This is a genomic window from Stenotrophomonas sp. STEN020 (assembly GCF_056760195.1).
This window is the reverse complement of sequence record NZ_JBRREI010000008.1, coordinates 1-54,632: the sequence shown is the minus strand read 5'-3', so window position 1 is coordinate 54,632 and position 54,632 is coordinate 1. Positions and strand designations below refer to the sequence as shown.

At 57.0% G+C, this 54,632-nt stretch carries 63 protein-coding genes (1 of these 63 running past the window's edge); 22 read left to right on the top strand and 41 right to left on the bottom strand.

Annotation, left to right across the window (positions count from 1 at the left end; translation table 11 throughout):
* Positions 1-292: the 5' end (the start) of a hypothetical protein gene (locus ACVOLZ_RS05370; protein WP_481515339.1), read on the bottom strand. 1,064 nt of this gene lie to the left of the window's left edge; only the first 292 of its 1,356 coding nucleotides appear in the window; the start codon lies at positions 290-292; the stop codon falls past the left edge of the window.
* A 9-nt stretch (positions 293-301) separates the two neighbouring features.
* Positions 302-823, bottom strand: a complete 522-nt coding sequence (locus ACVOLZ_RS05365) for a hypothetical protein (RefSeq protein WP_481515338.1) — start codon at positions 821-823, stop codon at positions 302-304.
* A gap of 297 nt (positions 824-1,120) precedes the next feature.
* On the opposite strand from ACVOLZ_RS05365, the gene ACVOLZ_RS05360 reads away from it, so the two are divergent.
* The 3 genes from ACVOLZ_RS05360 (at position 1,121) to ACVOLZ_RS05350 (ending at position 3,144) form a co-directional block, all read left to right on the top strand.
* Positions 1,121-1,987 carry a lysozyme inhibitor LprI family protein gene (locus ACVOLZ_RS05360; RefSeq protein ID WP_481515337.1) on the top strand — a complete coding sequence of 289 codons (867 nt, stop codon included), beginning with the start codon at positions 1,121-1,123 and terminating at the stop codon, positions 1,985-1,987.
* Between the two features lie 129 nt (positions 1,988-2,116).
* Positions 2,117-2,548 (top strand): hypothetical protein, encoded by a 432-nt coding sequence (locus ACVOLZ_RS05355; protein WP_481515336.1) that lies wholly within the window; start codon positions 2,117-2,119, stop codon positions 2,546-2,548.
* A complete protein-coding gene (locus ACVOLZ_RS05350; RefSeq protein WP_481515335.1) occupies positions 2,545-3,144 on the top strand; it encodes a hypothetical protein in 600 nt (199 codons plus the stop codon). Before ACVOLZ_RS05355 ends, ACVOLZ_RS05350 begins: the two co-directional genes overlap by 4 nt.
* Before the next feature lie 85 nt (positions 3,145-3,229).
* On the opposite strand, the gene ACVOLZ_RS05345 is transcribed toward ACVOLZ_RS05350, so the two are convergent.
* The 4 genes from ACVOLZ_RS05345 to ACVOLZ_RS05330 all read right to left on the bottom strand — a co-directional run bounded on the left by ACVOLZ_RS05345 (position 3,230) and on the right by ACVOLZ_RS05330 (position 5,255).
* Positions 3,230-3,757: a hypothetical protein gene (locus tag ACVOLZ_RS05345; protein ID WP_481515334.1), complete on the bottom strand. Its 528-nt coding sequence runs from the start codon at positions 3,755-3,757 to the stop codon at positions 3,230-3,232.
* 71 nt (positions 3,758-3,828) lie between these two features.
* Entirely contained in the window at positions 3,829-4,386 is a 558-nt protein-coding gene (locus tag ACVOLZ_RS05340; protein ID WP_481515333.1) for a hypothetical protein, read from the bottom strand.
* Positions 4,387-4,552: 166 nt separating this feature from the next.
* Positions 4,553-4,783, bottom strand: coding sequence for a hypothetical protein (locus ACVOLZ_RS05335; protein WP_481515332.1), 231 nt, complete (start codon positions 4,781-4,783; stop codon positions 4,553-4,555).
* Positions 4,784-4,898: 115 nt separating this feature from the next.
* On the bottom strand, positions 4,899-5,255 hold the full coding sequence (locus ACVOLZ_RS05330) for a hypothetical protein (RefSeq protein ID WP_481515331.1): 357 nt from the start codon (positions 5,253-5,255) through the stop codon (positions 4,899-4,901).
* A gap of 281 nt (positions 5,256-5,536) precedes the next feature.
* Between ACVOLZ_RS05330 and ACVOLZ_RS05325 the strand changes: the two genes are divergently transcribed.
* Positions 5,537-6,091, top strand: coding sequence for a hypothetical protein (locus tag ACVOLZ_RS05325; protein ID WP_481515330.1), 555 nt, complete (start codon positions 5,537-5,539; stop codon positions 6,089-6,091).
* A 111-nt stretch (positions 6,092-6,202) separates the two neighbouring features.
* On the opposite strand, the gene ACVOLZ_RS05320 is transcribed toward ACVOLZ_RS05325, so the two are convergent.
* Positions 6,203-7,522, bottom strand: a complete 1,320-nt coding sequence (locus ACVOLZ_RS05320; protein ID WP_481515329.1) for an ankyrin repeat domain-containing protein — start codon at positions 7,520-7,522, stop codon at positions 6,203-6,205.
* Positions 7,523-7,870: 348 nt separating this feature from the next.
* Between ACVOLZ_RS05320 and ACVOLZ_RS05315 the strand changes: the two genes are divergently transcribed.
* On the top strand, positions 7,871-8,275 hold the full coding sequence (locus ACVOLZ_RS05315; protein WP_481515328.1) for a hypothetical protein: 405 nt from the start codon (positions 7,871-7,873) through the stop codon (positions 8,273-8,275).
* 57 nt (positions 8,276-8,332) lie between these two features.
* Here the strand turns inward: ACVOLZ_RS05315 and ACVOLZ_RS05310 are convergent, their stop codons facing one another.
* The 3 genes from ACVOLZ_RS05310 to ACVOLZ_RS05300 all read right to left on the bottom strand — a co-directional run bounded on the left by ACVOLZ_RS05310 (position 8,333) and on the right by ACVOLZ_RS05300 (position 10,231).
* The gene (locus tag ACVOLZ_RS05310) at positions 8,333-8,842 is read right to left on the bottom strand and encodes a hypothetical protein (RefSeq protein ID WP_481515327.1); all 510 of its coding nucleotides are present in this window, start codon (positions 8,840-8,842) and stop codon (positions 8,333-8,335) included.
* A 38-nt stretch (positions 8,843-8,880) separates the two neighbouring features.
* The gene (locus tag ACVOLZ_RS05305; protein WP_481515326.1) at positions 8,881-9,675 is read right to left on the bottom strand and encodes a hypothetical protein; all 795 of its coding nucleotides are present in this window, start codon (positions 9,673-9,675) and stop codon (positions 8,881-8,883) included.
* A 193-nt stretch (positions 9,676-9,868) separates the two neighbouring features.
* On the bottom strand, positions 9,869-10,231 hold the full coding sequence (locus ACVOLZ_RS05300) for a hypothetical protein (RefSeq protein WP_481515325.1): 363 nt from the start codon (positions 10,229-10,231) through the stop codon (positions 9,869-9,871).
* Positions 10,232-10,588: 357 nt separating this feature from the next.
* On the opposite strand from ACVOLZ_RS05300, the gene ACVOLZ_RS05295 reads away from it, so the two are divergent.
* The 3 genes from ACVOLZ_RS05295 to ACVOLZ_RS05285 all read left to right on the top strand — a co-directional run bounded on the left by ACVOLZ_RS05295 (position 10,589) and on the right by ACVOLZ_RS05285 (position 14,017).
* On the top strand, positions 10,589-11,221 hold the full coding sequence (locus tag ACVOLZ_RS05295; protein WP_481515324.1) for a fimbrial biogenesis chaperone: 633 nt from the start codon (positions 10,589-10,591) through the stop codon (positions 11,219-11,221).
* Complete coding sequence (locus ACVOLZ_RS05290; RefSeq protein WP_481515323.1) at positions 11,218-13,452, top strand: fimbria/pilus outer membrane usher protein; 2,235 nt, start codon at positions 11,218-11,220, stop codon at positions 13,450-13,452. The genes ACVOLZ_RS05295 and ACVOLZ_RS05290 overlap by 4 nt, the downstream gene beginning before the upstream one ends.
* A 70-nt stretch (positions 13,453-13,522) precedes the next feature.
* A complete protein-coding gene (locus tag ACVOLZ_RS05285) occupies positions 13,523-14,017 on the top strand; it encodes a hypothetical protein (RefSeq protein ID WP_481515322.1) in 495 nt (164 codons plus the stop codon).
* 58 nt (positions 14,018-14,075) lie between these two features.
* On the opposite strand, the gene ACVOLZ_RS05280 is transcribed toward ACVOLZ_RS05285, so the two are convergent.
* The 26 genes from ACVOLZ_RS05280 to kdsA form a co-directional block, all read right to left on the bottom strand.
* Positions 14,076-14,555 carry a hypothetical protein gene (locus ACVOLZ_RS05280; protein ID WP_481515321.1) on the bottom strand — a complete coding sequence of 160 codons (480 nt, stop codon included), beginning with the start codon at positions 14,553-14,555 and terminating at the stop codon, positions 14,076-14,078.
* Positions 14,556-14,563: 8 nt separating this feature from the next.
* A complete protein-coding gene (locus tag ACVOLZ_RS05275) occupies positions 14,564-14,941 on the bottom strand; it encodes a hypothetical protein (RefSeq protein WP_481515320.1) in 378 nt (125 codons plus the stop codon).
* The gene (locus ACVOLZ_RS05270; protein WP_481515319.1) at positions 14,941-15,087 is read right to left on the bottom strand and encodes a hypothetical protein; all 147 of its coding nucleotides are present in this window, start codon (positions 15,085-15,087) and stop codon (positions 14,941-14,943) included. Before ACVOLZ_RS05270 ends, ACVOLZ_RS05275 begins: the two co-directional genes overlap by 1 nt.
* 92 nt (positions 15,088-15,179) lie before the next feature.
* Positions 15,180-16,544 (bottom strand): ankyrin repeat domain-containing protein, encoded by a 1,365-nt coding sequence (locus ACVOLZ_RS05265; RefSeq protein WP_481515318.1) that lies wholly within the window; start codon positions 16,542-16,544, stop codon positions 15,180-15,182.
* Between the two features lie 58 nt (positions 16,545-16,602).
* Positions 16,603-17,019, bottom strand: a complete 417-nt coding sequence (locus ACVOLZ_RS05260; RefSeq protein WP_481515317.1) for a hypothetical protein — start codon at positions 17,017-17,019, stop codon at positions 16,603-16,605.
* Between the two features lie 127 nt (positions 17,020-17,146).
* Positions 17,147-17,632, bottom strand: coding sequence for an outer membrane lipoprotein (locus ACVOLZ_RS05255; protein ID WP_481515316.1), 486 nt, complete (start codon positions 17,630-17,632; stop codon positions 17,147-17,149).
* A gap of 59 nt (positions 17,633-17,691) precedes the next feature.
* Entirely contained in the window at positions 17,692-18,681 is a 990-nt protein-coding gene (locus ACVOLZ_RS05250) for an ArdC family protein (RefSeq protein ID WP_481515315.1), read from the bottom strand.
* Between the two features lie 2 nt (positions 18,682-18,683).
* A complete protein-coding gene (locus ACVOLZ_RS05245) occupies positions 18,684-19,712 on the bottom strand; it encodes an ArdC-like ssDNA-binding domain-containing protein (protein WP_481515314.1) in 1,029 nt (342 codons plus the stop codon).
* Positions 19,709-19,942 (bottom strand): hypothetical protein, encoded by a 234-nt coding sequence (locus ACVOLZ_RS05240; RefSeq protein WP_481515313.1) that lies wholly within the window; start codon positions 19,940-19,942, stop codon positions 19,709-19,711. The genes ACVOLZ_RS05245 and ACVOLZ_RS05240 overlap by 4 nt, the downstream gene beginning before the upstream one ends.
* A gap of 58 nt (positions 19,943-20,000) precedes the next feature.
* Positions 20,001-20,594, bottom strand: coding sequence for a hypothetical protein (locus tag ACVOLZ_RS05235; protein WP_481515312.1), 594 nt, complete (start codon positions 20,592-20,594; stop codon positions 20,001-20,003).
* A 46-nt stretch (positions 20,595-20,640) separates the two neighbouring features.
* Positions 20,641-21,003 (bottom strand): ankyrin repeat domain-containing protein, encoded by a 363-nt coding sequence (locus ACVOLZ_RS05230; RefSeq protein ID WP_481515311.1) that lies wholly within the window; start codon positions 21,001-21,003, stop codon positions 20,641-20,643.
* 66 nt (positions 21,004-21,069) lie between these two features.
* Entirely contained in the window at positions 21,070-21,390 is a 321-nt protein-coding gene (locus tag ACVOLZ_RS05225) for a hypothetical protein (protein ID WP_481515310.1), read from the bottom strand.
* Positions 21,390-22,985 (bottom strand): DNA primase family protein, encoded by a 1,596-nt coding sequence (locus tag ACVOLZ_RS05220; RefSeq protein WP_481515309.1) that lies wholly within the window; start codon positions 22,983-22,985, stop codon positions 21,390-21,392. Before ACVOLZ_RS05220 ends, ACVOLZ_RS05225 begins: the two co-directional genes overlap by 1 nt.
* Positions 22,986-23,045: 60 nt before the next feature.
* A complete protein-coding gene (locus ACVOLZ_RS05215; RefSeq protein WP_481515308.1) occupies positions 23,046-23,270 on the bottom strand; it encodes a hypothetical protein in 225 nt (74 codons plus the stop codon).
* Between the two features lie 598 nt (positions 23,271-23,868).
* Positions 23,869-24,168, bottom strand: coding sequence for a hypothetical protein (locus ACVOLZ_RS05210; RefSeq protein WP_481515307.1), 300 nt, complete (start codon positions 24,166-24,168; stop codon positions 23,869-23,871).
* A 51-nt stretch (positions 24,169-24,219) separates the two neighbouring features.
* Positions 24,220-24,699: a hypothetical protein gene (locus tag ACVOLZ_RS05205; protein WP_481515306.1), complete on the bottom strand. Its 480-nt coding sequence runs from the start codon at positions 24,697-24,699 to the stop codon at positions 24,220-24,222.
* A 142-nt stretch (positions 24,700-24,841) separates the two neighbouring features.
* Positions 24,842-25,333, bottom strand: a complete 492-nt coding sequence (locus ACVOLZ_RS05200) for a helix-turn-helix domain-containing protein (protein ID WP_481515305.1) — start codon at positions 25,331-25,333, stop codon at positions 24,842-24,844.
* A gap of 136 nt (positions 25,334-25,469) precedes the next feature.
* Positions 25,470-25,883: a hypothetical protein gene (locus ACVOLZ_RS05195; protein ID WP_481515304.1), complete on the bottom strand. Its 414-nt coding sequence runs from the start codon at positions 25,881-25,883 to the stop codon at positions 25,470-25,472.
* 189 nt (positions 25,884-26,072) lie between these two features.
* Positions 26,073-26,555 (bottom strand): hypothetical protein, encoded by a 483-nt coding sequence (locus ACVOLZ_RS05190; RefSeq protein ID WP_481515303.1) that lies wholly within the window; start codon positions 26,553-26,555, stop codon positions 26,073-26,075.
* 446 nt (positions 26,556-27,001) lie between these two features.
* Positions 27,002-27,982, bottom strand: coding sequence for a Csu type fimbrial protein (locus ACVOLZ_RS05185; RefSeq protein WP_481515302.1), 981 nt, complete (start codon positions 27,980-27,982; stop codon positions 27,002-27,004).
* Positions 27,979-30,276, bottom strand: a complete 2,298-nt coding sequence (locus ACVOLZ_RS05180; protein WP_481515301.1) for a fimbria/pilus outer membrane usher protein — start codon at positions 30,274-30,276, stop codon at positions 27,979-27,981. The genes ACVOLZ_RS05185 and ACVOLZ_RS05180 overlap by 4 nt, the downstream gene beginning before the upstream one ends.
* A gap of 151 nt (positions 30,277-30,427) precedes the next feature.
* Positions 30,428-31,198 (bottom strand): fimbrial biogenesis chaperone, encoded by a 771-nt coding sequence (locus ACVOLZ_RS05175; RefSeq protein WP_481515300.1) that lies wholly within the window; start codon positions 31,196-31,198, stop codon positions 30,428-30,430.
* A gap of 21 nt (positions 31,199-31,219) precedes the next feature.
* A complete protein-coding gene (locus ACVOLZ_RS05170; protein WP_481515299.1) occupies positions 31,220-31,615 on the bottom strand; it encodes a Csu type fimbrial protein in 396 nt (131 codons plus the stop codon).
* Positions 31,616-31,707: 92 nt separating this feature from the next.
* Positions 31,708-32,238 (bottom strand): Csu type fimbrial protein, encoded by a 531-nt coding sequence (locus tag ACVOLZ_RS05165; RefSeq protein ID WP_481515298.1) that lies wholly within the window; start codon positions 32,236-32,238, stop codon positions 31,708-31,710.
* 84 nt (positions 32,239-32,322) lie between these two features.
* Positions 32,323-32,859: a Csu type fimbrial protein gene (locus ACVOLZ_RS05160; RefSeq protein ID WP_481515297.1), complete on the bottom strand. Its 537-nt coding sequence runs from the start codon at positions 32,857-32,859 to the stop codon at positions 32,323-32,325.
* A gap of 111 nt (positions 32,860-32,970) precedes the next feature.
* Positions 32,971-33,816, bottom strand: a complete 846-nt coding sequence (kdsA, locus tag ACVOLZ_RS05155; RefSeq protein WP_481515296.1) for a 3-deoxy-8-phosphooctulonate synthase — start codon at positions 33,814-33,816, stop codon at positions 32,971-32,973.
* A 265-nt stretch (positions 33,817-34,081) separates the two neighbouring features.
* On the opposite strand from kdsA, the gene amaB reads away from it, so the two are divergent.
* The 6 genes from amaB to ACVOLZ_RS05125 all read left to right on the top strand — a co-directional run bounded on the left by amaB (position 34,082) and on the right by ACVOLZ_RS05125 (position 39,829).
* Complete coding sequence (gene amaB / locus ACVOLZ_RS05150; RefSeq protein ID WP_481515295.1) at positions 34,082-35,614, top strand: L-piperidine-6-carboxylate dehydrogenase; 1,533 nt, start codon at positions 34,082-34,084, stop codon at positions 35,612-35,614.
* 120 nt (positions 35,615-35,734) lie between these two features.
* Positions 35,735-36,031: a DUF4190 domain-containing protein gene (locus ACVOLZ_RS05145; RefSeq protein WP_481515294.1), complete on the top strand. Its 297-nt coding sequence runs from the start codon at positions 35,735-35,737 to the stop codon at positions 36,029-36,031.
* Positions 36,032-36,038: 7 nt separating this feature from the next.
* Entirely contained in the window at positions 36,039-36,809 is a 771-nt protein-coding gene (locus ACVOLZ_RS05140; protein ID WP_481515293.1) for a class I SAM-dependent methyltransferase, read from the top strand.
* Positions 36,810-36,813: 4 nt separating this feature from the next.
* Positions 36,814-37,869, top strand: coding sequence for a quinone-dependent dihydroorotate dehydrogenase (locus tag ACVOLZ_RS05135; RefSeq protein WP_481515292.1), 1,056 nt, complete (start codon positions 36,814-36,816; stop codon positions 37,867-37,869).
* Positions 37,866-38,909, top strand: a complete 1,044-nt coding sequence (gene murB / locus ACVOLZ_RS05130) for a UDP-N-acetylmuramate dehydrogenase (protein ID WP_481515291.1) — start codon at positions 37,866-37,868, stop codon at positions 38,907-38,909. Before ACVOLZ_RS05135 ends, murB begins: the two co-directional genes overlap by 4 nt.
* A 32-nt stretch (positions 38,910-38,941) precedes the next feature.
* Entirely contained in the window at positions 38,942-39,829 is an 888-nt protein-coding gene (locus tag ACVOLZ_RS05125) for a DMT family transporter (RefSeq protein WP_481515394.1), read from the top strand.
* A 17-nt stretch (positions 39,830-39,846) separates the two neighbouring features.
* On the opposite strand, the gene ACVOLZ_RS05120 is transcribed toward ACVOLZ_RS05125, so the two are convergent.
* A complete protein-coding gene (locus ACVOLZ_RS05120; RefSeq protein ID WP_481515290.1) occupies positions 39,847-40,566 on the bottom strand; it encodes an LrgB family protein in 720 nt (239 codons plus the stop codon).
* Positions 40,556-40,963, bottom strand: a complete 408-nt coding sequence (locus ACVOLZ_RS05115) for a CidA/LrgA family protein (RefSeq protein ID WP_481515289.1) — start codon at positions 40,961-40,963, stop codon at positions 40,556-40,558. The genes ACVOLZ_RS05120 and ACVOLZ_RS05115 overlap by 11 nt, the downstream gene beginning before the upstream one ends.
* An 82-nt stretch (positions 40,964-41,045) precedes the next feature.
* Here ACVOLZ_RS05115 and ACVOLZ_RS05110 point away from each other — a divergent pair, with 82 nt between their 5' ends.
* Positions 41,046-41,933 carry a LysR family transcriptional regulator gene (locus ACVOLZ_RS05110; protein ID WP_481515288.1) on the top strand — a complete coding sequence of 296 codons (888 nt, stop codon included), beginning with the start codon at positions 41,046-41,048 and terminating at the stop codon, positions 41,931-41,933.
* Positions 41,934-41,936: 3 nt separating this feature from the next.
* Here ACVOLZ_RS05110 and ACVOLZ_RS05105 read toward each other — a convergent pair whose 3' ends face one another.
* Positions 41,937-43,997, bottom strand: a complete 2,061-nt coding sequence (locus tag ACVOLZ_RS05105) for a putative bifunctional diguanylate cyclase/phosphodiesterase (protein WP_481515287.1) — start codon at positions 43,995-43,997, stop codon at positions 41,937-41,939.
* A 1,239-nt stretch (positions 43,998-45,236) separates the two neighbouring features.
* On the opposite strand from ACVOLZ_RS05105, the gene ACVOLZ_RS05100 reads away from it, so the two are divergent.
* The 4 genes from ACVOLZ_RS05100 (at position 45,237) to ACVOLZ_RS05085 (ending at position 50,311) form a co-directional block, all read left to right on the top strand.
* On the top strand, positions 45,237-45,767 hold the full coding sequence (locus ACVOLZ_RS05100; RefSeq protein WP_481515286.1) for a fimbrial protein: 531 nt from the start codon (positions 45,237-45,239) through the stop codon (positions 45,765-45,767).
* A 94-nt stretch (positions 45,768-45,861) separates the two neighbouring features.
* The gene (locus tag ACVOLZ_RS05095; RefSeq protein ID WP_481515285.1) at positions 45,862-46,596 is read left to right on the top strand and encodes a fimbrial biogenesis chaperone; all 735 of its coding nucleotides are present in this window, start codon (positions 45,862-45,864) and stop codon (positions 46,594-46,596) included.
* 32 nt (positions 46,597-46,628) lie between these two features.
* Positions 46,629-49,241 carry a fimbria/pilus outer membrane usher protein gene (locus ACVOLZ_RS05090; RefSeq protein WP_481515284.1) on the top strand — a complete coding sequence of 871 codons (2,613 nt, stop codon included), beginning with the start codon at positions 46,629-46,631 and terminating at the stop codon, positions 49,239-49,241.
* Positions 49,242-49,249: 8 nt separating this feature from the next.
* On the top strand, positions 49,250-50,311 hold the full coding sequence (locus ACVOLZ_RS05085) for a fimbrial protein (protein WP_481515283.1): 1,062 nt from the start codon (positions 49,250-49,252) through the stop codon (positions 50,309-50,311).
* Positions 50,312-50,412: 101 nt separating this feature from the next.
* On the opposite strand, the gene ACVOLZ_RS05080 is transcribed toward ACVOLZ_RS05085, so the two are convergent.
* Positions 50,413-50,856: a helix-turn-helix domain-containing protein gene (locus ACVOLZ_RS05080; protein WP_481515282.1), complete on the bottom strand. Its 444-nt coding sequence runs from the start codon at positions 50,854-50,856 to the stop codon at positions 50,413-50,415.
* 79 nt (positions 50,857-50,935) lie between these two features.
* On the opposite strand from ACVOLZ_RS05080, the gene ACVOLZ_RS05075 reads away from it, so the two are divergent.
* Positions 50,936-51,427 carry a DUF2938 domain-containing protein gene (locus ACVOLZ_RS05075; protein WP_481515281.1) on the top strand — a complete coding sequence of 164 codons (492 nt, stop codon included), beginning with the start codon at positions 50,936-50,938 and terminating at the stop codon, positions 51,425-51,427.
* Positions 51,417-52,232, top strand: a complete 816-nt coding sequence (locus tag ACVOLZ_RS05070) for a class I SAM-dependent methyltransferase (RefSeq protein WP_481515280.1) — start codon at positions 51,417-51,419, stop codon at positions 52,230-52,232. The genes ACVOLZ_RS05075 and ACVOLZ_RS05070 overlap by 11 nt, the downstream gene beginning before the upstream one ends.
* A gap of 525 nt (positions 52,233-52,757) precedes the next feature.
* On the opposite strand, the gene ACVOLZ_RS05065 is transcribed toward ACVOLZ_RS05070, so the two are convergent.
* Positions 52,758-53,603 (bottom strand): hypothetical protein, encoded by an 846-nt coding sequence (locus ACVOLZ_RS05065; protein WP_052914393.1) that lies wholly within the window; start codon positions 53,601-53,603, stop codon positions 52,758-52,760.
* A gap of 55 nt (positions 53,604-53,658) precedes the next feature.
* Between ACVOLZ_RS05065 and ACVOLZ_RS05060 the strand changes: the two genes are divergently transcribed.
* A complete protein-coding gene (locus ACVOLZ_RS05060; RefSeq protein WP_137138293.1) occupies positions 53,659-54,420 on the top strand; it encodes an IS5 family transposase in 762 nt (253 codons plus the stop codon).
* Positions 54,421-54,632 lie beyond the last annotated feature (212 nt).

Sequence of the window (54,632 nt, the reverse complement as noted above, 5' to 3'; positions counted from 1 at the left end):
GTATCGAAGCTATGTCCCCACGAACCAACAACCCGTCTGCGTACGCAAAGGCCACTACCGTTCGAAGCATTTTAATTAGTTCAACTGCCTCGATACGTGTGTCCGACGCGCACCTGTTACTGTGGATCAATCGCCCAAGCTTGGCCATGCTCAGTTGAGCCTGTGGGGAAAAATGACATTGACCACCCGGCACAGCCACGAAATTCGGGAACTTGCCCTCGGCACTCCAATCGAATGCTTCGGAATTTACCCGTTGTAGCTCCGCGATCAGCTTATCAAATTCGTCATCCATTCGGCACCCTCACTCAGGCAAACAAGCTTTGTATGGGGCGAGCTTGACGAAACCGTCTTGCTCCATGCCAACGATTTTAGACGTTAGCGCGTACTGGTTCACATGTATTTTGACGGGCCTATCGTTCTCAATTTTTGCCCATTGACGCGCAAAGCCATGGGCAACCGCATCTTTTTCGCCGTCCGAGCGGAACTCCAGGCGGTCGTGCCGGTAGTGCAGCCCAACGACCTCAGCATCATCGCTGCCGCCGAATGCCACAATCAATTCGCACTCGGAGCCCGAAGAAAGGGCCTTCAGGTCGTCCAACGCGATTGACGGCAATTCGTCAAACCACTTCACCCGTCGTTGGTCGCGGGTCAGAAGAACACGGTCTGCAATTGCATCCGTGAGCTGACGCAAAGCTGCGATATCCCTGCCCTGCTGACTAGCTCTTTCCCGAAGTTCCAAAATAAGGCGTTCGCGAGCTGCAACAACCTGGAACAGCACAAGTACAACAAGCACCAGAATTACTACGCCGATGAGCTCCATCATTGCGCCGCTCCCTCCGTTTTGGTGAGTCTAGCGCAGGCGCGGTGTAAGTCCACACCCGTATTTTGATACGAAGTCGCAGCCCGCAAATGGGTGGGCAACCCCCTAATCAAAGAGCAGGGCTGCGTGTCGTCCTCTTAAGCGACTGCAACGCTGATTCGTCCCTGCGTGGGAGCGGAAGGAGTTACGCGCGGATCCTCAAGTTCGAGACCACGCGGCCGATAGTGTTTCCGTTAAAGGGAAGCATCGCGCTGCCCTGAACTCATTGCCAGCGTGACTGGCCCAATCAGGTGATCCAGGATGGAATCGACCCCCGTGTTGCGCTTCAAGCGCAAGATAGCCCAATACACCATTGCAGTCTTTGCAACGGTGACCATGGGCACAACTGCCAACGCGGCAAGTTTTGACTGCGCGAAAGCATCGACGCCTGTCGAAGAAATGGTGTGCGGCAGCGAGGTCCTTTCGCAACTCGATTCAGCGTTGGCCGATGCTTACGCAATGGCACGCGGACGCGTCATGGACGATGGATCGTTGCTCAGAGCAGAACAACGTCAATGGATCGCCAGCCGCCGGAACAGTTGCGACTCAGAAGGTTGTCTTGAGGCTGTGTATCGGGAACGGGTCATCGAGCTGCGTCTTGTAGGCGGCTACGAGGATGAAGCGCAGATCGCCGCAGCGCTTCCAGGTGCAATCCAGATTGCCGCTGAGCCGGTGGAACCAGTGGCTCAACCAGAACCTTCGTACGTTGCTGAGACCTCAGATGATCTGAACACGTCAGGCGAAGGCGTCAGTGAAGATGACCTGATATCAGATCCCGTTGCAGCGGATGAAAGTACTGCGACGACGATGGACCACAACAGGCAACCCCAAAATAAAAGCACGCACTGGAGCACCTACGCAATCGGCGCGTTCCTTGCCTTGGGCGTAGGTTTTCGCGCGGTGGGCTTCTATCGCCGAGACATCAAAAAGCAGTGTCCAAAGTGCAAGGAAGCGGGCGCGCTGGAAAAACTTGGCTCGCGTATCGTGAACAGAAGGCGCAAGTCACGCTCAACCTCAACGGGCGACCGACTGACCACAACAACGGAATACTGGCGCGCAAAATATAAGTGCCAAGCCTGCGCTCATCACTTTGAGCACGCTTACACAGAGTCGTATAGAAACAACTAACATAGCGGCACGGAGCCTGAGGCTTCGCGGGTTAGCGCCCTCGAAGGACAACTGCTGAGGAATGCGTGCGTGCCTATCAACACAGACGAACTCACCGACAGGTAGCTGCTGGAACTCCACTGCTCAGTGATGGAAGCACTGCGCCAAAGGGGCGTGGTGCGCGCCTCCAACAATCCGGTGGCGGACTACACCGAGACCTTGGTAGCCCGTGCACTCAACGCCACCTTGTCCGTCGGCTCTCAGGCGGGCTACGACGCAGTGGGCCAGGACGGGACCCGCTACCAAGTCAAGGGCCGTCGATTGACGGCCGCAAACAAGAGCACCCAGTTGAGTGCGATCCGCAACCTTGGCGGCGACCCTTTTGACCAGCTGGCGGCTGTGGTCTACGACAGCAACCTCGTCGTGCAGTACGCCGCACTTGTCCCCTTAGACGTGGTCAAGCAGTTGGGACGTTTCACTGCGCACACCAACTCGCACACGCTGCTTTTTCGGCGTTCCGTGTTGGACCAACCCGGCGTTGTGGACATCACCAACCGAGTGGTGGAGGCAATGGACGCATGAAAACGCAGCTGGATTTCAGCGACTACCCCGACATCGTTAAAGGCGATATATTTTGGCGTCCGCCGCCCGATGAATTGAAGAGCGTCCCCCATCTTTACGAACGCGCCACATCAAGCCTGTACATGCTGTTCTTGGCCGGTGGAGAGGACATTAGGCTTCGGGACGGCGTTCCACCTGGTCTGCACGTTGCAATGCACATCCGTGCCTCATTGTCAGAATTTGCCGGGATCGAAGAAGTACTGAAGAATGCGGGGTGTGCGTACCGCATCCAACACAGTTCCAGTCCGCTCTTGCATTTCATGCGCTTGCTACGCAACTATCAGATACATGTTGGCACCCAGCCCAATTCGCGGCGAAGTGTGGAGATCATATTCGGCGGTGTAGCATCTTCGATGGAGGTTGCGGTTATCGACAATCTACGCTGCGACGACTTCATGGAACTGGACGCCGTCAAAAAGTACAAGAGCTACACACGAGATGAAGTGGAACGCATGATTGAGTTGTTCCGTGAACAGCAAGACCGCCTTGGCGCGTATGAAATACTTAGACTTGGCACCAAGCGTCTGATTGACGAAGCCCTTGGAGCTATCCAGTGAATGCAACGATTCGACAACAGCCGATGTTGAGGGTTGCCCAGCACGCTACGCAAGGGAATACAACGAACTTTGCTGCCGACATCGCCTATCCACCCAACAGGAAAAAGCCAGCGCCGACGATGCACACACCAGCAATAACGTAGGGCCAAACGCTGACCTTTGATTTGCGCTGCTGCTCGGCAACCACTTGATTGAAGACCCAAATCCGATACGCATGAATTGCATGCGCGATCATGAGCATTGCCGTCAAATACGAATTTTCGCACGAAAAGCTAGATGGATATTTCAGATCCTTCAACAGCAGATTTACAACTCCGATGGAAGCAGCCTTGGATCGGGTGTCATTAACCTGCTGCATGGTGGTCATTTCAAAGGCTTGCGCAACGTCGCCAGCATCATGGAAGGAAAATTTGAACTCTCCCTTGTCGTATTGGAGAACTAAAGCAACTAGGCGACTGGCGAAGTAGTCCGCAAACTCTTTGTTGTGTGTTCGCACGACCACCTGAGCTGCCTCGAATGCTGAGCGTACCGTTTTGGCATCGGCCCCAGGATGATTGGCCTTGTCCATCAACGGCCTGATCCGCACGATGTCAAGCGCTAGTTCGGGGGTCATCTTCAATTCGTTCGTCCATGGGATACGTTCACTCCATAATAGCCCAAGGTGCGGAGCACGAACGCTCCCAATTACATTCGGCGACGCATTGGCCTGCCGCAACTGGCATTGATGGATTCCAGGATCTTTCGCTTCTGCAACTTGGAAGCGATGGCTTCCAGATGCTCACGCATTTCCTTGGACTGACAGGGCATTTCTGGACAGTCGGCGATAGGACGGCTGTCCAGATCAGCCCCTAGGGCGGCGAGCGCACTGACTCCAGGAAAGTCATCTCGCCATGCTGCCCTGTGAAGCAAATGGTTGAGATCCGGCTGCGAGAGTTTTGGCATCGTGCTGAGAACAGTCTGGAACAGCGGATCGGTGAATCCTACACCGGCGCGATACAGCCAGTCCCAACATTTTCGCGAGCCAATGGCACCTTGACGTAGAAGAACATGGGCGTAATCCCAAGCCTCCCATTTGCACGCCACTTCAAGTTCGTAGGCAATCATTGACGGGTTGTCGGCATCAAACCAGAAGTTGATGTACTCCACAATGAACCGCTCTTGGCGGAGCTCAAGAAAAGTCGCCTTATTTCGCAATTGAGGTGAAAACCATTGCACTTCAAGCTCGCGCTCATAGACTTTCATCTCCATAACTTCAGCGCACTCATTACCACGCTCTTCCGTGGTGTGGTACTCAAGAATATCTCGTTGAAATGATCCAGAGACTATGCGCACAACGTCACCTCACATTCGGCGAGGCTGGGGCGCAGGGACAACATTACAGTCACTGTTTTTTGCTGACAGACTTCCTCTAGTAGCTCGAACGCCACCGCTGTTCCTTTTGATACTTGTCGATGCTGCGGATCATGCTGCGCATACCGAAGAAGAACGGGATTCCGCCGCAGATCACAAAGCCGAGCAGCCCAGCCAGCGGGCCCAACTCCATGCTTCCCCAGAGTACACCGCCGCCCAGGAAGCCCAGAATGCCTGAATAAAAGCAGATCCAACCGGTCCCAATCAATGCGTTAATGAACACCTTCATTGCTTTACCTCCATTTATTAGATGATTTCAAAAAACAGTATTTTTAACACTGTCAACCCCTGACAGCGATCTAGCTCTCAATTGGACCAAGAGTCAAGCTCTTTGACTGGACGTATTACATACGGCGCTTTGCGCGCTGAACTCCGTCGTGTGTTTTATCGAGCTCCGCGCAAAGAGCCTGCTTAGAACGCATGGCGGCGCGTATTGCGGCATAGCCTTCCAATTCAGCGACAGTTACACTAAATACATTAAATGTTTTGGCTACGGCTGCTACGTCGTACAGGTTGATCTTCAAACCATTGTTGAGCTCGGCAACAAATGGCGCGCAATCACTTCGCCAAAACGGCATAAAAGAGAGGTCGGGAGCGTATTGGTCCAGCGCCTCCAGAATAGCCACGGCCATGCTCCCTTCCAGCAGTGGGTCAGTGGCAGGGTCATAGGCGTGCAGTTCTGGATGATGTGATCGGTTCATATGGTCTCCTTATATTCAACGAAATGACAATGAATTGAGCTAAACAAACATTTCTCACTTGTCAAGCTTTCCTTGCACTTTAAAGTGCAAGGGTGCCCAGTCTGTCGAGCTGACGGACCTCTAAGTGAATATCCAAAGGCGACGAACTCCCTGTTTCAACGGCACGTTATGGGCAAAGGAATGAAGAAGTTGACAGTGCGCGTTGAGATGATAAAAAGACTATTCACACACCACGCGCAAAGCTGTTGTAAGCTCGCGAACAATCACAGGGAAGCATGCATATGAACTTGCTCGATAGCACCGGCCGCACAATCATCAGCAGCGGCCAGGACACGTCCAATTTAATCAAGGAAGCAACCCAGCGCGCTGAAGGCGCAAACGAACGTAAAAAGATCAAGCTTGACCAACAAGAGGAACGGTTGAGCAAACTTCAACACCGCAACGCGATGGAGAACGTGCGGACGATCCAAGAGCAAGCGCGTCTCATTGAAGAGCTGCAAAGCAAGCTGCGCCGCTCCGAATACAAACGGGAAGTTCTTCGCGATCTGGCGGCCGATATCGTCGTGGACCGCGCAACCATTATGCGCACACTGGATTTCCTCAAAAACAAGTGGGCAGGACCTACTGGCGAAAACGAATTTGACAACGACTTTGTGAGGGTGCAAAAAGAAGAGGAGGATAAAATTAACTCGGACATTGAGCGCCAAAACAAGGCCTACAAATTGGTGGACAATGTAAGTGCAAGCTGGTCCAATCCTGAGTCAGTACGCCGCCGCCGTCAGCCCAAACCACCATCCTCGGCCACACCCCCACCCATCCCGACCTCCAACACCTAAAGTGGCAATCCAAAAATAATTTAGCCCCGATTTCGGGGCTTTTTTGTCTGTATTTACGAAAGGATTGATAGACAAAAAGCCAGCGTTTCCGCCGGCCTTTTTTTTCGACGCTTAAATCTTTCGTTGTCGAGTGGGCCTTTCAACAGAAGTCGTCAATTCGCCCGACTCACCCAGCGATTTCATTATCGTTGACCTTTCCATAAGCGCCACGACATCGTCTTTTTCATACTCCTTAGCACGCTCCAGGGGTGTCCTACCACGATTATTGGCAGCGGAAGGATCCGCACCACTGTCCAAAAGCAGCTGAACCAAAGGCGCAGAGTTGGCGACGGCATAGTACAAGGGTCCGTTTCCGTACTGATCCTGACTCGCAACGTCAGCCCCACTTTTAATTAGGGATTCAGCAACCGAGCATTTTCGATCATGGGCAACTGAAGAGTCCATATCTCGCGAGACAGCATCCTTCTTTCGAGCGACATCCTGCATCCACGTCTTTGCATTTATCACCAACGCCAACGCATTTGTTTGTGAGAACATCCCATATTCCTTCTCGGACTCAATGTTAGGATCAGCCCCAGCATCTAGCAAGATATTGATGCGCTCTTCGTACACGCCTTCCGCGTCAATAATATGCGCGGCGGCCCGTGCCAAGTGCGCCCCAGTTGTCATGTCGGTGCCGAAACGGACCAGTGACTTCAAGTAGTCAACATTGGAATTTGCAACTGCAAGGTCCGCGACAGTACGGCCATCGGAATCTTTTACAGCAGTGTCGAGCCCAGCCGCCAGCAGGATGTCAAGGCACTCCGGAGAACTCTTTAAAACGATTTTACCATGCGCCAGCGGTGTCGATCCATTTCTATCTTCATTGGGATCCGCGCCCTGGGCTATGAGCGCTTTCAATGTGTACGGGTTGGAAGTCTGGTTAAGGTCTTTCGATGAAAAGCTCACTCCAGTCTGAGCCATGTGCTCAACCAACTCCGTTGTATCGCCTTCATATCTCCACATGTTGACGCGAACCTTTCCTGTAGCGTCTCCTCCAGCCTTCACCAGCGTCATCGCCTTTTCAGCCGATGACGCCGCTTCAGTAATACTGGTTGATGCATCAAAGTCAGATTCGCCGTACAGTCCTGATGTCGAGACTTCATGATTCAATTCCGCACCGAGATCCAGAAGCACGCGCATATTATCGCTGGACACCTCTGGATCTTTAGACGCCAAGCCCAAGGCGGTGCTCCTGATATTGCTAATGTCGTTGATGCTTGTTGAGGCACTCAAGCTGTATTGCTGGTCAATTGGCAGACCAACAAAGAAAGCTTTTACGTCATCGGGCGTGCCAGTCTTTAGCACGGCCATAACGTCCTCAGCGGTCGCTTCGCGCTGAACAGTTGTATTTATGGTGTCGCCGTGGGCGGTGTTCGTGATGTCTTTCATGGGGGGGGGCATCCTTGTTGAGTAAACTGAACTCAGCAAAGCAGACTTTGGCTCACTGTCAATACGTCCAATGCATTCACATAATCCATCATAAGCGCAGCTTGCGACCCGTTATAAATGTTGACGCGCGCTCCGGTCGTGACGGCCGCGCTTGTCGTTAGTGTGGCAGGGACGGCGCGCAAGAACTCGCCAGTGTCGCTGATCGATGCCCGAATTAAGTGTGAGGTTGTTAGCCGGGCACTGACGTTCTAAGATTGAGCCCACAAGTGCACAAACAGCCATACGGTGCACACGGGAGACGGACCCACGGGGTCCTTCTATTTATGGATGTGGATTTGGAGAGGAAACGTGATCAAAAAAAAGGGCTTTTGGCTCAGTGGATATCGTTTAGCATTGGCGTCGTTTGCTGTCCTTCTGGTCGGCTGTGGATCGCAGTCAACGCCGACCTCTACACGCCAACCTTCCTTACCGACCAAAACTTACACGCCTGCTGAGTTGAAGCGGATGATATCGGTCGGCAGATATCCTGAGCAGCATGCCCCCTCCGCACAAAGCCAAAGCATGGCATTTCGGGATTGCGCAGCAAAGGTCAAATCGTCAGTCAGTTCGGTGAAAGAAAATTACCCGGCAGAGATCGTTGTAGACACGCCAATTATGGTGCTAGGGAAAATCTGGACTAATGACGGCGCGATTACGCTGACGTGCAGTGAGCCTGATTCGTCTCTGGTAATAACAAATGCAAAGTACCGCTAGATAAACATTCAGTAATTCCCCCGAGCGCAGCCGACTCAGCGTCGACTGCTCTTGGATCTATTTACTGAAAAGCGCCTTACCAAGGGCTACGTCCTCACTCATGTAGCTTCTTCGAGCCATGTCCCGCTTACCCATCTCATCCCGTGCGAAATCCCGAATGACCGGCTCCTGGTCCTTCTCTCCTTCAATCAACACAGCCAATTCCGCCAACTCATCCTCGTTGGCTGAGCGCAACCCATGAGCTTTCAATCGCTTCGTATAATTTTCAATAAGCAGATACGCGTTCTTGAAGCTATCTTCATACGCTGCACGGTCTGGCGCAACATATTGGCTCAGATGGGCTGGCGTATTCCACCACTTCATGAACTCCAAAGCGCGCAGAAGATAGGAGGGCTCGACCAGTGAATTAACCAAATCAGGGGTGATTAAATCCCCCTCGCCTTCATAAAAAACACTCCACTTGCCCGAAGGCAGTGGAGTTTTCAGATACACAATGAGTGAACCGTCTGAGTGGTTCTCGAAGCGTGTAACACCGAACTTGATTTGCAGATATCTGAATGAGTACATAAATTCCCCCAACTGGTGACAACTCAACAGATATCAAATCATTTTCTTTTGTCAAGCTCACCGGCATAGCGCTTGATAACTATTTTCATATAGTCCGAATTTGCGAGCGCTTTGCGGATCACGTAACTGTAGATCTCGTGCAATTGAACATGGTTGTCTTGGGCCAACTGACGCATGGCCGCAACGGGATGATTGGCAAACGCCACTTGAGACAAGTACATGGATCGGGGCGTACCGCCGAACAAGACCCGGTCGCTGTCCAATAGATAAAAGCGCAACTGCATGGCATCAAATTCGTCGCGGTCAAACACTGGATGTGCGATGAAATCTGCAACAACTGCGCCCACCAGCGACGACATATTGCATTTGCATTGCTTTCCCCACGCCTTCATCAGCTTCACGTTCTGCTCCGTCTCATGCAGACGAATGGACGTTTTGGCTTGTGCTTTCGCACCCACCACCGATGCTTCAGACCCCATAGCATTGCGCACGATATAGCGCATCAGTTCGCTCGGCTGCACACCATTACCGTACGCCAATTCTTTGAACTGAACAACGAACATTGGATCGTTTTTCAAACTGCACACAAACGACGTGCGTTGTTCCAACTCAGGAGACGAACGGATTTTTCGTGTGGGATGTCGCGCGCAGTTCAATCGCTCGAACTCTTTTTGAACGACATGCGGCTTTGCAATGAATGCATCCAACTGCGTTCGCAGCCAGGTGGTTACATGCATACCTTCTCGTGCAGCAATCGCTTTAATGGCGTCCGCGTTGTGTTGCGTCTCATACACTGAGGGCAAGCGACAGCCTTTCATCCGTTCTATTTTCACAAATCCTCCGATCACAGGTCTTTAAACCACCACTAAATCAGATTGTCGGACGCTGTCAATGTCACGGGAAAGGGATTAGAGCCCGCAGGGGCGCGACCGTGGCGCGCGGCAAAGCCCTCAAGCGCGGTGTCCGACGGACATTACCCAAAACAACAGAAATCCCCAATAGATGGGCATTCAGATATGTGGGCAGTCACAGATTTTTTCGAATGATATAGCGCAATAATTCAGGGCACGAGATCTTGTACTGCGCAGCCAAATCTTTAAAAGCACAATTGGTTGGAACAGAGTCCATCACCCGACTCAAGTACTCTGATCGGGCTTCTCCCCTGCCCCACAAACGCCCAGGGCGAGCCCGAGCTGCATTTAAAGCTGCGAATTCATCGCAATCAAAAGAGGGGCTGGCAATAAAATCCCAAACAAATCCTCGCATCACGTGGCTTACTGGCACATCTTCAGCTTGAGCTAGAGCCTCTAGGGCATTCTTGTATTCACGCGTTTCTTTGAGGTCAGGATAAGGAACCAACTTCCCCATAATGTTTTCAGGCGATTTCATTAGAGCCCCTTTGTTACCAAATATTCCTTCTTTGTCATTAAGCAGGCCTCACCCGACCAGCAATCCATCCTCATGTAGCGAATATTGATGCCACCCTTTATCAAGTACTTGTGCACGCCAATATTGAACCAATAGTAGTTGCCATTGCACCCAAGCCATTTGTAATATCTGTTGCGCATATTTTCCCCTTTCCTGAGTTTTCATCAAAGCAGAGAACCGACGCTTGTCAAGGGTGCTTATAGTCCTAAGCACTAAATACCCAAGGCCGCGAGAGGGATATTGCTTTTAATCCAACCCGCTATTGACAAAATCATATATTTTGCTTTGATGAAGTGATCAATTCATCGGGGAAATACAATGTTCAAATCACGTATTGCAATCGCCTTTTGCATCTTTTTGTGTGGCAGTGCGCACGCCGTTTCCATCTCGCCAGCGGCCATTGTTTACACCGGCAATGAAAAGAGCGGTGTCCTCAACATTGACAACTCGGAAGGAACCACGGCAGTGACGTACCGCATTAGTGCATTGGAAGTCACGGTGAGCGGCGGCACTCAAGTTCGTACGCAAAGCGATAAAATTCGCTTCGCCCCGGCGTTGGTCACGGTGCAGCCGGGAAAATCGCAAGCCGTACGTTTTCTGCGCCGTGATCTTGGTGCGGCCGAACAGGTGTACCGCGTCAAGATGACGCAGCAACTTGATCCAGCACTGAAGACTGTTCAAACACCCGTGCATCAGGACTTATCGTGGATCTGGCGTCCTGAAGGCGCGCAACCGCGTTTGAGTGCGCGATGGGACAGCAACGGCTGGACCGTAAGCAACACCGGCAATGCGACCGCTCAGCTTGTCTCTCCCACTGCGGGGGGCAAGGTTGTTCCAGGCTTGTTGGATTACGTGCTGCCGGGTGAAACCCGCACCTTTAAATTGGGTCTGCCGCGCGAAGCCGTACGTGCGACCGTCAACGGCAAGATCACTGAGATCACCGACAAATGACAATCTACGCTACAGCATGGGCTGTGGCGTTGGCTTTAAGTTTGACCGCACCAACTTACGCTCACGCTTCAGAACCCACTACCACACTTGCAGCCATCTCTTTAAACGGCCGAGCGGTCAGTGTTGTGGAAGAGATTGTTCTCCAAGACGATGGAGTGTTGCTCCCACGCTCGCGTTGGGAAGAATTTGGGGTGATTGTTCCCAAGACTTTGGGAAGCGGGCTAATCAACAGCACACAATTGTCCGCGACGGTTGCTTTTGATGAAGCCAAACAAGCCTATTTCATTACGGTACCAGCCAAGTTTTTGCCTAAACAGACGTTCGCGTCGCACACATATTTGAACACCAACGTGAGCCGTAGCGCGCGCGGCGTGATGCTTGGATACGACATATCGTCAGCGCAAACCCAAGGCAATACGTTTGCGTCGCTGGGCTACCAGCTCCAATCCAATATGTTCAGCGGTTCGCTGTTCTACACCGCACAGTACAACACGACGCCAAGCGGCTCAGAACACACGCGCGCACTCACCACTTGGACAAAGGATCTGTACAACATTCACGCCGTGGTACAAGTGGGTGATGTCTTCAGCACGCCCCGCAACGCGGCGTTGGGTGGGACGGTCAATCTGGCTGGTGTTCGCGTCGGCTCTGACGCGGCTTTGCACGGTGCGCCGCTGTACCCCGTTCCGCTCCTGGGTGGCGTGGCCGACACCCGCTCCACCGCTGAGATCCTGTTGAACGATGTCGGCTCACACAAAACGCCGTTGGAGCCAGGCCCCTACCAATTTTCCAATATGCCTTACCGCAATGGGTTGAACGATGTGTCGCTGAGGGTTCGCGATGAATTCGGGCGCGAGAGCTTCACCACACGCAGTGTGTACGTTCTCCCCGCGTCTCTGCGGCAAGGGGCGCACGAATGGGAATTGCAGGCAGGATTGGTGCGCAACGACAACACAGGCGACGATTACGGACGCATGGCGGTGTCGGGGTTCTACGCACGGGGCCTGACGGATCGTTGGACGATGACATCAAGCGCTCAGTTCGCTGCGGGCCGTTCCAATATTGTCCTGGGCAACATGTGGAACATGGGGCGCTTTGGGGCCGTAACCTTGGACCTCGCCAAGGGTGGTCAGGGAAACGGCTACACGGTCGCGTACGAGAGGCGCAGCCGCTACTGGTCGGTGTCGGCCAGTCATACGCAGATGTCGGACGACTACTGGTGGCAAGGCGACATACGAGGATCCAGTGTCCGCGCTCTTCAGGCCACTTCGGTCAGCGGAAGCGTGACCAACGGGCGCGCCACTGCCAGCCTTTCGTACACCGATATTGGCTACGCAAACGGCCGTGAGCGCCAACTGATAGCCGCCCGCGCGCGCTACCGGCTGTCGTCCAAAAATGAATTGAGCCTGTTCGCGAGCGTGGAGCAGTCCACCGGAGACAAAGAGGTCATGTTGGGGTGGCGTCACCGCTTTGATGGCAACACAACGGGGTACCTCACAGCACGTGCCGCGCCGGAGATCACCTACAACGCCCAGCTCAACGGATCAGGCACTTTGGCTGGGGTTCCGTACACGTGGGGTGCGTCCAACACCGACACTGGCTCGGGACGCACAACATACGCCAGCGGGCGCGCGCAGCTTTCCACGGTGGAACTGGGGTTGAGCGCTTCCAGCGGCGACTACAAGGAAACCCAACTTAGTGCACGCGGTGGTCTGTGGATTGGGCAAGGTGGAGTCGTTCCCACCCGCATGTCGTACGGGTCGTGGGCAGTGGTGCGCGTGCCAGGTCAACCCAACGTCAAGCTGGTGGCCGGTGGTCGGCGCGTTACGACAAACCGCAACGGCACGGCCATCGTTGCCGACTTGCCGAGCCTGATGGAAAACGACGTTTCAATTGACGCACTGACATTGGACCAATCCATCGAAGTGGATGGCTTAAAAAATACCGTCGTCGCGCCGAGAAATGGCGGTGTGGACGTGCTGTTTGCCACAAAAGCCAACACAATCCGGCAATACCAACTGATGTTGAACGGCGCGCCCTATGCGCCAAAATCATTGACTTATAAAAACGCGCCGGTTGCGGTCGGCAGTGATGGAGTGTTCGTTCTGAGCAACCCTATCCCAGGTGAATACATTTACGCACAGGGGACAACAGAATGCTCAGCGGAAATACAAGCCAATTCAGACCCATACGAAATCGTAAAAATTGACTGCAAAGGCATTGACAGCTAAAAACTTTTTGCGATGATAAATTCAGCGGCCATTTCCGGCCGCTCCATTAAACATACCATTAGGAGTTTTCATGTTAAAAACAGCAGCAATTGCCACATCTTTAATTTTAGCCGTCGGATCCGCCCATGCCGCCACTTCAGTATCAATCCCCGTGCAGGTCAACGTATCTGCCGAATGCGAGATCAGAAATTTTAACGGAGGATCAGTGATCGATGTCTCTTTATCCTCATCAGGCAAACAGATCGGCGGCGCTGTCTTTGTCACCTGCAATGATCAGTTGCCGTACAAATTGGAAGCTGACACGAACGCAGCAGGCCAAATTACAGTGACCGACGACAACACTGGCAAAGATTATCCCGTCAAGGTCACCCAAGGCTCGGGCATGGGCACCACCACAGTGTTCAGTACGGACGCAAACGGCGGTGCCATTTCCGGTATAGGCACTGGAACCAGCACGAGCCACCAATTCCAGTTGGGCTTCAACAACGATTTTTCACAAGGCGCGCCTAAGATGCCACAAGCTGGCGTGTACGTCGGATCGTTGGACATCACCGTTGTCTACTGAGCAAAGTTTAAAACGAATAGAGGCCGCATTGCGGCCTTTATTTATGGGCTATTTCACCTCACATCCTGCGCTGTTTGCTTGAGATGTCACTCCTCGCCAACTGAGCGTAGATCCTACGCGCCTGCAGCTCAGCCTCGCGGTTGAGATGTGCTTCAAGCAACGCGGCGACTTTCCAACACTGCACGGCGCGTGCTGTGGTGTACGCGCTGATCACTTCGTTTTTTGGCATTCCTTCCTTGAGCAAATGGCTGAGCACCTCCATCACTTGCGAAGACTCTTCGCCCGACAGAAACGCTTCTTTGCATGCCATCCAAATGGCATCCTGGGGCAAGCGGATTTTGTACGAGACTATCAAACGTAAGGTGTCCAACGTGTGCTTTGAATTGCGAATGAGCATGCGTTCAAAAGTTTTAGCCACACTGCACTCAAGTCGATGGGGACAGGCGTGCTTGATGTAGTCAATGAGTTGCGCCGTGTCGCTTGCTGTCACAGTTGCCGCCATCAACGCGTCAACACTGTGCATTCGTCTTTTAGCCATACAACCTCCTAAAATCGATTGAAAAGTTCGAGCAGCGCGTATCCTGTGCCCACCATGAAAATACCTGTGGCCGCAGACATTGCTACAAGTGTCAGCCACTGATTGCCGATCAACTGGACCACTTGCAAACCCGCCCCTAAGGAAAAGGCCAGCACAATCTTTATGGCCGCAATTCCAATGAACACATACGCGCTGTCATAGCAACAGCCCAAACAGACGCGGGTCAGTCCAAACATGCAGTACAGGGGCACGGCTGTGCTCAGAAGGTTGATCACACTTCCGATCCATCTGCGTTGCAATCCGTGCACCAATGCTGTGCCGACGAAATAGCATGCTGACAAACTCAGCAAAACCAGCATTCCCGTCATGTCGGACCACGTGAACATCAGTGGGCCCGCTCACGTATATCGTGAAGAGCGGATTGAATCATCTCGACCTTCTCTTGGGCCAGCGGAAGGTACGAATAGAGGAAAAAAGGCAGTCCCAAAAACAGAGTGTAGGTGGCGGCGCATTTCATGATTTGTTTGTACATTGGATAACTCCTGTGCTGTGCATATCCAATAAAACAAATAAATTGATTTTGTCAACACCCACAAAAAAGCCCCGCGTGAGCAGGGCCGTTGTTTACAATCCAACTTTCCGCTTGGGCGGGGGGTCATCATTCTTGTTTTTGAGGATGTCCGCCAACTGGTCTTTAAGAGTTGATTTTTGCTTGCTCGCCAACACCACTTGAATCGCGGCCTTTGTGTCTGGATTGCTACATTTAAAAGAGATGGACTCCGGACTTATTCCATCATCATTTACTGCCATAGGATTAGCTCCGGCATTCACCAAAATCTCAACGCCGTCCAAAACGCATGTCGATATTGCATCGGCCATCACATGATGCAGCGGCGTGTCGCCGCGCATGTCTTGAATGTTGACATCCTCCGAATGATCGACAATGAGCTCCAACGCCCTGAAGTTGACGCTTTTCGAAGCAACGAACAGTGCGTGATCATCACGACCAATTTGCAACGGGCCATCTTGATCAAGCCAACGCGCAACGAAATCATAATGGCTGTGCCTGATTGCGACATTAAGCGGATTGAAAAACGACTTAACACGATACTCCTTAATGGAAAGACCCATCCAATACAGAGCATCTGTGGCCAAGTCTCTATCATCATGGTGGCGACGGATAGCCGTCTCCAAGGACCTACAACACGCTTTTATCTGTGGCTTTCGTGGGCGGACTCCATGCTTTGCCATAAGCACCGCCACCTGCGACGAATATGTTCGGTCAAACACGGTGGGGTCTTTGTTTTGGATTGCTTTGACGTGTGTGGTGACGGCCCTGTCGCGTGCACAAGCCAAAGTCAGATTGGTCAGCAGGTCGTCACTGGCACCACAGCGCTTGAACAGCCGCTCCATCACCGCGACCGTGTTTGGGCACGACGCATAGGAACCCACACCCTGCCCCATGGAAATGCACTCGGAAATAACGGCTTCAATTTTTTCGAGATAATTCAGTGGACGCCCAATGAGGATCTCCAAAGCGTTGAAGCCACCGTCAAAGGTTCGCCCTGGAATGTACGAGCGCTCCTCAATCGCCAAGAAGATCGGCAGTTCGCCAACCCTCAAACCGTAGTCCACAACGTGATCGGTGAGCTCGGCAAAGGTCAAGATGAGTTCAAACACAACCAGATTGTTCTGATTGATTGCTTCAATCAAGAGCAACGCGTCACGCTCGGGGGTGCTCCCATCCTGCTTGTACTGACGCAAAAGCAGGCGGAACAGAGTTTCACCGCAGCTAATAGACTGGATCAAGGCATCGAAGGTGTAGCCGCTTGTGACATACGGCAGAGCGCCTTGCTGATCTTTACGCATCAGAGCCAACGAGAGCTTGGACTTTTCAGAGGCGTATTGATCGGTCGGTGCATCCGACACGCGCTTGCCAAACAGAATCCTGTAGAGCTCCACTTGCTCTTTGTTAAAATGCGAGCCCATTGGAATTCACCTTAAAAAAAAAGCCCCCGATTTCTCGGGGGCGTGTCGCTAAATTTAATTACAGTGCAACGTACAGCGGCTTACCGTCGGCAAGCAATTTCTTGCCCTCTGCCGAATTTTCAAACTCCTCAAGAAGCTTCGGCTTGCGGCCCTTTCCACTGTAACGGAATTCGGTCTTCTCACCACCGGCCAGACGTGCATTCGGCGTGGTATCGCGCGGCCCCTTGGCTGCGCCGCTGCCGTTGGGCTTGCGGCCACGCTTCGCGCCCGGTGCGGGCGGCGGCAAAACGTATGCGCCAACCAAGCTCTTCTGCTCATCACTCAGATAGCCGGAGAAGCCGTCGAGAAGCTTGATGATCTCATTGAAAACGTTGGTGGCTTCCTTGGTCCGTTCCACCTTCATCTGATCCCTCAGCTTCTGAGTGGCCTTCTCAGATTCCGCGATCTGCTTTTCGAGTTCCGACAAAGTCGCCATTGCGCATTTCCTTTAGTAAGAAGTCACCAATGGCGCGTGCCCTTGGCGTAGGGCAAATGTACATCATCGCAAATTCGCAATGCAAGCTTTTTTGAGGATTTCATAAGACATTTGCACCACGAGCGGATTAGTGCCCATATCCTGTAATGGGGACGACCCGGATATCACGGCCCTTGCCGGTCAACAACACCCGCTGCCCCTGCTGTACATGCATGTCATCGTCCTGGACAACGGATATGACCTCGCTGCGTCCCCGGTTGTCGGTGGTGCGCACGAATATTTCCACTCCACGCCGACCGCTCATCCCCCGTTGGGCCGCAGATCCAACCGCCCCACCTGCGGTGGTGCCAACAATCCGCGCAACACGCCGGGTATCGCGGTGATCAATACTTTGGGCCGCAGCCGCACCAATCGCAGCGCCAATGGCCGTACCAGCGTTGAGCTTGGATCGGTTGTCAATTTGAACGCTGCGAACCATCACCACCACGCCCTCTTGTATGTTGCGGGCGGTCAAAGCCTGATCGCGTGAGTAGTTGTAAGAAGAGGTGTTGGACCCAGCCCAAACCCCAGGCGTGGCCGCCACTAAAAGTGCAATCAGTAAAATATTTTTCATAAACGACCCCGTGTCAATAATGCTTTCATACAAGCAAATATTTGGACACTGTCAACACCTTACGACAAGATCGCCTGCTGCTGGGAACGCCCCTCCCTACTTCGCTCCACCAATCCCGGCTCTACTCCTGTTATTTCCAGATCCCGTTCAATCATCGGTTCGCGGCTAAGCCGCTCGATGTTGTAAAAGGTCGCGATTTTTTCGGCCGTGCTGAATGCCTGGAAGATCAGGTTGTGATCGCCCTTCAAGGCCGTGATCCACGATTGCAGGTAGGCGATATGATTGCCGGGGTCAAATTGGGCATCCATTTCCAATCCCAAGCGATCCTGGACCAGCATTGAGAAGATCTCTGCGTTGAGTTCTTCAAGGGCGTACTCAGGTGTTCCAAAGCGTCCCTTCATGGGACGGTCCATCCGCGAGGGATGGCCGCTTGCGTGTCCAATTTCATGAATTGCCGTGGACAGATATCCCGACTGAGAGTGAAACAACTCCCGCACCGGCAGATGGATGCGGTCTGTCGCAACGTTGTAGTACGCGTCGTTCCCGCCGTCATGGCGGATCTCCACCCCGCAGGTCGCCAGCAATTCCTCAGCGCGGGCGTGACGCCATTGGACAGGCTTGAGTTCCAGCTCCTCGCGCAACGGAAGCCCGTCGCATTGGTCAACGTTGAACACGCTCCAGGTCATCGGGAGTATTTTGGGCACGCCGTTGCGGTCCAGGACGACTTCACCTGTGATCTTGTCCTTGACTTGCAGCACGAAGGGTACGGGTGTTGCGCTTTGTCCCTTGCGGACGAACCCACCCAGTTCCCGCGCTTGCTTGTACGTCAACCACGCGTTGCTCGCGAAACCATGGATGTGCTGTTGAACAATCAACGACAACACGTTCGAGCCGGTGTAGGTGCGTCCGGTGGAGAAGTTGAACGGAAGCATCCCCATCGATTGCGTTGCGTCGCGCTTCCACACTTGCCGCCATGGGATGGTGCCGCCTTCCATCAGTTCGATAATCTTTTCAGCGGTGATCTTCTTGTTGTCGTCGGTTTTGCTCATCGTCACGCGCCCATGCTTTGTTCGAGCTTTTTGCGCACGCCACGCTTCACTTTGGCCGCCACCTCGGGTTTGGGTGAGTCGGACACGTGAACGACAACAAGCGGATCAAAGGTCTGAGCACGCTCCTCAAATCCAGGCTCGATCTGCGGCTGGTTGTCCAGTTGTCGGGCGGGAACTGGCGTCAATATGTGCTCCGGAAGCTTCATGTTGGCGGTGATGGCGGACGCATCCGCCCACGCCGACTCAAGCTCGCGCCAGTTGGGTTGGGTCTGGATATAACGATCCTCCCAGCCAGATGGGTCACGCTCGTAACCAACGCCCAGTCGTGCTGCGGCTTGTAAGCACGTCAGTTGAACGCGCAGGCGGTACTGACTGTCGGCGTCGCCAGGTTCATGGGCCCGCTGTGGACCGCCACTGTGCGCCGCAGCCCACTCGGTGATGGCGTACAAGGCATCGGTGTAGTACTGCTCCGCCCCATGAGCCGAACGCACCGCGTAGTGGCTTTTGGGCTCAATGTAGATGGTGTCGTTTTCGTGGCTGTAGTACGGCAGGTTCTGTGGGTCTTCGCTGAACGCTACGCCCAAACTTTGGATGTACGCATCCAGTCGTTTGTAACGTTCGGCCGGGAGTTCAACGGTTCTCTCAAGAGGCGGCAGATTTTTGATCTGATCACCGTTGAACATCGGCGCGACTGCCGACTTGTATTGATCGGGGTTGGCAGCTTCTGCGTACAACCGCTCAGTGCGCACCAGCGCTTTTTCGCCCTTGCGGATGAAGTAGCCCAAGCGGTTGAGTTGCGCTGTGGTGAACCAGCGCGGATCTGTGAAGCCGAACGCGCCCGAAGCCGTCATCAACTGTATGGCTTTCACACCTTGGAAGGTTCTTCCTGTGATCCCGTAGGGAAGCCCGCCAATCAGGGGCAAGGGCTTTTCAATCCCAATGAATTCGGATTGAAGAAAGGATGTGCGTTCTTTTAGCGAACGGTAGAACATGGCGGCGGCTTGCTGTTTGAGTTCGTCGGTCGCGCTCATGAGGGTCTCCTGGTCAGGGTGATACTCAATCCGTCTTCCAACGCCTGATGGAGCAACGCCAACACCGAATCGATTGTGTGCAGATGGTGCGTGTTGTCGTCAAAATTAGCGTGCAGCTTTATGACAGCCTCGTTGGGGCTGTCTTGAATAACAGTGAAGCGCTCAGACGCGCGCAAGATGTCGTTAACATCTTCATCGTCAAAGTCGGGTGGACTGATGTATGCGGACATATTTGCTTCCAATCAAAAGATACCCATTAGTAAAAATGGGATCTTGAGAATGTCAAGCTCACCCAAACAGGTCCATGCTGCGTTCGCGCTCGCGCATTTGTGCGTAGGCTTTGGAAAGCAACAAACGTTGCTCTCCGCTGCGCAACTCGATCTTGTCCGTGCCCACATCATAGTATTCATCTCCACCGGGCAAATGGAACACCGCCACCCCTTGATCAATGGAGTGAAGTTCAATTGGTTGGAAGGTATTGAATCCAATCACTCCAATGGCCGTCTTGTCGTCAAGATTGAAGCGTTCGCGGATACGCTGACAGTGCAGGCCCGTGAGCCACGGGTTGATGATGGGAATGCTTAAATCCATCAAATCGCACACGTCTTGCGAAAGACTCAAGCGTTTGACGGGATCGCCAAATTCAGTCCCTCCCAATATCGAGCGGCCCAATTGATTGCGTACAGAGCCCAATTGACCAAGCAGCACCGCTTGACCGCTCTTACGCATCGCCAACTCAAAGTTCAAACCGGTGAGTTCTTCGTACAACGCCACGGCCTGTCGCAAGACATCGGGGTTGCGATCATGGTTGTACTGTTTCATTGTGCGCGCCGCATCAATGATGATTTGCTTGCGCGTTTCGTTGTCATCGAAAAACCACATGTCCGCCCTCCTCTTTCAAATCAGTTAAAAGGAGGAACGAAAAATGTCAAGGGCGCTTGTATTGCCTCATGTTCGGCGGGTGTTGAACCTGGCGTGGCCCGTGATAAGCGCATGGCAACGATGGAACACAACGCTCGTTAAGCTCCGACTTGCCGCGTTGACTTTGAATGTAACCGCGCAGCGTCCAGGAGCGTTCGCGCAGCGAGATACCTGTTGCGTAGTCCAATGGGGTTTTGCCACTGCTATCGACTTGCTTGATGTCGGCACCCAACGATAATAAAACATCGGCCAAATCGAATTGCTTGTTGATCACGGCCCAATGCAGAGCCGTTTTTCCGTCGCTGTCGTGCCAGTTTAAAACCTTGACTGCATCCATACCGCGAAGTGCGCACCTGTCCAGATTGTTCATCAAATTTCCTTGCTTGACATATACAGCCAATAAAGCAAAGTTCACGCCACCGTCAAGCCCCGCCGATCAGTCTTCCTTTACTTTTCTGGTCAACTTATTCATCACTTCCAGAAGCCGCAGAGAATGACCAAGAAGGGCCATTAACAGCACATGCGCATGCATCTGCTCGTCAAGATCTTCGGTCATCTTTCCATGACCTCGCATGTACTCATCCTTCATCGCAATCATCGCGCCCCATTCATTCTTTTTATGAGAACGCATGCTGCCGAGATACATGTGCCCCTGCCCAACCCAACGCGCTTTCTCTTGCAACACCTGATGATCTTCATACAGGTGCTGGAATGCCGCACAAAATGCCTCTTCAATGTCTTTGTCTGTATGATCCATCACGGGAACCTCCATTCTTCGTCCGAAAAATCCTTATCACTGTGTTGCAGAAGAACAGGTTGGGCTACGGCGGGAACGGCTTCAACATACACCTCGCGCTTGAGTGCAACGGTAGGGACCAACATCTCCCCTGTCGGCAACTCGTAACTGGGCTGGACAGGAATACGTGCGCGCACGCAATTGACCTGCACCCCATCAATACGCCTCGTGTCACCGCGCGGGGATTGCGGGCGTTCAAATCCAGGCATGGCCCAAAACCGGCTCCAAAATTGCGGCATCGAAAGAACATAACGGCCATCGGAGTCGCAGAACTTAACGTACGAGTTATAGACCTCTGATTTCGGCGTAAAATAGTTCTCGTCTGCAACAATACCCACGCCTTCGCGCCACGCGCCCACACTGTCGTTCATGTTGCGAATTGCCTTTTTAAACAACTTCGTCTCTTCTGGCCAATCCTTTTCTTGAAGAAATCCACCGCGCTTCACAATCCGGCGCGCCCCGGCGAGCAGCCAGTCGAGCACAATGTGGGCTTCATCATCCAAAACTCGTTTGGCAAGATCTTTAATGACATCAAAAGATCCATTTGACTGAGTCCATTTCACGACGCACAAGCGGCGATAGACACCGTCTGATGCGTCAGTGACCCGAGGCTCTTTGTTTGAAGAGACAATATGGCACGACGTATTAACGAACTCGACCATATCGCGATACAAGAACTTTGCAGTCAACAAGTCACCCCCGCTCAGCGCCTTAAACGCTTCCTGGTCGATACCGCGTGCGCCGTCCTTTACTTCAGGGGTAAAGATGAGACTGGCATTGACGCAGTTGGCCAGCACTTGGGGCTCACCGCACTTGTCGAGCCAAACTTGAGCAGTGCGATGATGAAATCCGCTCACAATCGATGACATCACGCCCTTTCCGTTGCCACCAGTCCCCACCCACCACCACACCAGTTGGTGGGGACCAGGGAAGAGAGTAAGGGCGCATTGTTCCTGCACCAGCGCACGGATTTCAGGATCCGGCAATGCACTGGCCAGGAAGCGGCCAAACAGAGAGTTCGCTGGGACGGGCATAGGAAGGTGCTGTTTGCCGTAGCCCGTGCTCACTGTCGCGTTGATGCCGAACGTCAGGCCCAGGGATTTGTCAGCAGGGCGCACCATCATTTTGCCCTGCTTGTCCATATGCAGGTAGCCGTTTTTAGTCGCGATTACAAAATTCGACGGATCGAACTTTGGGATCGGATCAAGCATGTTGACTGAAAATTTGAAGCAGTCTGCTGAAGCGGCGTTCGTTGCCTTGTCCGGCATATGCTTGAACAAGAAATTCGAGGCAAGCGATGTCCCGTCAGCCGTAGAGACTGTGTCCCAAAATACGCCGTTCCACTTGTACGCCAGTCCATTGGACTTTGCCCAATCCCCGCACGCACCGCTGTGGATATAATTCACCCAATTCGTTGCAGGCGTGTGTGATGTGACAATATTTGCCTTATTGGCTTTACTGTGTTTGCTCTGAGCGGACGGGCCTTTTTTATTTGGAATTGCAGGTTGCGCCGGGGTTGACACAACAGTATTGTTTGCTACTGTGTTGATAGACATGTTTTTTCTCCTATTGTTTAACCTCTAATTGAACCGTTTGGTAGCAGCCAAGCGGTTTTTTTATGCTTTACTCTTTCGCTCGAACAGCCAGGTCTCACTCACCGCTAAATCCGTGAGCTCGCGAATGTACTCCGACAACGTCATACCGCTGCGCTGCGCCACCTCTTCCAACAGCGCCAGCTTTTCCTGATCGAAGCGCATGGTGCGGTTGACCTTTTGTGGCCGCGCACGACGTCGATACGGCTTTCTTTTTTTCAACATTTTAAATTGCAAAACTTCGCCCATGTGTTTCCTCCAAATTTAGTTATTCATGCATTTGTTGTAATTTATTATTTCTTCTTGTCAAGAGTAATTTGCAACGCAAATTTCCAAACGCAACTGCTGCAAGGCTTTTGACCTGTTTTTGAAATTAAAAAAACATCCAAAAGCCCGTTTTTGCAGATGATTTTTCACTCCTTAAAAAAACACTCCGAAAACCATTGCAGCACTAAGCAAAAACATATTTTTATGCCAATAAAACGCAAGGCAAATTATTGAGTGAGTAGGGCAATGAGTAGGGCTTGAGTAGGGTAAAAAAGCATCCACCCTACTCAGCCAAAACCTTTGCTGCATAAGGCTTTTCTTATATTTGAGTAGGGTGAGTAGAGTAAAACCTCTATAACTTCTATATGAAACAGACTTTTTGCCAAATATGTATTTTTTTGTTGTAAACGTTTTTGAATACCACCCTACTCACTTACTCACCCATTGCAGATCTACTGTCCCAAGGCTTTCCGTGAGTAGGGTGGTTTTGCCGGGGCCCTACTCACTCAATAATTTGCCTTGCGTTTTATTGATTTAATCAAGAAACATCTGAACAAGAACCGATCGTCACATCCATCATTTAAAAAAAACGACCACTGTTTTTGATCATGAAATCCCGAAATGCTGGAACAATCCCGGAGCGATCGGAGTGACGGACTCCGTACATCACCCACTTATCGTCCGGTCGCATGTAAACAGAGAACCTCATCAGGAAATGAGTGCGCCTCTTCCGGATTGTGGGAGCTGGGCTGTCGTGAACTGAAAATGCGTCAATCGCAGCTTTGAAAGCTGCATCGCTTTCCTCCCGCACCACTTTCAATTCAGCCGCAGACATGCCGGCCTCAATTTTACTTCCATAGAAAAATGTGTAAATTCCCATGCATTCCCCCTTGTTTATAGTTTAAATTTTCGCTTTCTCATTCAATATTTTTCATTGCTTTTCAGTCGCGCCTTTCAACTGATTATTCATTTCATCCGGCTCCTCAATGAAACCCAGCGCACAGACCTTCGCGTATTCCTCAGCAAATTCACAAAAGTCCTTTTTGAGTTGTTCGTTGACGGTGCGAGAGCGCTCCTGGCTATCACCAGTCCACTCCAAACACACACCTTTCTCGCTCGTGAAAATACACAAGCATGCGTCGAACAAATTGAAAACATCATTGAAGTCGTATTTTGCGACATCAAACGCCGTCAAGGTTTCAGCAGCAAATGCATTAAGGCGAGAGAGTAGAACGTTCGTAGAACGGCCTTCGCGCACAAAATGCATTTGCACAATCGATTTCGTAACAAGATTCTGAAGATCTTTTTCACGGTCTATTGATGAGGCAAGATCAGATGCGAGTGCTGCGAGCGGCCCAAATCCAATAACAACGAATGCTTCGTGGCCGGGGTTAATGACGTAATCCAACATTGATATTTCCTTTCTATCGCCGCGTCTTGCGGCAAACAAATGTTGCGCTCGGCCTGAAAACTTCGCCACACAAAAAAAGCCCCCAAATTGGGGGCTACAAAGGACTGCAAGGGACAACTAGGGACTGGGGCTTAACGCAGCATTATTTCAATGCTCGTGTCAGGACGTTTCGTTCGTGCGCAGCAATCCGCTCTTGCACCAAATCGCGTTGCTTCCGTTGCTCATCCAACAACAACTGTTGCGCTTCAATCATCAATTCCGTACTGCCCCACTCCCATTCGGTAAGCAAGTCATAGATGCCGTCCACAACCGTGTTGGCGTCCAGTTGGTTGGCGTGGGCCACGATGACCCCGTTCGCCACCTGGAACGCATGGAGATGCACACTGGGCATTACAGGATGTTGGAGCCACGCGTCCACGTCGCTTTTTTTGTAGCGCACGGGCGTGGTGGACCATCCCTCGTCGGTGCGTGCTGGACGCTCCCCAATGGTGGGGGGCGGCAAGCCTTGATTGCGCAGGCGCTGCAACGTCTTCGTGCTGACTTGCATCAACACGGCAGCTTGAGCAGCGGTTAGGTGCAGATCCCCAGGCGCTTGGGCGAGCGCTTGCCGCTGCTGTTCGTCAACCTTCGCCATGGCCGCCTCCAACGTGATTCATCAGTTCGTGCCGCTGGACTAGGGCTGTGTGCAAATCGTCCAAAGCATTCGGTTCCCTCTTGCACATCGAATGTTGCTCGTCGTCATACCGCATGATGTTCATGGAATTCATCAGCTATACGTCCTTGATCTGGATATCAACACCGATTTCCTTGATCTCATCTAAAATGCAACCAAGGCTTCCAATCGTTGCCCCCATCTTCCCCATCAAACTGCTTTTACGTTGAACAGTGAGGGAATTCGAAAAGTTTTCCAGGATCCAGTTCCGGCTTCGACGAATGCCATCACTATCAAGGGCCGCTAATCGCTCATTGATCGGATGAAACAAGCGCCGCAATTCTTGGAAGCGCCTGTGTGCAAATTGGGTATAGGTGGTTTCAGCGGTACGTTGATCCATACGCTTCGCGTCCTCGATCAACCTTTTGAAGTCGCGCACATCGCGGTACAAGACCCTCAATTCTTCTACCGAATGGATGCGCACTTTTCTTTTTTCACCGCGTGCATCTACGAACAACATTCCATCGCTCATTACTCTTCCTCTTCTACGCCTTCCCGCTCCCTCGCCACAAATGAATTACGGCATCCCGCCATTGAGCTTATCGAGATGTATCGTATGGTTGTCCTTAAAGATGCTTCATTTGCGCAATTGGCAGTGCGGCCCTCAAATACAATCAACGAGTAGACAAGATCTTTAGAGGTATGATTTGTCAGCAGATGATCACCTGCGCAAAGCCTGCCCGGCGAGCGCATCGAGCAAACCCGCCTTAGAGTGCTCAGCGCGGCGGGCGTAGTCCTCTTGGCGCAACCCCTCGCGCACGGCCCACGCATCAGCCCTGAGAGACTTGGCGCCCTCCGTGTCTCCGATGGCGTCGAAGACATCAGCCAAGAAGCGCGCATTGACTATGAAGCGGATGCGTGGACCCACCTGTGAGCGCCGGCGACCGGCCTTGGCGACCACCGGCACCATCACCGTTTCAGGTGTTGGGTCGAGTATTTCGGCCAGATCTTCCAAAGGAAGTTGCCAGTGCCCGTCAATCTTTCGCGCCCCTGGGTAACGACCGCGTTGCATGCCTTCACGGATCTTTTGCAACACGCCGCGCGAACTGGAGTCGCGACCGAGCACAACAGCCACCTCTTCCGGGTTCAAGGCATACCGTTTGGGCCAGTCTCGACGCAGGTGTTCCAGTGCTTTTTCGCTCATGTCCAGACAGTAGCAGCGCACCCAGACTGGGGCAAACGACTGGGGCAAAAGTGAGGTGTTCGTGGGTGTCTTCGGGTGTTTTTCGGTGCGGTGACGCAGTCAGCCAACCCCACATAAAGCACGCAAACTACTGAAATATATGGAAATTTGCAAGCTGCCGAAGCCCGCCTCAGAAAAGAGTTGACCTTAGGAGGGGACCGCTCTATCCAGCTGAGCTACGGAGTCAAAAGATGGAGCCCAAGATTACAGGCAAGCGCCGCCGCCAGCCAGCATTTCCGGCCGAGCGGGCGTCGATCGGCATACAAATCCGGTCACCCGGATGCCAATGGCCAAGCGCAAATCGGCCGCTGCTTCCGGACTGCGCCGGGTGCCAATATGCTGTTCCAACACCAAGGTCTCTCGATCAACCAAGCCCAGCCCAGCGTCCGCGCAGTGCCATCACGGGATCAGAAAGCTACATCAATCAGCACGGTATCAACGTAGCTGCCGGCCGGCACAGGCGCCTGGTCCGGATAAACCGCTGCCCTGTAGTTGAATTTTTGCGCACTCGTACCCAAACCGCTGCCAGCGTTCAGATCGGCCGTGTAGCTGCCACGGCGCTCGGCGCCTGCATCACCCCATCGTGCGCTGCCGACTCCTTGGAACAGATCGTAGGCAAGCAGAGTCCCCTCGGCCGAAAGCATATTGCGTTGCCCCTGGCTGGGGCTCCGCCCGCCGCTGAGCCCAACGGTATAGACGCTACCCTTGGTGCAGATCACGCTGATACTTCCATTGACCTCTGCGAACATGGAAGGAAGCGCAGCTGCGCCGAAGTCCAGATCATCGGCGGCGATAGCGCAGTCATTCTGCACCACCAGCTTTATCGCCATTGGCGAGGCTCCACTACCGCTCTCATAGGAAGAACAAACACCCGGACTGGATTGTTGAACGCAGTACTTCCAATCCCAGCTCAACGTTGCGCTATCGATATAAGTGCCTGCAGCAACATTGGCGCCGGCGGCGAGCGTCAGGAATAGCGGGATGGACTTGGGGGAGCTGCCCTGCAGCACACCCAATTCATCGATGACACCCAAAGCGGCGAGGTCAACCATCACTCCTGGAGCCAGCGCCGATGCATTATTCCTGTCCAGCGATGCATGGACCTGGTAGGAGACCCGATCTCCGGCAGGGCCCACCATGCCATTGTCGACGGAGCTGAAACTCACGCGAAAATAGGTAGTCCCCGGCTCCCATGGCTGCGATACATCACCCGAACAATGCATGCCTGCATCACTTGTGGAAGTGCTCTGCACAGCGTCGCGCAGGGTATTGGAGCCAACAGAACCAAAATCTGCCGGCCGGGCGTTCACGACCTCGCAACTTGCCGACACCTCGCTCCCAGCGAAACTCAATACAGACAGCAGTATTACCCGGGGTACCCAGCTCATCGGCACACCACAGGGGCCAGCATCAGCACAGGTGCATCGCCTTGATCAGCAGTGAACGTCGCCACGCAGCTTTCTCCATTGGCCAAGCTCACCCGCAGGTGATTGGCCTCATCCACGCTTTCCAGATACACCAGACCATCCCATCCGACCACGGCTTTCGTCCGGCTTTCCAGGTGCTGGACGCCAGCACCCAATGGCAGCACCGTGCCGCCAGCATCGACAAGCACAACACTGGCGCTACGCGCGCGGATCACCGGGAACTGCAGCAGGTAACCGCTACCAGCACGCACCATCACCCGTTCCTCCACCCGCGCACTGCGGATATCGGCTCCGACATCCATCAGGTCCAACTCGTACTTGCCCGGGTAGTAGGCACTGGCCCATGGCACCAGCAGGTGGCCACTCTTGCCGGTGCGACCGACATCCTGGTTTTCATATCGCACCGGAATACCCGCATGACCCTGCGTACTGACCACCACGAATGCATCGTCGACACGGTTACCGGCGAACACTTGACCATCCATCCACACAGCCGAACCGCTGACATCCGCCCAGCGCGTCATCATTGATCGGCTGCCGTGGGTGCCCGCCTGGACCTGCAGCTGATCGCCGCGCCAGGTCCCGTCGATCTGCCGGTAGTCCTCGGCACCACCGTGTGCATAACCAAGGTTGTAACCAAAGCCGCCATCGGTGGGCACCTGCTGACTTAAGTTCACGCGCTCGAGCAGATCACCACGGATGTCGCGCTCGGTCGACAGCGAGAGCGTGTTGCGCGTCCCCATCGGCACCATCAACTGTGCCATTGCCGACCAGCCTGCTGCCTCCAGGTCCCGGTTAGCCGACATATAGAAACTGAACCCCTTTCGTGACGAGCGGCTCCAGGACAGGTTGAGCAAGCGGCTGCGCGAGTCATCGGCGTTGCGTACATCAAAATAGCCCGCGCCAACGCTGCCCCAGCTCCCCAGTCTAACGCTGGCCGTGGCTTGCTGGCTGCGCCTGGTGGTGCGCAGGGTCTGCGTATTGATCGCGCCAAGATCCGCATAGCCGGACTGTCGCTGCACCTGCTGGAAAGCGACGCTGTATAAGGGATTGTTGTACTGGTAACCGAAGGCCAGCTGTTGCGCCTGCCGGCCGTTGAACCGGCTCTGGCTCAACGCTGCGTTGACGATACCCAGGTTGCCGACGCGAACGTTCGCCCCGGCACCTGCCAAGGACAGTCGTCTGGCCATTTCGGCGTGACTTTCCAGCGTTAGCCAGTCAAACAGACCGTAGCGCAAGGTGCCGCTACCTGCAGCTTTTCCATAACTGAAATTACTGACACCATAATCTTCGCGCACATTGCCGGCTGCCACCGAGAAATCCGCCAAGCCTGGCTGCAATAAGCGGGTACTGACGTAGAACGGCAGCGTCGTCGATACCTGCCGCCCCAATGCATCGGTGGTCACCACCACTGCTTCACCGGCGCCATTGATCAGTGGGATATTGGTCAGCGTATAGGGGCCTGGACTCAACTCCGCGCTTGATGACTTGTAACCGTTGACGAACAGATCCAGCGCCGTAGGCACGGCAACTTCGCCGGAAAACTGCGGCAAAGGATAGGTCACAAGATCCGGGCGCACACTGAAATCGCGCGACAACTGCATGCCACCAAGCCGCACCGAACTGCTCCACGGCAAGGCAGCGGTGATCACGTCACCGGCCTCATAGGTGAGCAGACTGTTCTCATCGGAGTAGCGCCAGGTGGTGTTGTAGCGCCGATAGCCCCCACGCTGCCCACCCTTCGCCCCGCTCACGATCTGTCGGAGCTGCCCGCTGCTGGTCACGCTACCGGCGCCACCAAAAATCCGCAGTTCATTCAAGGCAGCCACATAGCTGCCAGCATCGTCTACATCACTGGCGTATATGTCGTAGTTGAACATCGCCCCCAAGCTGGCCTGCGCAGTCATGCGCGGCGCTGCGGCGCGATAGCTGATGGTCTGCTGCGCCAGCCACGCAGGCGGCACATCAAGCAGCAGGCGCAACATTGCCCGATCGTAGTGCACGCGCAAGCCAGGCACGTCTTCCAACGCGACATCGTCGGCCACCGGTAACGGCAAGCTGATCCCGGCAGCGACCAATGCGGCTGCGCTGGCATGCAGTCGACCGCCGCGTTCTTCAACAACAATCTGCCCACCGGTTGCCACCTGGTTGACCACCAGGTCCAGATGCAGCGGCAGCGGCGCCGCGTCCAGCGCATCAAACGCGGGCAGCGGCAACTCACCCGCCCACGCCGGCATCATCGGTACAACGGTCAATGCCAGCACGTTGGCCCAAAGCCCACACCGCACAGCACGAGACAGCGCTTGGTACCCGAGCGTAGGAAACCGGTAGTCGTTCATCCCGGCTCCCCAACCGGATCAAACGTCGCACAGATGCAACACATCCAATTCAACATCATGCGAACAATCACTCGATGACAAGACGCTGCGGCTGCGCGGCACCGTTGACACGCACCAACAACACCGCAGGACGCCCTTCCGATGCCGGCAGCGGCCAGCGCATGCTTGCGCCAGGCAGCACGTAGCCCATCAAACCTTCCTGAAACACCCGCTGCTTACCTGCCTGTTCCAGCGAGGCCTCGGTCAATCGTGCGTGCACCAGCCCATCGTTGCGGATCTGCAGGTAGGCCTTGCCCTCCACGTTGACCTGTTGCACGCCAAGACGCGGAACAACTTCAGCACCCGTGGCATCGCGCACGCCCTGAGCAGCACCTCCCGCAGACAAGCCCGCTCCGTAAGCGAACAACGGAATGACGTAGCGCATGTTGAAGCGCACGCCCTGGGCAGCAGCTGCATCGACCGGTACGGCTGTCGGAATTTCGTCGATCATCACGCGAAACGCCTGCTGCTGCCCGGCTGGCGTCGGCGCCATGCGGGTAATGCGCACCAGCTGTTTCTGTCCCGGTTCAATCTGCGCAATCTGCGGGATGCCGATCATCTGCCGCTGGTTCTGGTAGTGATCATCAAACTCCTGCTGCGCCCAGGACAGCACCCGAACCTGCAGATTGACCGGGCTCTGACCTTTGTTCTCCAGCCACAACGCAGTGCTCTGCTGGCCGTCCTGCAGCACCGGATCAACCGGCCAGATCAGGACCGAACTTGCTGCGCGGGTTTCGCCGATCGACAGCGCCGCAGCCACGAGCAGACAGGCTGTCGCGATATATCTGAAAAAAAACATTCTTCCCCCGCAACCCGGTTCTTACCAGATCAATTGAACCTGCAATACATCACTGTAAGTGCCGGCAGGTCGCTGCGCTGGCACGTTGAGCTCTGCGTGAATTGGCAGCACCACCGCGCCCGTCTGCCCCAAAGGCACGGGCACCATTTGGTCAACCCCCAACGCCAAGCTTCGGGCGGCGTCAGTGAACAAGCGATAGGCGATGCGTTCACCGCCCCCATCGTGCTGCAACTGACGCCCGTACAATCCGCCGTCGACCTTCATCAACAACGTCAAGCCAGGCGTGCAGTTGAGCTGCACCGTGGAGGTGAAGGAAGTCGCAACGACTCCACTGCTCAGCGCCGACTGCGTTCCGAAATCCAGCGCCCCCCAATTGCCGGGCGCGACCTCGCAGCCGCTGACGATTTCCGCACTCACCTGCATGTCCGCATGGGTACCCGCGCTTGCCTCAGCCGCCAGCGAACACAGCCCGGCCGCAAGCCCGATCCACAGCAAACGCAGGGGTGCGATCAAAAGGACAGCTCGACCGAAACGATGTCCGTATAGACACCAGCAGACAAGCCTGCCTTGCCCACCGCCCTGCCATACAGGTTCACGGTCTGCGCTACGCCGGTACTGGTCGGCAGGGCTATCGTGCCATTGATCACGAAAACCTGGCTGTGACCGGCATCGGTGTAGAAGTCATAGGGCACGAAGTTGCCCGAACCGTCAGCAAGTGCCCGCGTGCCACCGGTCGACGTCCCATCATTGCTCCCTACCCCGACTTTGATCACAGGGATGGTGCCCTTTGAACACAATATCGACATGGCACCACCACCACGCAGTACCTGACTGCCGGCAGTGCTGAAGAGCGAGTCTTGCCTACCGAAGTCCAGGGTGCCAAAGTTCGCCCCCGTTGTTGCGGACGACCCATTTACCTGACAAGCACTGAGCAGCGTCAGCGCTGCGTCGATCTTGCCAGTGACAGTGCCAGCCTGCGCCATCGATGCGAACAGCAAACCACCGGCGAACAACGCGGCACGGACATTCCAGAATTTCATGCAAACTCCCCATTTGATCGGTAATGCAGTCAGCCATCCGCTGCCTGCCATCTGCCCACCCTAGCGAAGGCGCGTAAGAGCAGCCTAGAACGACAGTTCGACCGCTATCGAATCCATATAGGTGCCTGGCGGCAAGCCCGCTACCCCCATGACTCTGCCGTAGAGATTCACCGTCTGTGCCGTGCCGTTGCTACTCCCGAGGTAGAAGGCTCCGTCAATCGGCACAACGTTATCGAAACTCGTATCCACGTACAGGTCATAAGCAACATAATGGCCTGCACCATCGTGCAATGCCCTGCCGCCTGCCGACGCCTGACCGTCATTGCGGCCCGCCCGTATCTTGAGCGCCGGAAAGAATCCTGCCGCACAGCGGATGCTCATGGCGCCACCGCCAGGGTTGAACAGCTGGGTAATGGACTGCTGCATAAGCGTGCTGGCGGTCCCGAAGTTCAACGAACCAAAGTTGAGGTTGGAACTGGCAGCCGATCCGTTGACCTCACATGCAGGCACCAAGGTCAATGAACTGTGTATCTGCCCGCTGACCGTTGGCGCAGCATGACCAGCGGAGCTCAGCAGGAGCCCGCAAAGAACCAGACCCAAGCTGTTCTTCAAATGATGCATCGACCCCTCTTTCATCCGTGTGCCACAAACGTGACTGCATGAAACACTACGGACGTAAGAGAGGGGCTTGCATGAGGCCCAGGCCGCATAGCAGCCACCGGCCCGGAATTATCAGGCGATATCCAGCACCGGGAACGCCTTGACCATGTCGTCCAGCGCCTTGATCTGCGCAAGGAACGGTTCCAGCACGTCCAGCGGCAATGCGCTGGGACCATCGCAGCGCGCGTTGTCCGGATCCGGATGCGCTTCCAGGAACAGGCCGGCGATACCGACTGCCATGCCAGCGCGGGCAAGCTCGACGACCTGGCGACGACGGCCTCCCGAGGCTTCACTGCCGGCGTCACGGCGCTGCAGGCTGTGGGTGACATCGAAGATCGCCGGCAGGCCGCCGGTGGCTTCGATCATCTCGCGGAAACCGAGCATGTCCACCACCAGGTTGTCGTAGCCGAACTGGGCGCCGCGTTCGCACAGGATGATCTGCTCATTGCCGGCTTCACGGATTTTGCTGACGATGTGCTTGATCTGGGTCGGGCTGAGGAACTGCGGCTTCTTGATGTTGACCGCGCGGCCGGTGCGGGCAATGGCCGTGACCAGATCGGTCTGCCGCGCCAGGAAGGCTGGGATCTGCAGCACATCGACCACTTCTGCGACCGGCGCGGCCTGCGCCACTTCATGCACGTCGGTGATCACCGGCACGCCGAAGCGCTGCTTGACCTGCTCGAAGATACGCAGCCCTTCTTCCAGACCGACGCCACGGAAGGAGGTGATCGAGGAGCGGTTGGCTTTGTCGAAGGAAGCCTTGAACACGTACGGGATGCCCAGCTTGCGGGTGACCTCCACGTAGCACTCAGCGGCATAGAGGGTGGAGTCCAGATCCTCCAGCACATTCAGCCCACCAAACAACACGAAGGGCAGCTTGTTGCCAACCACTACCCCGTCCGAAATCGTCACGTTCATCTGTCTATCCTGTTCAAGCCGGGGAAACCCCTATCAAGGGTGGCGAATATGGCCGAAAACGGCCGCCAGTGACAGGGTTTGCGGTCACGGCCGAGGCAACGCCCGCCATCAGCGCAGCCCGTGGAGCCGGCACAGCCTGTCCCACTGGCCAGACCAAGCGGCACGGGGCCAATCGGTTCACTCTGATACTATGTGGTACTCACTCCGTCGCCCCCACCCGCAGTTTCCGACGGCGCCAAAATCACGTTAAGAAACAGGAGTTTGAATGTCTTCCGAGCTGCTCAAGGCCTTGGCTCTGGATGCCACCAACGCTGGCACCTACATGGGCAACGGGGAATGGTCCGCCGCCACCGGCGCGGGCGTCCTCAAGCCGCAGAATCCGACCACCGGCGAAGTGATCGCCGAGGTCCAGGCGACGACCGAGGCTGATTACGAAATCGTCATCACCCGCGCGCAGGAAGCCTACAAGGTATGGCGCACCACCCCGGCACCGCGCCGCGGCGAAGCCGTGCGCCTGTGCGGTGAAGCACTGCGCAAGCACAAGGACGCGCTGGGTTCGCTGGTCGCGCTGGAAATGGGCAAGTCCAAGCCGGAAGGCGACGGTGAAGTGCAGGAGATGATCGACATCGCCGACTTCGCCCTGGGCCAGAGCCGCATGCTGTACGGCTACACCATGCATTCCGAGCGCCCGGGCCACCGCATGTACGAGCAGTACCACCCGCTGGGTCTGGTCGGCATCATCTCGGCCTTCAACTTCCCGGTTGCGGTATGGGCCTGGAATGCGTTCCTGGCCGCCATCTGTGGCGATATCTGCATCTGGAAGCCGTCCAACAAGACCCCGCTGACCGCCATTGCGACGATGAAAATCTGCAATGACGCACTCAAGGACGCTGGCTTCCCGGATCTGTTCTTCCTGATCAACGATGCCGGCACCGCGCTGTCGGAAAAGATGGTCGCCGACCGTCGCGTGCCGCTGATCTCGTTCACCGGTTCCACCCAGGTCGGCCGCGCCGTCAACCAGAAGGTTGCCCAGCGTCTGGGCCGCTGCCTGCTGGAACTGGGCGGCAACAACGCCATCATCATGGACGAGACCGCCGACCAGAAGCTGGCTGTGCCGGGCATCGTGTTCGGCGCCGTCGGCACTGCCGGCCAGCGCTGCACCACCACCCGCCGCCTGATCGTGCATGAATCCATCTACGACAACGTGCTGGCCACGCTGATCAAGGCCTACAAGCAGGTTGAAGGCAAGATCGGCGACCCGACTGACGCTGCCAACCTGATGGGCCCGTTGAACAGCCCGGAAGCCGTGCAGCAGTTCCTCGGCTCCATCGCCAAGGCCAAGGCTGCCGGCGGCACCGTCGAAACCGGCGGCACCGCCATCGACCGCGCTGGCAACTTCGTGTTGCCGGCCATTGTCACCGGCCTGAAGAACAGCGATGAAATCGTCCAGCACGAAACCTTCGCACCGATCCTGTACGTGATGAAGTACAGCAATCTGGACGAAGCCATCGACATGCAGAACGGCGTGCCGCAAGGCCTGTCCTCGTCGATCTTCACCCAGAACCTGAAGACTGCCGAGAAGTTCCTGTCGGCTGCCGGCAGCGACTGCGGCATCGCCAATATCAACATCGGCACCTCCGGTGCCGAGATTGGTGGCGCCTTCGGTGGCGAGAAGGACACCGGCGGTGGCCGTGAGTCCGGCTCGGATGCATGGAAGGTCTATATGCGTCGCCAGACCAACACCATCAACTACTCCGACTCGCTGCCGCTGGCCCAGGGCATCAAGTTCGATCTTTGATCGTGTCTGCCCCGGCTTTGGTCGGGGCGACGGATGGGTGTACAGCTAAAAGCTGCCCTCACCCCAACCCCTCTCCCGCGTGCGGGAGAGGGGCTTTCTATAGCTGAAACGGAGTTCCCGATGAGCATTCCTGCACCCCGCCAGACCAGCAGCTACGCCGTGATCAGCCTGGTCGCCGGCATCCTTGGCTGGACCCTGTTGCCGGCCATCGGCAGCATCTGCGCCATCATCTTCGGCCATATGGCACGTGGTGAAATCCGCCGCAGCAACGGTCAACTGGAAGGCGACGGCCTAGCCGTGGCTGGGCTGGTGCTGGGCTGGCTGGCTACCGCGCTGTGGCTGATCGGCATCATCTGCTTCATTGCCATCCTTGTGTTCTTCGGCGGCTTGGCTGGCCTCGCTGCGATGAACTCCTGAGGCCGGCATGGGGCAGTCCGATTCAACCCAACGTTTCAGCAGCCGGGTAGCGGACTATGTGCGCTACCGCCCGGGCTATCCGTCCACGCTGCTGGAATGGCTGCACCGCGATATTGGCCTGCCCCGCTCCGCCCTGGTCGCCGATATCGGCGCTGGCACCGGCATTTCCAGCGAGCTGTTCCTGGCTGCCGGGCATCCACTGATCGCAGTGGAACCCAATGCCGCCATGCGTGCCGCCGCCGAGCAGTGGCTGCAGCCCAAACATCCGCAATTCCAATCCGTCGCCGGTACCGCCGAGGCCACCCCCCTGACCGACCACAGCGTTGATCTGGTCGCGGCCGCGCAGGCATTCCACTGGTTCGATACCAACGCCGTACGCCGCGAATGGATGCGCATCCTGCGCCCGGGCGGCTTGGCCCTGGTGTACTGGAATTCGCGCCTGCTCGATGCCTCGCCGTTCCTGGCCGGCTACGAGCAACTGCTGCTCGACTACGGCACCGACTACACCGAGGTTGCCGAGCGTTACCAGGACGACCAGACCATGCGCGACTGGTTCGGTGAAGGGTTGCGCGGCCTGGTCCACCTGCCGAATGTGCAGTATCTGGACTACGACGGCCTGCGTGGCCGGCTGCTGTCCTCCTCTTACGCCCCGCAGGCTGGCCACGAACGTCACGTCCCCATGCTGGAAGCCCTGCAGCGTCTATTTGATGCGCATGCGGTCGATGGCAAAGTTGCCTTTGAGTACCAAACCCGCGCCTTTGTCGGCACGCTGAACTGAGCTTATGTATTCCATTGCCCGTCCTTTTTTGTTCACCCTTGATGCCGAGCGCGCGCACGGCCTGGGCCTGTCCGCGCTGGATCTTGCCTGGCGCACCGGCACCACGCCGCTGATTGCCGGCCGCATCAAGCCGCTCCCCACCACGGCGTTCGGCCTGAGCTTCCCCAACCCGGTGGGTCTGGCCGCTGGCCTGGACAAGAACGGCGAGCACATCGAAGCCCTGTTTGCACTGGGCTTCGGCTATGTCGAGATCGGCACCATCACCCCGCGGCCGCAGGCTGGCAGCCCCAAGCCGCGTCTGTTCCGCCTGCCGCGGCACAACGCCATCATCAATCGCATGGGTTTCAACAACCTCGGTGTTGATGCACTGGTGAAGAACGTCGAAGCGGTCAAGCATCGCCCCGGCCCGCTCGGCATCAACATCGGCAAGAACAAGGACACGCCCAACGAGGATGCCCTGTCCGACTACCTGATCTGCATGGAAAAGGTGTATCCGCTGGCTGACTACATCACCGTCAACATCTCCTCGCCCAATACCGCCGGCCTGCGTGAGCTGCAGGAAGAACAGGCATTGCGGCGACTGGTTGCCGGCCTGCGCGAGGCGCAGGAGCAGCTGGCGGCAAAGCACGGCAAACGCGTGCCGATGCTGGTCAAGGTGGCACCGGACTTGAGCGATCGCGACATCGATGCCGCCGCGCGCGTGCTTGGCGAACTGGGCGTGGATGGCGTGATCGCCACCAACACCACCATCGGCCGGCCCACGGTCGAAGCTGATCCGCTGTCCAAGGAAATCGGCGGCCTGTCCGGCGCACCGCTGCTGGGCCAATCCACTCTGGTACTGCGCCGCCTGCGCGCGCGCCTGCCCGAGTCGGTGCCCTTGATCGGTGTTGGCGGCATCAGTTCCGGCGCCGACGCCGTTGCAAAGATGGCCGCAGGTGCAGCGCTGGTGCAGTGCTATAGCGGGCTGATCTTCCAGGGCCCAAGCCTGATCGGCGACTGCGTGAATGCCATCCGTCGCCGTCGCGAGTCCCCGTCGGGAGGCGCCGTCGCACCGCTATGACGAATGCCGCCCCTGCTTGGTCGCTGACCGAGAACGCTCCACTGCGTCACCTCAACACCTTCCATGTCGACGCCCATGCACCACGCATGCTGCGTATCGCCGATCCCATCGCCCTGCCTGAAGCGCTGGCCGCCATCGGCGAGGCAGACCTGCTGGTGCTTGGCAGCGGCAGCAATGTGCTGCTGGCTGCCGATCCTGAAGATGTGGTACTGGTGTTCGACAACCGCGAGATCAGCGCACTGGAACACCGCGCTGATCACACCATCGTCCGCGCGGGCGCTGGCGTGATCTGGCACGAACTGGTGATGTGGTCCTTGAACGAAGGCCTGTCCGGGCTGGAGAACCTGGCACTGATCCCCGGCACCGTCGGCGCCGCGCCAATCCAAAACATCGGCGCCTATGGCGTCCAAGTCGGTGAGTTCATCCAGATCGTCGAGGCCTGGGACCGGCAGGAACAGGCCTGGGTGCGACTGGACCAGGAAGCCTGCCGCTTCGGCTACCGCGACAGTCTGTTCAAACACGATGCTGATCGCTACCTGATCACCGCCGTGGAGTTCCGCCTGCCGCTGCTGCACGAGCTGCAGCTGGACTACGCCGGCATCCGCGAGGAGCTGCAGGCGATGGGAATTGAATTCCCGGTCTCGGCCGACGTCGCCAATGCGGTCACCGCCATCCGTCGACGCAAGCTGCCTGACCCGGATGTACTCGGCAATGCCGGCAGCTTCTTCAAGAATCCGATCCTGCCGCTGGAGCAGATCAACGTGCTGCTGCAGCACTATCCGGAACTGCCGGTGTTCCCGGGCAGCGACGACAGCAACCGCAAGGTATCGGCAGCGTGGATGATCGAGAAAGCCGGCTTCAAGGGCCAACGCGACGGTGACGCCGGGGTTTCGCCCAATCACGCCCTGGTATTGGTCAACCACGGCAATGCCAGCGGCGCCGAGTTGCTGGCATTTGCCCGGCGCGTGTCGGCAGCGGTACTGGAAACCTTCGGCGTGCCGATTGAACCCGAGCCCAGGTTGGTCGGCGCCCGCTGGTGAACACTGCCCTGGCTGCACCCCGCTCCACCGCAATGCGCGCTGCCCTGCTGATGTTCGGCAGCGCCATGGCCTTCGGCCTGATGGCCATCGCCATCCGTCTGGCAACCGCCTACGTTCCCACCCAGGAAGTGGCGTTCTTCCGCAACAGTTTCGGCCTGCTGGCGCTGCTGCCAATGTTGCTGCGGCCCGGCCATGCGTCATTGCGTACCCAGCAGATGCCGCGCTACTTCCTGCGCAGTGCAATTGGCCTGGCCTCGATGCTGTGCGGCTTCTGGGCCATCGGCCACCTGCCGCTGTCGCAGGCCATCTCCCTGTCCTACTCCACGCCCTTGTTCGTCACCATCGCTGCCGTGCTGTGGCTGGGTGAGAAGGTTCGCTTCCGCCGCTGGGCCGCGGTGATCGTCGGCTTCATCGGCGTGCTGGTGATCGTGCGCCCTGGCGCGCACAGCTTTGAACTTGGCAGCCTGATCGCAGTCATGGCCGCAGTGCTCAGCGCGCTGGTCGCGATCCAGATCAAACAGCTCACCGGCGTCGACAGCCCGGATACCGTGGTGTTCTACACCTATGTGTTCTGGGTGCCACTGTCGTTGATCCCGGCATTGTTCGTCTGGGTCTGGCCAACCGGCATCGCCTGGCTGTGGCTGGTGGCTACCGGCGTCATGGGCACGCTCGGCCAGCTGCTATGGACCCGCGCACTCAAGCTGGGCGAAGTCTCCGCGCTCACCCCGATCAGCTTCACCCAGCTGCCCTTGGTGGTGGTGATGGGCTGGCTGTTGTTCGGTGAAACGCTGGACCGCTGGACGGTAATCGGCGCCCTGATCATCCTCGGCGCCAACGCCTATATCGCCCACCGCGAAGCAGTGTTGGCCCGACGTAGTCAGAGTCTGCAGAACGCGCGAGCGGGCGACACGCCGGCTTGACCGGAACTCAACCGGCATCAGCCTTGCAGCAGCATCACCAGCAAGGGCGCGACAGCCACATTCAACACACCGGCCATCACCATCACCAGCCCCGCGATTGCGCCCTCGCTCTCGCCCAGCTCGCGCGCCTTGGCCACGCCCATGCCATGCGCGCCCATGCCAAACAACGCGCCACGCGCCATCGCGCTGCGCACCGGCAGCAACTTGAGCAACAGCTGCCCGCACAGCGAACCACAGACGCCGGTAATGATCACGAATACCGCGGTCAGCTCGGGGATACCACCAATCCGCCCGGATACGTCCATCGCGAACGGCGTGGTTACCGAGCGCGGCGCCAAGCTCAAGCGCAGTTCCGGCGATAGATGCAGGGCGGTGGCCATCAACCACGCAGCGACAATCGCAACGCCGCTGCCGACCAGCACACCAGCACCCAACACTTTCCAGTGCCGCGCGATCAACGCCCGCTGCTGGTAGATGGGCACCGCAAACGCCACGGTCGCCGGCCCCAGCATCGCCACCAGCCAATGCGTGCCACGCAGATAGTCGTGATAGTTGGCGTGCAACAACAAAGCCAGGCCCAGCAAGACCAGCGGCGCAGTGATCAAGGGTGACGCCCAGGCGTAGCCGCTACGCAGATACAGCTTCTTGGCCAGCAGGTAGACCGCCACCGTCAGCACGGCCCAGAACATCGGCCACAACCACTGCGCCGGCTGCTGCATCAGCATCTCAACGCTCATGACCTTGGCTCCAGCGCAGCAGCAGCTCGACGGTCACCGCCGTGCTTGCCATGACCAACAAGGTGCCGACCACCACCACCAACAACAGCTTCAGGCCGAGCCAACCAAACATCTGCCGGTTGTCGAGCAGGATCATCGCCGCCGGCACGAAGAACAACAGCATTTCCGCCAGCAACCAGCGCGCACCACGCGTGAACGAGCGCGGTGACAACCAACGCATGGCGAAGGCCAGCAACAGCAACAACAAGCCAACGATGCCAGCTGGCACGGGCACAGCCAGCCGCTGCATCAACATCTCAGCCAGCAAGCAGATCACCACCAGAACGCCGATCTGCAAACAGACGCTGCGGCGCAACCCACGTCGCAGGCCCAGTTGGCCGCGGCGCAAAGACGACATCAAGGTTTCCATTCCCCCTATGTACGCCGGGCTGATCTATAAATAAAATGAATTCATTGCATCCAATGGATTCCATTTAAGAATGGATATCAGGCAGCTACGCATGCTGGTGGAAGTAGTCCGCCATGACGGCTTTTCAGCGGCCGCCGAGGCAGTGTTCGCGACCCAGCCAACCATCAGCAAGGCGATCCGCCAGCTGGAGGACGAACTTGGTGAAGTGCTGCTGCAGCGCTCCCGCAATGGTGTGCGGCTGACCCCGGCCGGGCAGATCGTCTATCGGCGCGCCTTGGCCCTGCTCGGCGAGCGCGAAGACATGCTGCGGGAACTGGAAGAACTGCGCGATCTGCAACGCGGCGAGCTGCACCTGGGCCTGGCCTCGCTCGGCAGCGACATCCTGTTCGCGCCGGTATTTGCCCGTTTCCGCCAGCTCTACCCGCAGATCGAGCTGCGCGTACTCGAACGTGGCAGCGAGGCACTTGAGGAAAGCCTGCGTGCAGGTGAAATCGAGCTGGCCGCCAGTCTGCTGCCGGTCGCCGATGATCTGGACTGGCAACCGGTCCGCACCGAGCCGCTGGTAGCGCTGCTGCCCCGTCAGCATCCATTGGCCGGTTCGGTCAGCCTGCAGCTGCAGGACCTGGCCGACGTCCCCTTTGTGTTGTTCGAGAAGGGCTTCCTGCTGAACCGCCACATCATCCAGGCCTGCCTGGCCCGTGGCTTTAGCCCACGCGAAGTCACCCGCAGTGGGCAACCGGACTTCATCGTCGCGCTGGTCGCAGCCGGCTTGGGCGTGGCCCTGCTGCCGCGTATGATTGCCAACGCACGCCCACGTGCGGATGTCGTGCTCGTGCCGCTGGATGAGCCGGAACTGGACTGGAAAATGGTCCTGGCCTGGCGTCGCGGCGGCTATCTGTCCGCCGCGGCGCAGGCTTGGCTGCGGCTGGTGGAAGCGCAGCACAACCAAGCCGATTGAGCCTCAAGCCGTCGACATCTTCCGCGGCCCCTGCAAGCGCTGCGCCACCTGCGCAGCGTCGACCGCCCGGTCGTACAGGAAGCCCTGGCCAATCCGATAACCAGCCTCGATCAGGATCTGCCGTTGGCTGGCGTTCTCCACCCCCTCGGCGACCAGATCCAGGCGCAGGCTCGGCCCAAGCTTGCCGACCGCTTCGACTATCGCGCGGATCGATGGCTCATCCACCATGCGCGCGACGAAACTGCGATCGATCTTGAGTACATCAATCGGGTAGTCGCGCAGGTGTGCCAATGAGGAATGCCCGGTACCAAAATCGTCCAGTGCGATGCGCATGCCGGCGTCTTTCAACAAGCCCAATGCACGGGCTACAAATGCGGAGCCGCGGTCGGTCAGCACCTGCTCGGTGACCTCCAACTCGATCAACACCGGGTCAACATCGAAGCGCTGCAACTTCTCCAGCAGGATTTCGGCAAAGTCGTCACGGAGAAACTCCACCGGTGCTGCATTGATCGCGATTGGCGGCACCTCCAGGCCCTGCGCCTGCCAGGCACAGATATCGGCCAATACCTGCAGATGCATGGACTCTGCCAGCCGTGAGGCCAGGTCGTAGTCGCGAAAGGCTTCGTCGAGCTGGCAGTCCTCGCCCATGCGCTTGTCTTCTGCACATGGCCAACGCAACAGCGCTTCGTATCCCACCACGCGACCGTCCTGCAGATTCACCTTCGGCTGGTAGTGCGGCACCACGCCACCATCGCGCACCAATTGTCGCGCCATCAGTCGTTGGTTCGCCGCCAGCTCGGCAATGGCCATCAACCGACGGCTGTACAAACGCACACCCCCGCGTCCATTGGCCTTGAGATCATTCAATGCGGTATCGGCGGCTTTCAACAGCTCCGCCGGATCACAGGCATCGCGTGGATACATGGCGCAGCCAATACTCATCCCGGTGTTGATCACCTGCCCGGCATAGGTCACCGAGCTTTCCGCCAACAAACTGATGCCTTCGGCGACCTGCAGCAATTCGGCCTCACCGACAATGTCCTCCAGCACCACCGCGAACTCATCGCCGCCCAGACGCGTGACCAGGGTAGTGTCGGAAACATACGCGGCCACCCGCTTGGCCAGCACCCGCAGCAGATGATCGCCAGCCGAATGCCCCAGCGTGTCGTTGACATGCTTGAAATGGTCCAGATCGATGATCATCAATCCCAGGGTGCCACTGCACTCGCGCTGACGTTGCAAGCTGAGCCGCAGTCTGCGATTGAACGAGCGCCGATTTGGCAAGCCGGTCAATTCATCGATTTCGCAGGCGATACGCAGTCGCCGTTCTGCATGCTGCTGCCGACTGACATCACGCGAGACGCACAGGATGCCGTTCACCAGCCCTTGCTCGTCAAACATCGGGGTGAGGACGTTGTCCCAGAACTGCGTAGGCGCGCCCTCGCTGCCCGTCTGGCCAGCAAAGCGCGCCGCTCGCCCGCTTGCGGCCTGCGTCAACGCGCGCCGTCCTTTGTTGCGAAAAGCAGCAGGCAATAGATCGGTCCATTGCATTCCGAATGTGCGCTCGTCCTGCGGCAGCCCGAACGCCACGCAGCCCGATCGATTCATATGCCGCACCGAGCCATCGGTGTTTATCACCTGGATGCAGTCCATGCTGGCATCCAGCATACGATCCTGCAGATCCAGACTCTGTTCCAGAGAATGACGCAGACGACGCCTGGCGCTGATATCCGTCATCGTTACCGCCTGCAACGGAACCTCCGCAGCGGGGCTCCCCAGCCGCACCTCGAACCAATGTTCGATGCCAGCTTCGTCATGCAGACGGCATTCAAATGCAGGCGCATGCCCATGCAGCAGGAACTCACGCCAGCCCGCTATCGCCAGCGCACGCTCATCGGCATGCACACGCTCAAGCCAATCACGTGAACTGCCCAGCGCTGCATCACTGCCGAAGAACTCACGCCAGCGCAGATTTGCCTGCACAGGCACGCCATCGTGAACCATCGCAGCCATCTGCGGCAGCGCATCCAACACTGCCTGCAATTGCACATATAGATCCGCCAATCGCGCCCTCCCTGGTGACGGCCCAACAGCCTCGTCCCAAAGCATTGCACTTCCCCTTATGCATTGCCTCCACCCATCACGCAGCAACATCATGCAGTACAGCGGGCATCACTGAAGTGAAAACGGTGTGTACACCGTGACGAAGGAAATCGATTACACCGAAGTGACACATCGCAATGGCGTCCAACATCCGGTGGCGCACAGATACGCAAGCGCGCTTCCGCTGACGGAGATCACAATCCAGCGCAATGCAGCCCGAGCAGGGAAAGGAGAGCTTGCAATCGCACAGGTAGCGCGCAACGCAGCGCCCAACCACAACATAGCGGATTGACTCGCTTCCGAGCCATACCTCCATTCCAGGATCCGCACCCTGCAATACCTATTCATCTCCAACCAGGGCAGCACGGCGCTCAAGTCTGCTTCACGATTTCCTGCGTGCCTGAACCTGAATGCTTTGCCGTACCCCCACGATCAACACTGGCATTCGAAAGCATTCCAAGGGCGAATCAGAAAGTGATCAGCGCAAATTCCCCGCAGCATCATCACTTATCGCCGCCCACGCTCTGGGGAATACCTACAGCCTGGATCAGCCGAGCGACATAACATTTCCGGCTCGACTCGAAGCTTCAAGGCATATCAGCACCATCAATCACAAACATTCAATGCACGGCCGGGGTATCCACCGTTACTTTCGCTGGCAACTCCGAGCCAGGCATACGACCCCTCCCTGTCACAGCGAGACACTACGCAAGCGCACGAGGCCAACATTCGAATTGCCTGGCATTTGCGCTGAACAGCATGCACCACGCAAACCCAACTCCATCATGAGTTGACGATCAGCTCCGCGCAGCCGCTATTCAACTTGCTGTCATTCTGGCGAAAAAAGTCATTTCATCGCAAACCAGCGCGATAGCGCAGGTAACGCCTTGCGCCGATCCGGCAACAGCGGGGTGGCCACCGACACCGGCCTTTTGCTTCACCACATAGTTGTTTCACCACCGCGCTTGCTCGCAACACCTGGAGTGAGTTTCTCCCAACCACTCATGCAGAACATCGCATGACCCAACCACAGCGCCTGCGTCGCCTACGTGCGGGTACCGCCAGCACCGCATGGCAATCCTCGTTGCACGTCCATCTGCACAACCATCAACCGCGCTGCAGGCATCGCCGCAGTCAAACAACACTACGGTGCAAACGCACAAACAGTGTTGACGTCCCTCACAACGAACAGGAAAAAAAATGAACTTCATCAACACAAAACCCGCCAAGACCGTTGCATTGGCGCTTGCACTGTCCTGCCTGATTGCGCCTGCAGCGCAAGCAGCATCGGGCTCGATCACCTTCAAGGGCGAGATCGTCCAATCCACCTGCGACGTAACCACGGCCAGCGTCGACCAGACCGTCACCATCGGCACCTTCCCGACCACCCTGTTCAAGGAAGCTGGCGATGTCTCCGCGCCCAAGAGCTTCAATATCGACATGGAAAACTGCGAAGCAGGCACCTACACGCTGCGCTTTGACGGCACCACGCCAGCCGGCCATCCGGAACTGCTTGCGGTGAGCAAGGCAACGGGCGTTGGCATTGAGATCCTGGACCACAACGACAAGGTTTTCCCGATCAATCAGGATCTGGTGGACCCGGCGCTGGTCACCGTTGCCGCCACCGGCAAGGCAACCGTCAATCTGAAGGCGCGCTACAAGTCCTTCGAGAAGGACGTCGGTGCCGGCATCGCCGACGCGAACTCGACGTTCTCCATCGAGTACCGCTGATGCTGTCCGCGGGGCTGACTGCGCGTTGTCGTTGGCGGCCCCGCGGCTTGTCCGCGTGAGCGCTCGCCCATCACCGAACCACAATGCAGGCCCAATGACTTTCATGCACGCCTTCAACTGCCCGCCGATGAACTGGTGCATCGCCCTGGCCATGCTGCTTTGCCTGTCCTCACCCCATGCTGCCCAGGCAGCGGTACAAGTGCAGACCACGCGCGTTATCTATGATGCAAAGTCCGCGTCTGCCGCGATGACCCTTTCCAACAAAAGCAGTCTTCCTTACATGGTCCAGACCTGGCTGGACGATGGAGACGACTCAGCAGTCCCCAAGGACCTGCCAATGGTCATCACGCCACCGCTGATGCAGCTGGCACCAGGCGAACAGGCGGTCGTCCGAACGATCTACGCTGGCAGTGGGCTTCCAGACGACAAGGAGTCACTGTTGTGGATCAATGTGCAGGAGATTCCGCCCACTGCGGAAGCAGACAACGTTCTGCAGGTTGCTATCCGTACCCGCATCAAGCTGTTCTATCGCCCGCTTGGCCTCGACCAGACGCTGGACGAGGCGGCGCGCAGCTTGCAGTGGCGCATCGACGGTGAACGTTTGGAGGTCCGCAACAACAGCACGCTCCACATCACCTTTTCGCATCTGCAAGGAAAGCCTACCGCAGGCATCGGCAACGATATCGATCTGGACATGATTGCGCCCGGCCAGACGCTCTCGGTCCCGCTATCCAAGCTCAATCTTGGCGACGCCCAGTCGTTGCGCTTTGGCTATATCAACGACTACGGCGGCATCAGCGATGTCAACGATGTGCCATTCCGGTCCTGAGCAAAACTCCGATCAACTTCGCGATTTCCTTCATGCTTCGCAGAATCCGTGTAACGCCGCTGCGGGCAAGTGCTGCCCCTCGCTTGGCACCACTGGCGGTTGCCCTCAACGCATTCGGCATCGGCAGCGCAGTTGCTGCAGCAAACTTCAATATGGATTTTCTGCGCGCCGGCACCAGCCACGGTGATGTCGTCGCGCTATCCAGCCCAGGTGCTATTCTGCCTGGCACCTATCCGTTCGCCATCTATCTCAATGGCAACGAGGTGGCTCGCGAGGAAATCGTGTTTACGGTATCCCCGCCCGGCCAGACCGAGCCCTGCCTTTCGCGCAGCCGCCTCCAGCAGTGGGGCATCCGCCTGGAGGATGTGGAGACTGGTGCAGGTGATGCATCTGACTGCCTTGTACTCGCCCGTTCCATTCCTGAAGCTCGTGTCAGCTACAACGGCAACCAGCAGCGTCTCGATTTACGCGTTCCACAGGTGCACCTGCGAAACCTGCCGCGCGGCCATATTCCAAAGGCGTTGCGCGACCAGGGCGTCAGCGCACTATTGGTCGACTATGCGCTCAACGGTGCGCACAACGACCACGAGCGACAGCGCCGCGACGACTATTTTTTTGCATCGATCAACAGCACGCTCAACGCAGGCATGTGGCGCTTTCGCCACACTGCCAGTGGCAATCGTTCAAACAGTGACAGGGGCACGCACTGGGCAACACAGGGCTTCCGTGCAGAGACCGATCTGGGCTCTGCGCACAGCAGATTGACGCTTGGCGATACCTATACCGCATACGGAGTCTTTGACAGCGTCCGTTTTCGCGGCGTGCAGATCTCCAACGACGACGAAATGCTGCCCTACAGCCAGCGCAGCTATGCCCCCGTGGTGCGCGGCATTGCCGCCAGCAACGCACGCGTGGAGATCCGCCAGGATGGAAGCATCATCTATGCATTGAACGTGGCCCCGGGTGCCTTCCAGATCGACGATATCGTACCCAATCGTCTGAGCGGCGAACTGGATATTTCCATTGTCGAGGCCGATGGTTCGCTGCAACGCTACAAGCAGTCCTTCTCCGCGGTCGAAACCATGCTGCGACCGGGGCTGGTGCATTACGAATTCAGCGGCGGCGAACTGCGTAACGGCTACGACCGCTACCAACCGCACTTTGTGCAGGCCACCGCAGCACGCGGCCTGGCATCGGACACTACGCCTTATGCCGGCCTGCTGTTGTCCACCAACTACAGCGCTTTGGCGGTTGGCGCAGCCCAAAGCCTGGGCAAGTTTGGTTCGGCCTCTATCGATGTCATCCACGCCCGCACCCGGCTTGCCCAGGGCGAGGTCAGCAACGGCCAGAGCTACCGTTTCCTGTATTCAAAGTCACTGAATGCACATGGCACCGAGTTCCGCCTGGTCGGTCATCGCTACTCCACCTCCGGCTACTACGACTTCAGCGATGCTTCCGCCGAGCGGGCGCAATGGCGCCACGGCTACTACGAGACCCGCTACGACGACCTGGTCGAGCCTTCCGATCACGCAGCGCCATGGACGCAACCGCAGCAGCATCTGATCCAAAGTCAGCGCTACCACAACAAACGCAACCGTCTGGAAATCGCACTGAACCAGCGCATATCCGACGACTACTCGCTCAATGCCAGCTACAACAACCAGAATTACTGGGGTGCCAATGAACGAGAACGCGAGCTGCAACTGGGTTTGAATGGACGCATTGGCGCGGTGAGCTTCGGCACGTTCTTCAGGCATAGCCAAGGGCGCTATAGCCGCGCCGACCGTTCACTCGGCCTCACCCTTTCACTCCCGCTTGATGGTTTTGGACTGCGCCGTAGCAGCAGCTCTGCTTCCTACAGCCACTCACGCAATAGCGGCGCAAGCTACCAGTCCGGGATAAATGGCTCCCTGCTGGATGGCGACCGGTTGGGATACGGCGTAAACATCGGTAAATCCGATGCCGGCAAGACCGGTTCTGCCAACCTGCGTTACATGGGAAGCAAGGGCGTCGCCACGATCGGCGGCACGCTTGCGGACAGCTACTCCCAGATCAACTGGGGGGTACGCGGCGGCTGGGTCCTGCACCGCAATGGCCTCACCTTCGCGCAGTCGTTGCACCGTACCAATGTGCTGGTGCATGCACAGGATGGCGCAGGCCTCGGCCTGGAGAATCAGTCCGGTGTGCGGCTGGACCGGCGCGGCTATGGTCTGGTCAGCGGTGTCAGCGCCTATCGCAATAACAGGGTGGCCCTGCGCACCGATGATCTGGGCGCCGACATCGATGCCAGCAGGACTTCCAGAAACATAGTTCCAACCCGCGGTGCATTGACGCGGGTGGACTTTGAAACCCGTCGTGGCATCAGCCTGATGATCCACCCCATCCTGGTCGAGGACATCCGCGTTCCCCTCGGCGCCACGGTGTTCGACAACGATGGCCTGAGCCGTGGTGTCGCCGGCCCCAATGGCGAGATCTTCGTCAGCGGCGTACACCTGGGCGACCGGCTTTCCGTCCGCTGGGGCACGAAACCTGATCAGCGCTGCGAAATGCGCCTGGAGCAGACCCAGGCAAATCCTTCCAACATGACCTTGCCCGGCTACCGGAGCATCTCCTTGCGCTGCGCTCCACCAGGCCAATCACAATGAAACTCACGATGAAGAAAGCGCTACTCAAGGGATTTTCAGTATTGATGCTTCTGCTGGTGCTGCCAAACGCAGCCTGGGCCCTGTCCTGCAAGGAAGCCATGACACAGTCGGTCAACCAGGTCATCCCACTGCTAGACGAGATCGTGATTTCCAAGGGTGACGCAGTTCGTGGCCGGCTGCTATGGCGATCGGACGAATACACCGTGAGTTTCCGCTGTGTGGATGCGCAAGGTGCGCCGCAAGGAGAAGACGCATTCTTCTACTGGGACCCGGACAGAACTGTTGCGCAGATCCATCCCTCGATCGAGGTTGGCGTGACCATCAAGCACGTCGACCACAACATCGACGGGGGCGACCCCAGAATGCTGGCAGGCAGAGGAACCGTCCCGCCAGCCAACCGCCCGAACTGCAAGATGTATTGGAACAACGCCAGAGCAAAGCGATGTGCAACCTCGATGGTGTTGAACGTCACCTTCTCCATCTACATCAAGGCGACAGGCAGCCCGCCACCCCAGAATGGACAGATCAACAACTGGGGGGTCTACGATCTATTCCAGGTGGATGGCGAAGGTGGCCTGAACACCATACCCAATTCGAACTTCCGCGCAGGTGTTTCTGGACTTGGGCAGATCCACTTCATCGCCTGCAATCCAAACATCACGATCATCGGAAATTCGGGAAGTACGGTGAACTTTGGCCGCATCCCGGTTGCGGACATCAACAAAGGCAAGATCCAGTCCCAGGTCCCCTTCCAAATCCAAGTCGATATGACCCAGCCCGGCGCGGGCAATGAATGCAGCAATCGTATGCTGGTCGCCTCGATCAGCACCCTCAACATCGTCAAGGACGGCAGCGTCATCGTGCCGAAGCTCAACGGCGGCTTCGGCATAGCGATATCGCAGGCAGATACACCGGGGCACTTCATTCAGTTCAAGAAATCCATTCCACTAGGCCCTGTAAACAACACGCTGATGAACTACGACTTCCTCGCCTCGCTGATCTGGACTGATGACACCGCAAAGCTTGGCCCGTTCTCGGCAACGGCGACGGTCAATGTAACGTTCCGCTGAGCCCATGCTGGAAGAGCCCAGTGCGCCGACGCGAACAGGGCAGCGACTGCTGTTGACGTGGCCCTTCTACGTTGTCCCGCACTGAGATAGCACGGAAGCAATCAACTGGCGGCTCGCGGGCTGCGTTTTGCGACCTTCAACCTGGCTGCTTCCTGCTTCAGCCGACCAGCAGCGGCAGCCTTGAGCAAGCGCTGGAAAGTCGGGCATTCAACGTGATTCACCGCTGGGCATGCGGCCGCATGGCGCAGACCTGCACTCATCGCCTGCAAGCGCTTGACGGTCGCATCCATGTCGTCGGCCTTGGCCAGCAGCAGCGCCCGATCCACGCGTGGCGCCCCTTGCGGCGACAGCATGGCCTGGATTTCATCAAGCGACAGCCCGCCGGCCTGACCCAGGGCGATAACGCCCAATTGATCAAGCACGTCAGCCGCAAAATGGCGCCGGCCGCCGGCGCCACGACTGGCCACGATCAAGCCCTTGTTTACGTAAAAACGCAGCGTGGACGACGGCAGCCCCGTTCGTCTGGCGACCTCGGCGATGTCCATGACAGCCCCTTGACTTGAAGTTGACTTCAACTTTTACCATGCCGGTGTCGCTGGCTGCATCGACTACAAAGGAACGGACATGACGTGGGTGGATTTGACGAAAGTGGCACTGGTTGGGATTGGAGCGACAGCGGTGATGGATGCATGGACCCAGTTCCTCAAGCGATTGGGCATTCCCACGCTCGACTTCGCATTGCTCGGCCGTTGGGCAGGACACCTGGGCGGCGGCAGGTTCGCACATGCCAGCATCAGGCAGGCCGCCGCAGTGCCGGGCGAGAAGCTGCTTGGCTGGCTGATCCACTACGCCGTTGGCATCTCATTCGCGGCGCTGTTGGTGGCAGTTGAAGGCTGGTCCTGGTTGCACCATCCCACCCTGCTGCCAGCCCTGGCCGTTGGCGCGGCAACCGTGGCAGCACCGCTGTTGGTCATGCAACCCGCAATGGGTGCGGGGTTCATGGCATTGAAGACGCCAACACCGTTGAAGAACTGCCTGCGCAGCTTGGCTACACATACAGTGTTCGGCTTGGGGCTCTATCTTTCGGCTACGCTGATTGTGTTCTGTGAGGCTTGATATGACGACAAACCAAATCCGATTTCGCGACGGCGCAGCCTATGAGCGCTATATGGGCGTGTGGAGCCAGCTTGCCGGCGAGGTATTTCTCGATTGGCTTGACCCAGCTCCCGATCAGCAATGGTTGGACGTCGGCTGCGGCAATGGCGCATTCACCGAGATGATCTCCGAACGCTACGCACCGGCCTCGATGCATGGTGTGGATCCATCCCGCGAGCAGCTCGCCTATGCGCAAGCCCAACCAGCGCTGCAGGCAGCGGTGTTTGAGCAAGGTGATGCGATGACCCTGCCCTACCCGGCTTCTGCCTTCGATATCGCCGTGATGCCGCTGGTGATTTTCTTTGTCCCGGAACCCGCTCGCGGCGTGGCTGAAATGGCACGCGTGGTTCGCCCGGGCGGCAGCGTCGCCGCATACGCCTGGGACATGCCGGGTGGCGGATTCCCCTATGAGATATTGCTGGCGGAGATGCGCGGACTTGGCCATACCGTTCCGGCGCCGCCCAGTCCTGAAGCTTCGCGGATCGAGGTATTGCGGCAGTTGTGGAGCAACGCGGGCCTGGAGGCGATTGAAACCCGGGAAATCGAGGTGTCCCGTACCTTCGCCGATTTCGAGGATTTCTGGTCCACGGCGCTCGGTGCGCCGAGCGTCGGTTCGACGCTCGCGGCTATGGCCGCTGAGGAACGCGTCTTGCTGAAGGACAGGATCAGCGCTCGCCTAGCGGTGGACGCCGAAGGGCGCATCCGCTGTCACGCGCGCGCCAATGCAGTGAATGGTCGTGTGCCGAATCAGACTCGCCCAGAGTGACGCAAATTCCCGCATTGCGCTCAATGCAGCTGTCTTCAGGTGATATACCGGCAAGGTGCTTGCCTGTGGGAGTGGCGTAAGCCGCGAAGCTGACGCTGTTCGATCTCGCCGGGCACCGGTGCCATCTGATGATCTACGTGCTTCGCGGCTGACGCCGCTCCTACAAAAGAAAAATCCGATGCCAAAGGTCTGGCATCGGATTCCAGGGTGCTCAGTGAACAGTACCGCGCACTTCTCGCGCAACTGGCTTGTTATCGCCAGTTGCTACCGCATCGTGCCAGACACTCGATCACTCCCACTCGATCATCAACAAGCCACGCAAGTCCGCGTGGTTAAAGGGTTTGGCTTTGATCGACATAGGCCCATACCGCCGCTTTTACCGTCAGGGAAACACGCCCTTTCCTGGCGCGGGTTTGCGCGGCATCGGCTCATCATCAATCAGCTTTAATCATACCGAACAAGGGGCCGAACTTCATCCTCTCGCCTCGCGCTGTGATTCCGCATACGAGAGCTTCTTTCGACCCATCATGCGATGCGATGCCGAACCCAAGTGGCTGCCTCTTCAACGGAAGACATGACCCGGCACGGGAAATCGCGTTCGATGCTCAAGTGCCGCTGCGTCAGAAGCGTGTGCATAGGCCCGTCCGTCAAAAGGACATCGCAGTAGCCTAACGCAGCGCCGGCATGATGAAAGTCGAATATGTCGTTGGCATTCAGCTTCTGCGTGCGATTCCAGCGTAGCGCCGCATGCAACAGAGCACCAACTTGCAGCGTGCGCAGAGCACGCCGACCGACTGGCTTCCGGACTGCTGCCCGTAGCAAGCCGAGACACTGCCTCGTGATTCCTTCCCGCTCATCTGCTGAAGGTTGGATGCCGAGGCCGAGCGACTTCACGGCCATGTCGTGCAGCACCTCGGCGGCGATCGGAGCTGCGAGTTCCAAGACACCATTAATCTCGTCGCGATAGACCTGCGCGAAGCTCTTCATCGACGGAGCGTGCGCCGCGTTGTCACGATTCAGCCGATCGGCAATGTCGACGAATGGCGAGGCGGGCGGCCAAGCGTCCCCGATGGTCTCAACCATCGTCGATAAAGAAACCTCCCAGAGGTGGTCGAAGAACGCCTTCTGAATGACGAGTCGCTCATCCTCTGGGAAGGCTGTGGCCACTGGATGCTGGACACCCAGGATGTACGGGACCTTGGTCCAGACCAAGTGTTCCAATGGATGAACGCTGTGCCCAACATTCGCATGGAGGAAATGCGCCACTTCCGTTGCCACGCGCGTCGGTTCGGGACTAAGCGTGATGCCGCAGCTCAGCTCGTCAATCAGTTCGGCCGTTGCACCCCGGGTTACTGGGTCCGACTGCTTCATTAGGGCGTGTTAACACTAATGGCGACGGCGACGATTGCGCCAGAAAATCTCCGACATGGAGATCACGCCCGAACAATTCGCTACCATTGAACACTGCCTGCCCAGGCAGCGTGGCAACGTCAGCCTGAGCAATCTGCAGGTGGTCAATGCGATCCTCTATGTGGCCGAACATGGTTGCAAGTGGCGCGGACTGCCCAAACGCTTCGGCAACTGGCACACGATTTACACGCGCATGAATCGCTGGACCAAAGCTGGCGTCCTGGATCGCATGTTCGAGGAGTTGCAGCGTGCGCAAGTCGTGCGTATCAGGATCGAAGCCGTCTCGCTGGACTCCACAAGCATCAAGGTCCATCCCGACGGCACAGGGGCACTAAAAAAAAGTCCGCAGTCCATCGGAAAGTCCCGAGGCGGATGGAACACCAAGATTCATATGGTTGCCGCGGATGCTCGAACGGCCGTGACGTTTTGCCTCTCGCCTGGGCAGGCGCACGACGCACCCGAAGGCCGGCGCCTGCTCAGCAGTCTTGGGCCGACCAGCAGACCGGTGCATTTGTTGATGGACCGTGCCTACGAAGGCAACGAGACACGGCAGCTGGCACTGGATCTGGGTTTCATTCCGGTGGTGCCACCAATGAAGACGCGGATCGAACCGTGGGACTACGACCGCGAGATGTACAAGCGCCGCAATGAGGTGGAGCGGTTGTTCCGTCGACTCAAAGGCTATCGCCGTATCTTCTCGCGGTTCGAGAAACTCGACCTCATGTTCCTGGGCTTCATCAGCTTCGTGCTCGTCGCTGATGGACTGAGGATGTGTTAACAGGCCCTAGTAAACGGCAGCGGATTTATCGAGCTTTGTTGGTTTTGCCCACCAGAGGTGGGTATAGGAAGTTCAACCGCCCTTTTTTGGCGAGTCTGGCGGGTAGGAAGCGGCCGCGCAAGCGCCGCTTTGGGCACAGATCGGGCACAGATCGGGGGTTCATGCGTGGGTTTTCGACATCGCGGGGCCGCGCAGCGGCTCAGTGCGTAGCC

Excerpts from the sequence above, each read along its gene's own strand:
- ACVOLZ_RS05365 (WP_481515338.1), bottom strand. The coding sequence starts at position 823 with ATGATGGAGCTCATCGGCGTAGTAATTCTGGTGCTTGTTGTACTTGTG.
- ACVOLZ_RS05360 (WP_481515337.1), top strand. The coding sequence starts at position 1,121 with ATGGAATCGACCCCCGTGTTGCGCTTCAAGCGCAAGATAGCCCAATAC.
- ACVOLZ_RS05355 (WP_481515336.1), top strand. The coding sequence starts at position 2,117 with ATGGAAGCACTGCGCCAAAGGGGCGTGGTGCGCGCCTCCAACAATCCG.
- ACVOLZ_RS05350 (WP_481515335.1), top strand. The coding sequence starts at position 2,545 with ATGAAAACGCAGCTGGATTTCAGCGACTACCCCGACATCGTTAAAGGC.
- ACVOLZ_RS05345 (WP_481515334.1), bottom strand. The coding sequence starts at position 3,757 with ATGACCCCCGAACTAGCGCTTGACATCGTGCGGATCAGGCCGTTGATG.
- ACVOLZ_RS05340 (WP_481515333.1), bottom strand. The coding sequence starts at position 4,386 with ATGAAAGTCTATGAGCGCGAGCTTGAAGTGCAATGGTTTTCACCTCAA.
- ACVOLZ_RS05335 (WP_481515332.1), bottom strand. The coding sequence starts at position 4,783 with ATGAAGGTGTTCATTAACGCATTGATTGGGACCGGTTGGATCTGCTTT.
- ACVOLZ_RS05330 (WP_481515331.1), bottom strand. The coding sequence starts at position 5,255 with ATGAACCGATCACATCATCCAGAACTGCACGCCTATGACCCTGCCACT.
- ACVOLZ_RS05325 (WP_481515330.1), top strand. The coding sequence starts at position 5,537 with ATGAACTTGCTCGATAGCACCGGCCGCACAATCATCAGCAGCGGCCAG.
- ACVOLZ_RS05320 (WP_481515329.1), bottom strand. The coding sequence starts at position 7,522 with ATGAAAGACATCACGAACACCGCCCACGGCGACACCATAAATACAACT.
- ACVOLZ_RS05310 (WP_481515327.1), bottom strand. The coding sequence starts at position 8,842 with ATGTACTCATTCAGATATCTGCAAATCAAGTTCGGTGTTACACGCTTC.
- ACVOLZ_RS05300 (WP_481515325.1), bottom strand. The coding sequence starts at position 10,231 with ATGAAATCGCCTGAAAACATTATGGGGAAGTTGGTTCCTTATCCTGAC.
- ACVOLZ_RS05295 (WP_481515324.1), top strand. The coding sequence starts at position 10,589 with ATGTTCAAATCACGTATTGCAATCGCCTTTTGCATCTTTTTGTGTGGC.
- ACVOLZ_RS05290 (WP_481515323.1), top strand. The coding sequence starts at position 11,218 with ATGACAATCTACGCTACAGCATGGGCTGTGGCGTTGGCTTTAAGTTTG.
- ACVOLZ_RS05285 (WP_481515322.1), top strand. The coding sequence starts at position 13,523 with ATGTTAAAAACAGCAGCAATTGCCACATCTTTAATTTTAGCCGTCGGA.
- ACVOLZ_RS05280 (WP_481515321.1), bottom strand. The coding sequence starts at position 14,555 with ATGGCTAAAAGACGAATGCACAGTGTTGACGCGTTGATGGCGGCAACT.
- ACVOLZ_RS05275 (WP_481515320.1), bottom strand. The coding sequence starts at position 14,941 with ATGTTCACGTGGTCCGACATGACGGGAATGCTGGTTTTGCTGAGTTTG.
- ACVOLZ_RS05270 (WP_481515319.1), bottom strand. The coding sequence starts at position 15,087 with ATGTACAAACAAATCATGAAATGCGCCGCCACCTACACTCTGTTTTTG.
- ACVOLZ_RS05265 (WP_481515318.1), bottom strand. The coding sequence starts at position 16,544 with ATGGGCTCGCATTTTAACAAAGAGCAAGTGGAGCTCTACAGGATTCTG.
- ACVOLZ_RS05260 (WP_481515317.1), bottom strand. The coding sequence starts at position 17,019 with ATGGCGACTTTGTCGGAACTCGAAAAGCAGATCGCGGAATCTGAGAAG.
- ACVOLZ_RS05255 (WP_481515316.1), bottom strand. The coding sequence starts at position 17,632 with ATGAAAAATATTTTACTGATTGCACTTTTAGTGGCGGCCACGCCTGGG.
- ACVOLZ_RS05250 (WP_481515315.1), bottom strand. The coding sequence starts at position 18,681 with ATGAGCAAAACCGACGACAACAAGAAGATCACCGCTGAAAAGATTATC.
- ACVOLZ_RS05245 (WP_481515314.1), bottom strand. The coding sequence starts at position 19,712 with ATGAGCGCGACCGACGAACTCAAACAGCAAGCCGCCGCCATGTTCTAC.
- ACVOLZ_RS05240 (WP_481515313.1), bottom strand. The coding sequence starts at position 19,942 with ATGTCCGCATACATCAGTCCACCCGACTTTGACGATGAAGATGTTAAC.
- ACVOLZ_RS05235 (WP_481515312.1), bottom strand. The coding sequence starts at position 20,594 with ATGTGGTTTTTCGATGACAACGAAACGCGCAAGCAAATCATCATTGAT.
- ACVOLZ_RS05230 (WP_481515311.1), bottom strand. The coding sequence starts at position 21,003 with ATGAACAATCTGGACAGGTGCGCACTTCGCGGTATGGATGCAGTCAAG.
- ACVOLZ_RS05225 (WP_481515310.1), bottom strand. The coding sequence starts at position 21,390 with ATGGATCATACAGACAAAGACATTGAAGAGGCATTTTGTGCGGCATTC.
- ACVOLZ_RS05220 (WP_481515309.1), bottom strand. The coding sequence starts at position 22,985 with ATGTCTATCAACACAGTAGCAAACAATACTGTTGTGTCAACCCCGGCG.
- ACVOLZ_RS05215 (WP_481515308.1), bottom strand. The coding sequence starts at position 23,270 with ATGGGCGAAGTTTTGCAATTTAAAATGTTGAAAAAAAGAAAGCCGTAT.
- ACVOLZ_RS05210 (WP_481515307.1), bottom strand. The coding sequence starts at position 24,168 with ATGGGAATTTACACATTTTTCTATGGAAGTAAAATTGAGGCCGGCATG.
- ACVOLZ_RS05205 (WP_481515306.1), bottom strand. The coding sequence starts at position 24,699 with ATGTTGGATTACGTCATTAACCCCGGCCACGAAGCATTCGTTGTTATT.
- ACVOLZ_RS05200 (WP_481515305.1), bottom strand. The coding sequence starts at position 25,333 with ATGGCGAAGGTTGACGAACAGCAGCGGCAAGCGCTCGCCCAAGCGCCT.
- ACVOLZ_RS05195 (WP_481515304.1), bottom strand. The coding sequence starts at position 25,883 with ATGAGCGATGGAATGTTGTTCGTAGATGCACGCGGTGAAAAAAGAAAA.
- ACVOLZ_RS05190 (WP_481515303.1), bottom strand. The coding sequence starts at position 26,555 with ATGAGCGAAAAAGCACTGGAACACCTGCGTCGAGACTGGCCCAAACGG.
- ACVOLZ_RS05185 (WP_481515302.1), bottom strand. The coding sequence starts at position 27,982 with ATGAGCTGGGTACCCCGGGTAATACTGCTGTCTGTATTGAGTTTCGCT.
- ACVOLZ_RS05175 (WP_481515300.1), bottom strand. The coding sequence starts at position 31,198 with ATGTTTTTTTTCAGATATATCGCGACAGCCTGTCTGCTCGTGGCTGCG.
- ACVOLZ_RS05165 (WP_481515298.1), bottom strand. The coding sequence starts at position 32,238 with ATGAAATTCTGGAATGTCCGTGCCGCGTTGTTCGCCGGTGGTTTGCTG.
- ACVOLZ_RS05160 (WP_481515297.1), bottom strand. The coding sequence starts at position 32,859 with ATGCATCATTTGAAGAACAGCTTGGGTCTGGTTCTTTGCGGGCTCCTG.
- kdsA (WP_481515296.1), bottom strand. The coding sequence starts at position 33,816 with ATGAACGTGACGATTTCGGACGGGGTAGTGGTTGGCAACAAGCTGCCC.
- amaB (WP_481515295.1), top strand. The coding sequence starts at position 34,082 with ATGTCTTCCGAGCTGCTCAAGGCCTTGGCTCTGGATGCCACCAACGCT.
- ACVOLZ_RS05145 (WP_481515294.1), top strand. The coding sequence starts at position 35,735 with ATGAGCATTCCTGCACCCCGCCAGACCAGCAGCTACGCCGTGATCAGC.
- ACVOLZ_RS05140 (WP_481515293.1), top strand. The coding sequence starts at position 36,039 with ATGGGGCAGTCCGATTCAACCCAACGTTTCAGCAGCCGGGTAGCGGAC.
- ACVOLZ_RS05135 (WP_481515292.1), top strand. The coding sequence starts at position 36,814 with ATGTATTCCATTGCCCGTCCTTTTTTGTTCACCCTTGATGCCGAGCGC.
- murB (WP_481515291.1), top strand. The coding sequence starts at position 37,866 with ATGACGAATGCCGCCCCTGCTTGGTCGCTGACCGAGAACGCTCCACTG.
- ACVOLZ_RS05125 (WP_481515394.1), top strand. The coding sequence starts at position 38,942 with ATGCGCGCTGCCCTGCTGATGTTCGGCAGCGCCATGGCCTTCGGCCTG.
- ACVOLZ_RS05120 (WP_481515290.1), bottom strand. The coding sequence starts at position 40,566 with ATGAGCGTTGAGATGCTGATGCAGCAGCCGGCGCAGTGGTTGTGGCCG.
- ACVOLZ_RS05115 (WP_481515289.1), bottom strand. The coding sequence starts at position 40,963 with ATGTCGTCTTTGCGCCGCGGCCAACTGGGCCTGCGACGTGGGTTGCGC.
- ACVOLZ_RS05110 (WP_481515288.1), top strand. The coding sequence starts at position 41,046 with ATGGATATCAGGCAGCTACGCATGCTGGTGGAAGTAGTCCGCCATGAC.
- ACVOLZ_RS05100 (WP_481515286.1), top strand. The coding sequence starts at position 45,237 with ATGAACTTCATCAACACAAAACCCGCCAAGACCGTTGCATTGGCGCTT.
- ACVOLZ_RS05095 (WP_481515285.1), top strand. The coding sequence starts at position 45,862 with ATGACTTTCATGCACGCCTTCAACTGCCCGCCGATGAACTGGTGCATC.
- ACVOLZ_RS05090 (WP_481515284.1), top strand. The coding sequence starts at position 46,629 with ATGCTTCGCAGAATCCGTGTAACGCCGCTGCGGGCAAGTGCTGCCCCT.
- ACVOLZ_RS05085 (WP_481515283.1), top strand. The coding sequence starts at position 49,250 with ATGAAGAAAGCGCTACTCAAGGGATTTTCAGTATTGATGCTTCTGCTG.
- ACVOLZ_RS05080 (WP_481515282.1), bottom strand. The coding sequence starts at position 50,856 with ATGGACATCGCCGAGGTCGCCAGACGAACGGGGCTGCCGTCGTCCACG.
- ACVOLZ_RS05075 (WP_481515281.1), top strand. The coding sequence starts at position 50,936 with ATGACGTGGGTGGATTTGACGAAAGTGGCACTGGTTGGGATTGGAGCG.
- ACVOLZ_RS05065 (WP_052914393.1), bottom strand. The coding sequence starts at position 53,603 with ATGAAGCAGTCGGACCCAGTAACCCGGGGTGCAACGGCCGAACTGATT.
- ACVOLZ_RS05060 (WP_137138293.1), top strand. The coding sequence starts at position 53,659 with ATGGAGATCACGCCCGAACAATTCGCTACCATTGAACACTGCCTGCCC.